37 protein-coding genes, 6 tRNA genes, 1 pseudogene and 1 riboswitch are annotated in these 55,902 nt (G+C 70.2%); of the genes and pseudogenes, 21 read left to right on the forward strand and 23 right to left on the reverse strand.

Annotation, left to right across the window (positions count from 1 at the left end; genetic code table 11):
• Nucleotides 1–112: 112 nt before the first annotated feature.
• Entirely contained in the window at nucleotides 113–367 is a 255-nt protein-coding gene (locus ACFY0U_RS12630) for a DUF3073 domain-containing protein (RefSeq protein WP_388634179.1), read from the reverse strand.
• A 296-nt stretch (nucleotides 368–663) separates the two neighbouring features.
• Nucleotides 664–1,761: a Leu/Phe/Val dehydrogenase gene (locus tag ACFY0U_RS12635; protein WP_388634181.1), complete on the reverse strand. Its 1,098-nt coding sequence runs from the start codon at nucleotides 1,759–1,761 to the stop codon at nucleotides 664–666.
• 222 nt (nucleotides 1,762–1,983) lie between these two features.
• On the opposite strand from ACFY0U_RS12635, the gene ACFY0U_RS12640 reads away from it, so the two are divergent.
• The gene (locus tag ACFY0U_RS12640; protein ID WP_266825136.1) at nucleotides 1,984–2,826 is read left to right on the forward strand and encodes a hypothetical protein; all 843 of its coding nucleotides are present in this window, start codon (nucleotides 1,984–1,986) and stop codon (nucleotides 2,824–2,826) included.
• A gap of 542 nt (nucleotides 2,827–3,368) precedes the next feature.
• A complete protein-coding gene (bldC, locus tag ACFY0U_RS12645; RefSeq protein WP_003949541.1) occupies nucleotides 3,369–3,575 on the forward strand; it encodes a developmental transcriptional regulator BldC in 207 nt (68 codons plus the stop codon).
• Nucleotides 3,576–4,058: 483 nt separating this feature from the next.
• On the opposite strand, the gene ACFY0U_RS12650 is transcribed toward bldC, so the two are convergent.
• From ACFY0U_RS12650 to ACFY0U_RS12690, 9 genes are all read right to left on the reverse strand, one after another.
• A complete protein-coding gene (locus ACFY0U_RS12650) occupies nucleotides 4,059–4,250 on the reverse strand; it encodes a DUF6274 family protein (RefSeq protein WP_388634184.1) in 192 nt (63 codons plus the stop codon).
• A gap of 142 nt (nucleotides 4,251–4,392) precedes the next feature.
• Nucleotides 4,393–4,467: transfer RNA gene (locus tag ACFY0U_RS12655), tRNA-Asp, on the reverse strand.
• A gap of 94 nt (nucleotides 4,468–4,561) precedes the next feature.
• Nucleotides 4,562–8,515 (reverse strand): ATP-dependent RNA helicase HrpA, encoded by a 3,954-nt coding sequence (gene hrpA, locus ACFY0U_RS12660; protein WP_388634186.1) that lies wholly within the window; start codon nucleotides 8,513–8,515, stop codon nucleotides 4,562–4,564.
• Nucleotides 8,516–8,586: 71 nt separating this feature from the next.
• Complete coding sequence (locus ACFY0U_RS12665; RefSeq protein ID WP_388634188.1) at nucleotides 8,587–8,883, reverse strand: hypothetical protein; 297 nt, start codon at nucleotides 8,881–8,883, stop codon at nucleotides 8,587–8,589.
• Between the two features lie 60 nt (nucleotides 8,884–8,943).
• Nucleotides 8,944–9,017: transfer RNA gene (locus ACFY0U_RS12670), tRNA-Phe, on the reverse strand.
• A 22-nt stretch (nucleotides 9,018–9,039) separates the two neighbouring features.
• Nucleotides 9,040–9,114: transfer RNA gene (locus tag ACFY0U_RS12675), tRNA-Asp, on the reverse strand.
• A gap of 38 nt (nucleotides 9,115–9,152) precedes the next feature.
• Nucleotides 9,153–9,225 (reverse strand) — tRNA-Glu (locus tag ACFY0U_RS12680).
• A gap of 79 nt (nucleotides 9,226–9,304) precedes the next feature.
• A complete protein-coding gene (locus tag ACFY0U_RS12685; RefSeq protein ID WP_388634190.1) occupies nucleotides 9,305–10,888 on the reverse strand; it encodes a metallophosphoesterase in 1,584 nt (527 codons plus the stop codon).
• A 73-nt stretch (nucleotides 10,889–10,961) separates the two neighbouring features.
• On the reverse strand, nucleotides 10,962–11,312 hold the full coding sequence (locus tag ACFY0U_RS12690; protein ID WP_046259656.1) for a metallopeptidase family protein: 351 nt from the start codon (nucleotides 11,310–11,312) through the stop codon (nucleotides 10,962–10,964).
• Between the two features lie 127 nt (nucleotides 11,313–11,439).
• Between ACFY0U_RS12690 and ACFY0U_RS12695 the strand changes: the two genes are divergently transcribed.
• The 5 genes from ACFY0U_RS12695 (at nucleotide 11,440) to ACFY0U_RS12715 (ending at nucleotide 17,976) form a co-directional block, all read left to right on the forward strand.
• The gene (locus ACFY0U_RS12695) at nucleotides 11,440–11,958 is read left to right on the forward strand and encodes a hypothetical protein (protein ID WP_388634194.1); all 519 of its coding nucleotides are present in this window, start codon (nucleotides 11,440–11,442) and stop codon (nucleotides 11,956–11,958) included.
• A 281-nt stretch (nucleotides 11,959–12,239) separates the two neighbouring features.
• Nucleotides 12,240–14,387: a DEAD/DEAH box helicase gene (locus ACFY0U_RS12700; RefSeq protein ID WP_388634197.1), complete on the forward strand. Its 2,148-nt coding sequence runs from the start codon at nucleotides 12,240–12,242 to the stop codon at nucleotides 14,385–14,387.
• A 143-nt stretch (nucleotides 14,388–14,530) separates the two neighbouring features.
• Complete coding sequence (locus ACFY0U_RS12705; protein ID WP_388634200.1) at nucleotides 14,531–16,066, forward strand: amino acid permease; 1,536 nt, start codon at nucleotides 14,531–14,533, stop codon at nucleotides 16,064–16,066.
• 109 nt (nucleotides 16,067–16,175) lie between these two features.
• Nucleotides 16,176–16,248, forward strand: a tRNA-Lys gene (locus ACFY0U_RS12710).
• Nucleotides 16,249–16,518: 270 nt separating this feature from the next.
• Nucleotides 16,519–17,976, forward strand: coding sequence for a hypothetical protein (locus ACFY0U_RS12715; RefSeq protein WP_388634202.1), 1,458 nt, complete (start codon nucleotides 16,519–16,521; stop codon nucleotides 17,974–17,976).
• Here the strand turns inward: ACFY0U_RS12715 and ACFY0U_RS12720 are convergent.
• Nucleotides 17,973–18,550: pseudogene (locus ACFY0U_RS12720) on the reverse strand (site-specific integrase); the annotation flags it as partial. The gene ACFY0U_RS12715 and the pseudogene ACFY0U_RS12720 sit on opposite strands and share 4 nt — an antisense overlap.
• A 252-nt stretch (nucleotides 18,551–18,802) precedes the next feature.
• Between ACFY0U_RS12720 and ACFY0U_RS12725 the strand changes: the two are divergent.
• Nucleotides 18,803–21,994, forward strand: coding sequence for a type ISP restriction/modification enzyme (locus ACFY0U_RS12725; protein ID WP_388634203.1), 3,192 nt, complete (start codon nucleotides 18,803–18,805; stop codon nucleotides 21,992–21,994).
• Nucleotides 21,995–22,386: 392 nt separating this feature from the next.
• Here ACFY0U_RS12725 and ACFY0U_RS12730 read toward each other — a convergent pair whose 3' ends face one another.
• The gene (locus ACFY0U_RS12730) at nucleotides 22,387–23,013 is read right to left on the reverse strand and encodes a restriction endonuclease (RefSeq protein WP_388634204.1); all 627 of its coding nucleotides are present in this window, start codon (nucleotides 23,011–23,013) and stop codon (nucleotides 22,387–22,389) included.
• A 215-nt stretch (nucleotides 23,014–23,228) separates the two neighbouring features.
• Here ACFY0U_RS12730 and ACFY0U_RS12735 point away from each other — a divergent pair, with 215 nt between their 5' ends.
• Nucleotides 23,229–24,383 carry a histidine kinase gene (locus tag ACFY0U_RS12735; RefSeq protein ID WP_388634207.1) on the forward strand — a complete coding sequence of 385 codons (1,155 nt, stop codon included), beginning with the start codon at nucleotides 23,229–23,231 and terminating at the stop codon, nucleotides 24,381–24,383.
• The gene (locus ACFY0U_RS12740) at nucleotides 24,371–25,024 is read left to right on the forward strand and encodes a response regulator (RefSeq protein ID WP_388634210.1); all 654 of its coding nucleotides are present in this window, start codon (nucleotides 24,371–24,373) and stop codon (nucleotides 25,022–25,024) included. Before ACFY0U_RS12735 ends, ACFY0U_RS12740 begins: the two co-directional genes overlap by 13 nt.
• Nucleotides 25,025–25,066: 42 nt before the next feature.
• On the opposite strand, the gene ACFY0U_RS12745 is transcribed toward ACFY0U_RS12740, so the two are convergent.
• From ACFY0U_RS12745 to ACFY0U_RS12755, 3 genes are all read right to left on the reverse strand, one after another.
• Entirely contained in the window at nucleotides 25,067–27,268 is a 2,202-nt protein-coding gene (locus tag ACFY0U_RS12745) for an MMPL family transporter (protein ID WP_388634213.1), read from the reverse strand.
• Nucleotides 27,269–27,344: 76 nt separating this feature from the next.
• Entirely contained in the window at nucleotides 27,345–27,986 is a 642-nt protein-coding gene (gene ribA / locus ACFY0U_RS12750) for a GTP cyclohydrolase II (protein ID WP_388634215.1), read from the reverse strand.
• A gap of 107 nt (nucleotides 27,987–28,093) precedes the next feature.
• Entirely contained in the window at nucleotides 28,094–28,606 is a 513-nt protein-coding gene (locus tag ACFY0U_RS12755; protein WP_388634218.1) for a MarR family winged helix-turn-helix transcriptional regulator, read from the reverse strand.
• 68 nt (nucleotides 28,607–28,674) lie between these two features.
• Between ACFY0U_RS12755 and ACFY0U_RS12760 the strand changes: the two genes are divergently transcribed.
• The 6 genes from ACFY0U_RS12760 to ACFY0U_RS12785 all read left to right on the forward strand — a co-directional run bounded on the left by ACFY0U_RS12760 (nucleotide 28,675) and on the right by ACFY0U_RS12785 (nucleotide 35,016).
• Nucleotides 28,675–29,790, forward strand: a complete 1,116-nt coding sequence (locus tag ACFY0U_RS12760) for a dihydrofolate reductase family protein (RefSeq protein ID WP_388634221.1) — start codon at nucleotides 28,675–28,677, stop codon at nucleotides 29,788–29,790.
• Nucleotides 29,791–29,871: 81 nt separating this feature from the next.
• Nucleotides 29,872–31,095: an alginate lyase family protein gene (locus ACFY0U_RS12765; RefSeq protein ID WP_388634224.1), complete on the forward strand. Its 1,224-nt coding sequence runs from the start codon at nucleotides 29,872–29,874 to the stop codon at nucleotides 31,093–31,095.
• Between the two features lie 77 nt (nucleotides 31,096–31,172).
• Nucleotides 31,173–31,246, forward strand: a tRNA-Met gene (locus tag ACFY0U_RS12770).
• Nucleotides 31,247–31,353: 107 nt separating this feature from the next.
• Nucleotides 31,354–32,439 carry a PP2C family protein-serine/threonine phosphatase gene (locus ACFY0U_RS12775; protein WP_388634227.1) on the forward strand — a complete coding sequence of 362 codons (1,086 nt, stop codon included), beginning with the start codon at nucleotides 31,354–31,356 and terminating at the stop codon, nucleotides 32,437–32,439.
• A 243-nt stretch (nucleotides 32,440–32,682) separates the two neighbouring features.
• Nucleotides 32,683–32,840: riboswitch (cyclic di-AMP (ydaO/yuaA leader) on the forward strand.
• Between the two features lie 11 nt (nucleotides 32,841–32,851).
• On the forward strand, nucleotides 32,852–33,901 hold the full coding sequence (locus ACFY0U_RS12780; RefSeq protein ID WP_388634230.1) for a M23 family metallopeptidase: 1,050 nt from the start codon (nucleotides 32,852–32,854) through the stop codon (nucleotides 33,899–33,901).
• 167 nt (nucleotides 33,902–34,068) lie between these two features.
• On the forward strand, nucleotides 34,069–35,016 hold the full coding sequence (locus tag ACFY0U_RS12785; RefSeq protein ID WP_388634233.1) for an aldo/keto reductase: 948 nt from the start codon (nucleotides 34,069–34,071) through the stop codon (nucleotides 35,014–35,016).
• A 158-nt stretch (nucleotides 35,017–35,174) separates the two neighbouring features.
• On the opposite strand, the gene ACFY0U_RS12790 is transcribed toward ACFY0U_RS12785, so the two are convergent.
• From ACFY0U_RS12790 to ACFY0U_RS12805, 4 genes are all read right to left on the reverse strand, one after another.
• Nucleotides 35,175–36,485, reverse strand: coding sequence for a PrsW family intramembrane metalloprotease (locus ACFY0U_RS12790; protein WP_388634236.1), 1,311 nt, complete (start codon nucleotides 36,483–36,485; stop codon nucleotides 35,175–35,177).
• Between the two features lie 112 nt (nucleotides 36,486–36,597).
• Nucleotides 36,598–37,410: a tRNA (guanosine(46)-N7)-methyltransferase TrmB gene (gene trmB, locus ACFY0U_RS12795; RefSeq protein WP_388634239.1), complete on the reverse strand. Its 813-nt coding sequence runs from the start codon at nucleotides 37,408–37,410 to the stop codon at nucleotides 36,598–36,600.
• A 238-nt stretch (nucleotides 37,411–37,648) separates the two neighbouring features.
• Nucleotides 37,649–38,869 carry an L-2-hydroxyglutarate oxidase gene (lhgO, locus tag ACFY0U_RS12800; RefSeq protein WP_388634347.1) on the reverse strand — a complete coding sequence of 407 codons (1,221 nt, stop codon included), beginning with the start codon at nucleotides 38,867–38,869 and terminating at the stop codon, nucleotides 37,649–37,651.
• A 70-nt stretch (nucleotides 38,870–38,939) separates the two neighbouring features.
• The gene (locus ACFY0U_RS12805; RefSeq protein ID WP_388634242.1) at nucleotides 38,940–40,364 is read right to left on the reverse strand and encodes an MFS transporter; all 1,425 of its coding nucleotides are present in this window, start codon (nucleotides 40,362–40,364) and stop codon (nucleotides 38,940–38,942) included.
• 682 nt (nucleotides 40,365–41,046) lie between these two features.
• On the opposite strand from ACFY0U_RS12805, the gene ACFY0U_RS12810 reads away from it, so the two are divergent.
• Both ACFY0U_RS12810 and ACFY0U_RS12815 read left to right on the forward strand, forming a co-directional pair.
• The gene (locus ACFY0U_RS12810) at nucleotides 41,047–43,146 is read left to right on the forward strand and encodes an asparagine synthase-related protein (protein WP_388634245.1); all 2,100 of its coding nucleotides are present in this window, start codon (nucleotides 41,047–41,049) and stop codon (nucleotides 43,144–43,146) included.
• A 459-nt stretch (nucleotides 43,147–43,605) separates the two neighbouring features.
• On the forward strand, nucleotides 43,606–46,941 hold the full coding sequence (locus ACFY0U_RS12815; RefSeq protein ID WP_388634248.1) for an ATP-binding protein: 3,336 nt from the start codon (nucleotides 43,606–43,608) through the stop codon (nucleotides 46,939–46,941).
• Here the strand turns inward: ACFY0U_RS12815 and ACFY0U_RS12820 are convergent.
• Entirely contained in the window at nucleotides 46,928–48,829 is a 1,902-nt protein-coding gene (locus ACFY0U_RS12820) for a sigma-70 family RNA polymerase sigma factor (protein ID WP_388634250.1), read from the reverse strand. The genes ACFY0U_RS12815 and ACFY0U_RS12820 overlap by 14 nt on opposite strands.
• A 280-nt stretch (nucleotides 48,830–49,109) precedes the next feature.
• On the reverse strand, nucleotides 49,110–49,874 hold the full coding sequence (locus ACFY0U_RS12825) for a TetR/AcrR family transcriptional regulator (RefSeq protein WP_388634253.1): 765 nt from the start codon (nucleotides 49,872–49,874) through the stop codon (nucleotides 49,110–49,112).
• A gap of 377 nt (nucleotides 49,875–50,251) precedes the next feature.
• Here ACFY0U_RS12825 and ACFY0U_RS12830 point away from each other — a divergent pair, with 377 nt between their 5' ends.
• Together ACFY0U_RS12830 and ACFY0U_RS12835 are read left to right on the forward strand one after the other, a co-directional pair.
• Complete coding sequence (locus ACFY0U_RS12830; RefSeq protein ID WP_388634350.1) at nucleotides 50,252–51,631, forward strand: NAD(P)/FAD-dependent oxidoreductase; 1,380 nt, start codon at nucleotides 50,252–50,254, stop codon at nucleotides 51,629–51,631.
• A 173-nt stretch (nucleotides 51,632–51,804) separates the two neighbouring features.
• Entirely contained in the window at nucleotides 51,805–53,445 is a 1,641-nt protein-coding gene (locus tag ACFY0U_RS12835; RefSeq protein WP_388634256.1) for a SpoIIE family protein phosphatase, read from the forward strand.
• A gap of 76 nt (nucleotides 53,446–53,521) precedes the next feature.
• Here the strand turns inward: ACFY0U_RS12835 and ACFY0U_RS12840 are convergent, their stop codons facing one another.
• Complete coding sequence (locus tag ACFY0U_RS12840) at nucleotides 53,522–54,778, reverse strand: MDR family MFS transporter (protein ID WP_388634259.1); 1,257 nt, start codon at nucleotides 54,776–54,778, stop codon at nucleotides 53,522–53,524.
• A gap of 153 nt (nucleotides 54,779–54,931) precedes the next feature.
• Between ACFY0U_RS12840 and ACFY0U_RS12845 the strand changes: the two genes are divergently transcribed.
• Nucleotides 54,932–55,489, forward strand: a complete 558-nt coding sequence (locus ACFY0U_RS12845; protein WP_388634262.1) for a MarR family winged helix-turn-helix transcriptional regulator — start codon at nucleotides 54,932–54,934, stop codon at nucleotides 55,487–55,489.
• Nucleotides 55,490–55,902: the final 413 nt, after the last annotated feature.

Genomic DNA, 55,902 nt, shown 5'->3' on the forward strand with positions numbered 1-55,902 from the left:
CCGGTGTGGCGAGGAGCGAAGTCCGGGGCGGAGCCCCGTGGCGGCAGCACAAAACCCGGTCCGGCGCACGAAGCACCGGACCGGGAGAGGCACGGCTAAGCGGCCGCAGGCATCACGCGCCGCGGCGTTGAGACGTGGGACCGGACTCGTCGTCCTCGTCCTCATCGTCGTCGTTATAGAGATCCGCGTACTGGGAGTACGGGTCGTCTTCGTCCTCGTCGTCCTCGAACGGCTCGCCATTCGGCGGCTGGCTCGAAGTCGAAGCGCCCAGCTCATTGGCCAGACGCGACAGGTCAGTCCCGCCGCTGCTGTACTTCAGCTGGCGGGCGACCTTCGTCTGCTTGGCCTTTGCCCGGCCGCGCCCCATGGCTCGACCCCCTCGGATACGGGGCTCGGTGGCCCCAGAGTCTTGACACGCGTTCATGATCTGGAACGGGCTCTCCGCAGAGAGACCGGTCCGTAGGGCTTCCACGGTACCTGAGCCCACGCCCGTACGGTACGTCGCCCGCAGGACGTGCCTGGACCCACAACCCTCAGAGTGCCCTGTCCCTGCTGGTCAACCGCGATTTTAACCACTTCTCGGCGGCCGACCCGCCGACGAACGTGAGAGTTCTCTCTAAGTGCCCGTCGGCGGGTACCGGCCATGGCGGTGCGGACGCCGGATCAGCGCGCCCTGCGGGCCACCGCCGCCTCGTGCATCCGCTGCTCCGCGATCCGGTCGGCCGCGGCGGCCGGCGGGATCCCGTCCGCCTTCGCACGTGCGAATATGGCGAGCGTGGTGTCGTAGATCTTCGCCGCCTTCGCCTTGCACCGCTCGAAGTCGAAGCCGTGCAGCTCGTCGGCGACCTGGATGACCCCGCCGGCGTTCACCACGTAGTCCGGCGCGTAAAGGATCCCGCGGTCGGCGAGGTCCTTCTCCACGCCGGGGTGGGCGAGCTGGTTGTTGGCGGCTCCACAGACGATCTTCGCCGTCAGTGCGGGCACGGTGTCGTCGTTCAAGGCACCGCCGAGCGCGCAGGGGGCGTAGATGTCGAGCCCCTCGGCGCGGATCAGGGTCGCGGTGTCGGCGACGGCCGTCACGCCCGTGGGATGCGCGGCGAGGATCCGCCCCACGGCCTCCTCGCGGACGTCCGTGATGACGACCTCGGCGCCCTCCGCCCGCAGGTGCTCCACGAGGTGGTGGCCGACCTTGCCTACGCCCGCGATGCCGACCTTCCGCCCGGCCAGCGAGGGGCTGCCCCACAGGTGCTGGGCGGAGGCGCGCATGCCCTGGTAGACGCCGAAGGACGTCAGCACGGAGGAGTCGCCGGCGCCGCCGTTCTCGGGGGAGCGCCCGGTCGTCCAGCGGCACTCGCGCGCGACGACGTCCATGTCGGCCACATACGTGCCGACGTCGCAGGCGGTGACGTAGCGCCCGCCGAGCGAGGCCACGAACCGGCCGTAGGCCAGCAGCAGCTCCTCGGTCTTGATCGAGTCCGGGTCGCCGATGATCACGGCTTTGCCACCGCCGTGGTCCAGGCCGGCCATGGCGTTCTTGTACGACATCCCGCGCGCGAGGTTCAGGGCGTCGGCGACGGCCTCCTCCTCGGTCGCGTACGGGTAGAAGCGCGTGCCGCCGAGCGCGGGGCCCAGCGCGGTGGAGTGGATGGCGATGACGGCCTTGAGGCCGCTGGCACGGTCCTGGCAGAGCACGACTTGCTCATGACCGCCCTGGTCCGAGTGGAACAGGGTGTGCAGGACGCCGGCTGATACATCGGTCACTGTGGTGACTCCTGGGTAAAGAGCGGCGGTCGGGACCAGCTCCCGTAAGGGTGGCGGGCGCTGTGAGCATGAGATTAGAGCCTGGGTGCCGCTGCCCACGGCGCCGTGCTCAGGATCACCTACCGGCGGAGTACGCCCGTGCGACGATTTGCATAGATTTCCCGCCTCTTTGTGAGCGGGTTCCGCAGGTTTTCCTGGCAGTGGGCGGGGGAGGGAGCAGGCGTGCCCAAGGTGTCCTCGGTGGTCGTCCCGTACGCGACCTATCTGCGCGTGTACGAGCCGCTGGCCGCCTTCCCGGAGCCGGAACGCGGCCACTGGACGCGCTACGCCCGCCGCCCCGACCGCCCCTCGTACCAGGACGAACTGCGCCGCTCGCTGGCCGACTTGCTGCCCACCCCGCCGATCCCGGTGCCGGTGCACGAGAGCGCCGACGCGTTCGTGCTGGACGTGGACGGGGTGGTCTGCGTCTGTCCCTGGCGGACCCGGCTGCGCGGCTGGCAGGCGCTCCAGGAGCTGCCCGAGGAGCTGCCGAAGCCGGTCCTGGACGCGGTGCTGCCGGAGGTCGTACGGCGTCAGGCGGCCCAGGACTACGAGCGCTGGCTGGTCCGCAACCCCGACGCCCGCCCCTGGATCCGCACCTCGACCTGGCAGGTGCCGCTGCACTGGTTCGTGCTGGTGGCCGACGAGGAGCGGTCCTTCGACAAGGGCTCGGGCGAGATCCCGCCGACGCTGCGCTACCGGACTCCGATGGTGCAGGCCCGGCGGCGGGTGGCGCGGGCCCTGCGGACCCTGAAGGACACCGTCGACGAGGGACCGCTCACCGACGGCCTGGTGGACGTGGGGCGTTGGCTGGAGGAGTTCCACCCGCGCTCGCACGTCGAGCTGGACTACGGCGGTCTGGTGCACACCCTGCCGCCCGGCGAGCTGGAGGACGACCACTCGGCGGCCGACGTGGCCGCGGGCATCGAGGCGTTGCGGCTCGGCGACGGGGCGGCCGCGGGGGAGGCGTACGCGCGGCTCGTGGAGCGGTGGCGGTCGGTGCGGGACCGGCGGTCCGCGAACTAGCTGTTCCGTGAACTGAGTGTGTTCTGGGTCACCTTGGTCACGAACTGGCGTTTGACCTGACGCCCGTTTTGGGGTTTCGTCCTCGGTCAAGGTGTCACCAAGTTTCCCCTGATGCTCCGCCAACAAGGGACGTAGGTCCCGATCCGGGCGTAGGCCTCACTGTGTGTCAAGCGTGACGGACCGCACGTACCCGGCTCTTGCATCTCTTGCCCCTCCTCATGCCAAAATAGGACAAGGGGCCCGGGGGAGGTTCCGCTTTGGGGGGTCTGGTGACTCCTGATCGCTCTGTGACTGATCGTCACAGTGGCGTGACTGTCCGCTATGGCATGGTCCATCGGCCTCTGTCGCCGATGAACACCTGGGGGGCAATTCCATCGGTTTGGCCGACGCGGCTGGACAGATGGTGTAGTTGTAGTGCCGAGGACAAGCCGTTCGTCCTATAACCGACTCGACTCGCGTCCGCCATTTCGGGCAACGCGGGTCAAGGTGCAGAATTTAGAGGAAAGAACCGAGAAGGTTCGGTTCTCCCGAGGAGGCCGCTCATGACCGCTCGCACCCCTGATGCCGAGCCGCTGCTGACCCCGGCTGAGGTCGCCACGATGTTCCGCGTCGACCCGAAGACGGTCACGCGGTGGGCGAAGGCTGGGAAGCTCACGTCCATTCGTACGCTCGGCGGGCACCGCCGCTACCGCGAGGCGGAGGTCCGTGCACTGCTCGCGGGCATCCCGCAGCAGCGCAGCGAGGCCTGAACCAACTGAATAACGGGCAAACCGGCAGGTCCCCCAACGTGCCGCGGCGTCCGTGACCCAAGCTCCAAGCGACGCGGGTACTGCCCCAACAGAACCCACGCCCAAGCTCATCCCAGAACGTCACAGGGTGCGTCGTCGATCGCGCTGGACTCCGCCGAGTCCAGCGCGATCTTTTTTGTGCGCTCCATGTGCGGGATGTGGGCCGGCGCACCGCGCTGTGAGCGGGCCTGTCGGAGTCTGGGGAGGGGTGTCGGATCTCCTGTGGACGGCTGTCGCCGTACCGACTGGTCGGCCCTTGGGGCTGGTGCAATTGCACATATTAAATTGACCAGTTGTAGGCGAGGTGTAAGTACCTCGGTTTCAGAAACTCATGCGGTGACACCCGTCACATGCCAGGGTCCTTGTTGCCCCTGGCGCATGTGCGCTAGAGGAGGCATGCGTTCCACCGTCCCACGTCCGTACGGCCGTTGGGGCCGCCGATGGTCACGCGGGCGAGGGGCTTTCGTCCTCGGTGACCTCTCCGCCGGCCTCGTCGGCCCGCGGGGCGGAGTCCATGGCGAGCCGCAGCAGCTGATGGCAGATCGGGCAGTGCCGCGTCAGATGGCGATAGGAGGAAGCGGCCGACAGATGCGCACGGAGCAACGCCCGCGTCTCGTGCCTGGCCGAAGCCGCCATACGCCACCTCCAGGGGCCACACGGGAACGGGCCCTGGTTTCTGGAGTACCGAGCGAATGTGACGCCGTCAAGACGGCGTAGGCGGCGTGGAACGCAAAAGAGCCCGGATCCGAAGATCCGGGCTCTCTGTACTACTTCACTGCGGTCCTGACGGGATTTGAACCCGCGGCCTCCACCTTGACAGGGTGGCGAGCACTCCAAACTGCTCCACAGGACCAGGTTTCGCGGCGCTTATTGCTGCGTTGCGCTGCGAGAAGGACTGTACAGGAGGGTGAGCCCCCTGCGCGAACTCACCCAGTGTGCGGGGGCGGTTACGGGACGGCCGCGTCGATGGCCTTCACGATCCGCTTGTCGGAGATGGGGTACGCCGTGCCCAGGGCGTGGGCGAAATAGCTGACCCGGAGCTCCTCGATCATCCAGCGGATGTCCAGGACGGAGGAGGGGACCGGGCGGCCCTGAGGCAGTTGCTCCAGGAGCCAGGCGTACTCGTCCTGCATCTCGTGGACCTTCTCCATGCGCGTGGTGTCCCGCTGGACGCTCGTCGGCATCTGCTGGAGACGACGGTCCGCCGCCACCAGGTACCGCATCAGGTCCGGCAGACGGCGCAGCCCCGTCTCCGTCACGAAGCCCGGCTTCACAAGGGCGTCCAGCTGCTTGCGTACGTCCGCGAGGTTCGCGAGGAGCGCGGGGCTCCGTACGGCCTTCAGACGGCGCTCACAGGCCTGCCAGGCGGCAAGGACCTGCTGCACCTGGCCCACCGTACGGACCGTCATGTCGACGATCTCGGCGCGCACCTTGTCGTAGAGCTTCCGGTACGACTCCTCGTCCCACGCCGGCCCCCCGAAGTCGGCGATCAGCCGGTCCGCCGCGGCCATCGCGCAGTCGTCGAAGAGGGCCTGGATCGTGCCGTGCGGGTTGGCCGAGAGCGCGAGCTTCTGCGGGTTCGTCAGCTTCTCGGAGGCGAACTTCGCCGGGTTCACCGGGATGTTGCGCAGGATCAGCCGCCGGGTGCCCTTCCACATGGCCTCCGCCTGCTCCGCCTCGGTGTCGAAGAGGCGGACCGAAACCGTGTCGCCGTCGTCGACCAGCGCCGGGTACGCCTTCACCGGCTGGCCGGCGCGGCGGGTCTCGAAGACGCGGGTGAGGGAGCCGATGGTCCAGTCGGTCAGGCCCTTGCGTTCCAGGGACTCGCCGCCCTGGCGCTCGGCGGTGGCCGCCGCGGCCTGCGAGAGGGCCTGCCGCGCCTTCGGCTTCAGCCGGAGCCTCAGCGCCTCCAGGTCCTTGTCCTCGGCGAGCGTACGGCGCCGCTCGTCGACGATCCGGAAGGTGATGCGGAGGTGCTCCGGGACCTTCGACCAGTCGAAGTCCTCGGCCTCGAAAGGCACCCCGACCATCCGCTTCAGCTCACGGGCCATGGTGATGGTCAGCGGCTCCTGCAGGGGGACCGCCGTGGCCAGGAACCGCTGCGCGAAGTTCGGCGCCGGCACGTAGTTCCGCCGGATCGGCTTCGGGAGGGAACGGATCAGCTCCGTCACCACTTCCTCCCGCAGCCCCGGGATCTGCCAGTCGAAGCCCTCGTCCGTGACCTGGTTCAGCACCTGGAGCGGGATGTGGACCGTCACCCCGTCCGCGTCCGCACCCGGCTCGAACTGGTACGTCACCCGGAACTTCAGCTGCCCCTGCCGCCACGAGTCCGGATAGTCGGCCTTGGTGACCGCCTCGGCCGACTCCCGGATGAGCATCTCCCGCTCGAAGTCCAGGAAGTCCGGCTGCTCCTGCCGCTTCCGCTTCCACCAGGAGTCGAAGTGGGCGCCGGACACGACGTGTTCGGGCACCCGCTGCTCGTAGAAGTCGAAGAGCGTGTCGTCGTCGACCACGATGTCCCGGCGCCGCGCCCGGTGCTCCAACTCCTCGACCTCGCTGAGGAGTTTGCGGTTGTCGGCGTAGAACTTGTGATGGGTACGCCAGTCGCCCTCGACGAGCGCGTTGCGAATGAAAAGCTCGCGGGAGATCTCCGGGTCGATCCGGCCGTAGTTCACCTTCCGCTGGGCGACGATCGGCACGCCGTACAGCGTGACCTTCTCGTACGCCATCACGGCCGCCTGGTCCTTCTCCCAGTGCGGTTCGGAGTACGTCCGCTTGAGCAGATGTTCCGCGAGCGGCTCGACCCACTCCGGCTCGATCTTGGCGTTGACGCGGGCCCAGAGGCGTGAGGTCTCCACCAGCTCCGCCGACATGACGAAACGCGGCTGCTTCTTGAAGAGTGCCGAGCCCGGGAAGATCGCGAACTTGGCGTTGCGGGCGCCCAGGTACTCGTTCTTGTTGCCGTCCTTCACGTCCTTCATGCCGACGTGCGAGAGCAGCCCGGCGAGCAGGGAGACGTGGACGCTCTGGTCGGCCGCGTCCTCTTCGTTCAGATGGATGCCCATCTGCTTGGCGACCGTGCGCAGCTGGGTGTAGATGTCCTGCCACTCACGGATGCGCAGGAAGTTCAGGTACTCCTGCTTGCACATGCGCCGGAAGGAGCTCGAACCCCGCTCCTTCTGCTGCTCGCGGACGTACCGCCACAGGTTGAGATAGGCGAGGAAGTCGCTGGTCTCGTCCTTGAAGCGGGCGTGCTGCTGGTCGGCCTGGGTCTGCTTGTCGGCGGGGCGTTCGCGCGGGTCCTGGATGGAGAGCGCGGCGGCTATGACCATGACCTCGCGGACACAGCCGTTCTTGTCGGCCTCCAGGACCATCCGGGCCAGGCGCGGGTCGACGGGCAGCTGGGCGAGCTTGCGGCCGGTCTCGGTGAGCCGCTTGCGCGGGTCCTTCTGTGCCGGGTCGAGGGCGTTGAGCTCCTGGAGCAGCTGCACGCCGTCGCGGATGTTGCGGTGGTCCGGCGGGTCGATGAAGGGGAACTTCTCGATGTCGCCGAGGCCGGCCGCGGTCATCTGGAGGATGACGGAGGCCAGGTTCGTACGGAGGATCTCCGCGTCCGTGAACTCGGGGCGGGCCTCGAAGTCCTCCTCGGTGTACAGCCGGATGCAGATGCCGTCGGAGGTACGACCGCAGCGGCCCTTGCGCTGATTCGCGCTGGCCTGCGAGATCGCCTCGATGGGGAGCCGCTGGACCTTGGTGCGGTGGCTGTAGCGGCTGATGCGGGCGAAGCCGGGGTCGATGACGTACTTGATGCCCGGGACGGTCAGCGAGGTCTCGGCGACGTTGGTAGCCAGAACGATCCTGCGCCCGGTGTGCTGCTGGAACACGCGGTGCTGCTCGGCGTGCGAGAGCCGGGCGTAGAGCGGGAGGACCTCGGTGAACCGGTAGTTCTTCTTGTTGAGCGCGTCGGCGGTGTCCCGGATCTCCCGCTCGCCGGAGAGGAAGACCAGGATGTCTCCCTTGCCCTCGCCCTGGAGCTCCTCCACGGCATCGCAGATCGCGGTGATCTGGTCGCGGTCGGAGTCGTCGGAGTCCTCTTCGAGCAGGGGCCGGTAGCGGACCTCCACGGGATAGGTCCGGCCGCTGACCTCGACGATCGGGGCGTCCCCGAAGTGCCGGGAGAACCGCTCGGGATCGATGGTCGCCGAGGTGATGACGACCTTCAGGTCCGGCCGCTTCGGCAGCAGCTGGGCGAGGTAGCCCAGCAGGAAGTCGATGTTGAGGGACCGCTCGTGGGCCTCGTCGATGATGATCGTGTCGTAGGCGCGCAGCTCGCGGTCGGTCTGGATCTCGGCGAGCAGGATGCCGTCCGTCATCAGCTTGATGAAGGTGCCGTCCTGGTTCACCTGGTCGGTGAAGCGGACCTTCCAGCCGACGGCCTCGCCGAGCGGTGTGTCCAGCTCCTCGGCGACCCGCTCGGCCACCGTACGGGCGGCGATACGACGGGGCTGGGTGTGCCCGATCATGCCGCGGACGCCCCGGCCCAGCTCCAGACAGATCTTCGGGATCTGGGTGGTCTTGCCGGAGCCGGTCTCACCGGCGACGATCACGACCTGGTGATCACGGATGGCGTCCGCGATCTCGGCCTTCTTCTGGCTGACGGGCAGCTGCTCGGGGTAGCTGACGGCGGGCACCCGGCCGCGCCGCGTGGCCATCCGTTCCTCGGCCCTGGCGACCTCGCCCTCGATCTCGGCGAGCACGGCGGCCCGTGCCTCGGGCTTACGGATCTTGCGCGCGCCTTCGAGCCTGCGCCCGAGTCGCTGCGCGTCGCGCAGGGAGAGCTCGGTCAGGCGAGGGGCGATTGTGCCGAGGGCCGGGGCACCGGGGGCGGGATGCGTAGACATACGCGATCCAGGATCTCATCCCCGGGAAATTCGTGGCGAACGGTTTTGTCCCGGGCCGTGGCGTGGCCGGGCTACGAGATCCGCTGGGCCGGGGGCGAGGCCTGCTTCTGGGTCAGTTCGCGCCCGCGGGCCTCGCTCAGGGCGATGGACTTGGCGGTGTTGGAGACGGCCTTGATGCCCAGGTAGGCGGTGGTCATGCTGCTGACCGCGGTGAAGGCGGCGGTGAGGACACCGACGATCACCGCCTTGTCGCCGTCGAGCCGCCAGACCCCGACGACCGCGACGGTGACGATCGCCAGATTGCTGAGCACCACCGCGAACAGGCCGTATCGGGCCCGGGCCAGCTCCAGACCGTCTTCGTGACTCATCGTTCCCCCTGTGCCCCTGTGTACAACAAAGCCCCGATCCGAAGATCGGGGCTTTTGCTGTGGCTGGGGCCGGGGTCGAACCGGCGACCTACCGCTTTTCAGGCGGTCGCTCGTACCAACTGAGCTACCCAGCCGAGAGATTCCGAGGAATCTCAGCGGTCCTGACGGGATTTGAACCCGCGGCCTCCACCTTGACAGGGTGGCGAGCACTCCAAACTGCTCCACAGGACCAGGCTTTGTGTGCGAACAGTGTCGCACACGGTGTTGCGTGCCCCCAACGGGATTCGAACCCGTGCTACCGCCTTGAAAGGGCGGCGTCCTAGGCCGCTAGACGATGAGGGCTATCGGCCCGCCTTGCGCTTCGCAGCGCGTCGGGGACGTGAGAAGCATATGGGATGCCGGGAGGTATCGCCAAAACGGTTTAAGGAGCGCTCTCGGACGGGGTGGGAGACGGCGTCGGGGTGGGGCTGGGAGTGGGAGTCGCGCCCGGCAGGTTCTCCTCCGGCAGGTGGCGGCTGACCTCGGCCGTCGTCAGACCGAGCCCGCCGAGTTTGATCTCGTCCCAGGCCTGGAGGCGCCGGGAGTCGCGGTCGAAGTAGAGGATCGAGGCCTCGATCGGGTCCGGGTACTTCCCCTCCACCGCACGCAGCCCGCTGCCGCCGGTGGAGCCCTCGATCCGCAGCCGGGTGCCGAGCTTCATGACCTCCATCTCCTGGTGGTGGAGGTGACCGGAGAGCACCATCGGCACCGATCCGTCGACCTCCCGGGCGGCCGACGGCTCGTGCACCATGGCGACGTCGACCGGCTTCCCGGCGGTCGTCCAGTCGCGCAGGGCGGCGGCGAGACGGCTGCCCGCGGCCTCCTGGGACTCGTCGGCGCCGGGTTTCTCGCTGCGGTCGGGGGTGAACTGGGGGTCGCCGAGACCGGCGAACCGCAGCCCGGCGACGGTCTCGGCCCGCCCGTCGTCGAGGACGTGCACGTTCTTCAGGCCCTCCATGTAGCGCTGGGTGACGCGCGAGTCGTGATTGCCGCGCACCCACACATACGGCGCTCCCAGGTCCTCGATCGGATCGAGGAAGCCGTTCTCGGCGGCCGTGCCGTGGTCCATGGTGTCGCCGGTGTCGACGATGACGTTGACCTGGTACTGCTCCACCAGCGAGGTGATGATCTTCCAGCTCGCCGGGTTCAGATGGATGTCCGAGACGTGCAGGACGCGGATGGTCGTCGGATCGGGCTGGAAGGCCGGAAGGGTGGAGGTGACGTCGTACAGCTTCGTCACATTGGTGACGAGTCGGGCCAACTCCCGCTGGTAGACGTCGAATTCGGTGACGATGCTGCGCGCGTTGCCGACCAGGGACGGGGCCGAGGAGAGCAGGCCGGAGAACTTCGGCTCCAGGACGGAGTCGGGGTTCCAGGTGGCGTACGCCGACCCGCCGGACGCGGCGAGCAGGCCGAGGGCGAGGCCGCCGGCGGCGAGGGCGCGGCGGGGGCGGCGGTAGACGGCGAGACCGAGGGCGGTGGCGCCCACGACGACGGCGACGCAGGACCGTACGGCCAGGTCGAGGGTGCCGTGCTCGACGTCCTGGGCGACCTCCTCCTGGAGCCCGGAGAGGCGTTCGGGGTGGTCGACCAGGGCCTGGGAGCGGACCGGGTCGAGCTGGTCGACGTTGACGTCCAGGCGGACGGGGGCGTGGTGGCTGTCCAGCTGGAGGGCGCCCAGCGGGGAGACGTTGATCTTCGTGCCGCCGGTGAAGGACGGGCGCAGGGTCATCGTCGTGTTCATGGGGCCGACGGGGGTGCGGACATTGCCGACGATCAGCAGGCCCAGCCAGGCCCCGAGCAGCACGACGGCCACCAGCCCGAGGGCCCGGCCCCATGGGTGCGGCTGGTGGACGAGCTCCAGCGTCGGCAGGGGGCGGCGGGTGCGGTAGTGGCGGGCGAGGGTGCGTGGTGAGCGGCGTAGGCGGACCAGGACGTTCAGGACTGCGGCGGGGACGCGGGCCATTGGTCCCGTATGCCCAAGTGCGGGGGTTGGTATGCGGTTCCGTTGCGGAGGGCGGCGGGCCGGGTGCCCCCGGTCAGCCCCAGCCCAGTTCGTGGAGGCGCTCGTCGTCGATGCCGAAGTGGTGGGCGATCTCGTGGATCACGGTCACGGCGACCTCGTGCACCACGTCGTCCTCGGTCTCGCAGAAGCGCAGGGTCGGGCCCATGTAGATCGAGATGCGGTCGGGCAGCACCCCGGCGTACCACTCGCCGCGGTCGGTGAGCGGGGTGCCCTCGTAGAGGCCCAGCAGTTCGGGGTCGTCGGCGGGAGGTTCGTCCTCGACGAACACGGCGACGTTGTCCATGACCCGGGTCAGCTCGGGCGGGATCTGGTCCAGGGCCTGGCTCACGAGTTCTTCGAAGGCTTCGCGCGTCATCTCCAGCACAGGGACATTGTCGGGGACGGGGGGCCCGGAGCGGAGGCGGGTGCGGGTGGGTCTCGCGCGTGTCCTCTTGTGGGCGGCGGGAGTTGAACGGGTTGACTCTTTCGACCGCCCTCGGAGGTGGCTGCCCGTGCGCCCCTTGTACGTACCTGTCCGTCTGGCCGCCACGGTGATGGCGGTCGCCGCTGCCGCCGGCTGTATGAGTGTGGGCGACGACGACGGCGGCAAGAGCGCCAAGCCGTCGCACTCCGCCGGGCAGCGGGGCGGGGAGGCGCCGGACGGCGGCTCGGCGGTGTCGGGCGGGGGCGATGGGTACGGGGTCGCCGGGGCCGACGGCAAGCACGGGAAGAAGAAGGGCAAGGGGAAGGCGGGGGAGTCGGCGTCGCCCTCCGCCTCGGAGTCGGCCGGGGAGAGCGCGTCGCCCTCGGCGGACGTCAAGCCCGGCAAGACGGATAAGCCCCAACCGACCCCGACCAAGCCCCCGCCCACCCCGACGAAACCCCCCGAGCCGACCCCGACCCCCACCCCCACCCCGGACCCCCCCTCCCCGACCCCCACGGCCGCCGAGCCTTCCTCGTCCGCCCACCCGGGCACCGAGCCCCAACTGACCCAACGCGAACCGGCACCCGCGGCGGGGACGCCGGCGTAGGGGGGGCAGGGCGGGCAGCCCGGTTGTGGGGTTGCTCACTGGGCCGGCCCGGGGTCTGGCGGGGTGTGTGACGTACGTCAATGGGACCGGGTTTGCCTTCGGGGGTGGTGGGTGCGTATGGTGGTAGATCGTTTGATCCCATTTGCCCGGCGCCAACGCAGAGCGCGCCGTGTGGCGCGTTCTCTCCCTTGCCGTGGCTGACCGCATAGAGGCGGTCGTATTGCGAAATCACGGAGTTGACGGGCGCGTGCCGACGAGACTCCGGAAGGTTTCGCATACGCATGTCCATTTCCAGTTCTGATCACGCCGTCATGCCCGAGAACGGCGAGAACGAGATCGTGGAGGAGACCCCCGAGGTCACCTTCGCCACGCTCGGTCTCCCCGAGGGCGTCGTGCGCAAGCTCGCGCAGAACGGCGTGACCACCCCCTTCCCGATCCAGGCCGCGACCATCCCGGACGCCCTGGCCGGCAAGGACATCCTCGGCCGTGGCCGCACCGGCTCCGGCAAGACCCTCTCCTTCGGTCTGCCGACCCTGGCCCGACTGGCCGGCGGCCGCACCGAGAAGCACAAGCCCCGCGCGGTCATCCTCACCCCGACCCGTGAGCTCGCCATGCAGGTGGCGGACGCCCTCCAGCCCTACGGCGACGTCCTCGGCCTGAAGATGAAGGTCGTCTGCGGCGGTACGTCCATGGGCAACCAGATCTACGCCCTGGAGCGCGGCGTCGACGTCCTCGTCGCCACCCCGGGCCGGCTGCGCGACATCATCAACCGCGGCGCCTGCTCCCTGGAGCACGTCGAGGTCGCCGTCCTCGACGAGGCCGACCAGATGTCCGACCTGGGCTTCCTGCCCGAGGTCACCGAGCTGCTCGACCAGGTCCCGGCGGGCGGCCAGCGGATGCTGTTCTCCGCCACGATGGAGAACGAGATCTCCACGCTGGTCAAGCGCTACCTGAGCGACCCGGTCACGCACGAGGTCGACAGCGCCCAGGGCAACGTCACCACGATGTCGCACCACATCCTCATCGTGAAGCCCAAGGACAAGGCGCCGGTCACCGCGGCCATCGCCTCCCGCAAGGGCCGCACGATCATCTTCGTCCGCACCCAGCTGGGCGCCGACCGTATCGCCGAGCAGCTCGTCGAGGCCGGTGTGAAGGCCGACGCGCTGCACGGCGGCATGACGCAGGGTGCCCGTACCCGCGTCCTGGCCGACTTCAAGGACGGCTACGTCAACGCGCTGGTCGCCACCGACGTCGCCGCCCGCGGTATCCACGTCGACGGCATCGACCTGGTCCTCAACGTGGACCCGGCCGGTGACCACAAGGACTACCTGCACCGCGCCGGCCGTACGGCCCGCGCCGGCCGCACCGGCACCGTCGTGTCGCTGTCCCTGCCGCACCAGCGCCGCCAGATCTTCCGCCTCATGGAGGACGCGGGCGTCGACGCCGGGCGTCACATCATCCAGGGCGGCGCCGCCTTCGACCCCGAGGTCGCCGAGATCACCGGCGCCCGGTCGATGACCGAGGTCCAGGCCGAGTCCGCGGGCAACGCCGCGCAGCAGGCCGAGCGCGAGGTCGCCTCCCTCACCAAGCAGCTGGAGCGGGCGCAGCGTCGCGCGACCGAGCTGCGCGAGGAGTCCGACCGTCTCGTCGCCCGGGCCGCCCGTGAGCGTGGCGAGGACCCGGAGGCCGCGGTGGCCGAGGCGCAGGCCGCGGTGGCCGCGGAGGCCGTCGAGGTCTCCGTGCCCGAGCAGCCGGTGGCACAGGACGTCGACCGGGCCGAGGCCCCGTCGACGTACGAGCGCCGTGAGCGTCGGGACAACGACCGTGGCGACCGTGGTGGCTTCCGCCGTGACGACCGTCGGGACGACCGTGGTGGCCGTTCCTTCGAGCGTCGTGACGACCGTGGTGGCCGTGGGTTCGAGCGTCGTGACAACGACCGTCCGGGCTTCCGCCGTGACGACCGCCGCGATGACCGTGGTGGCCGTTCCTTCGAGCGTCGTGACGAGCGCGGTGGGTTCAACCGTGACCGTGGCGAGCGTGGTGGCTTCGAGCGTCGTGACAACGACCGTGGTGGCTTCCGGCGTGACGACCGTCGGGACGACCGTGGTGGCCGTTCCTTCGAGCGTCGTGACGACCGCGGTGGCCGTGGGTTCGAGCGTCGTGACAACGACCGCCCGGGCTTCCGCCGCGACGACCGTCCCTCCGACCGCCCGGCCGGCCGTTCCTTCGAGCGTCGCGACGAGCGCGGTGGACACCGTGGCAGCGACCGTCCCTTCAACCGCGACCGCCGCGACGACCGCCCGGGCTTCCGCGCCGGCGGCCACGAGCGTCCGTCCGGCCGTCGTGACGACCACCGCGGCACCGGCACCGGCTCCGGCTCCTCCTTCGGCCGCCGCGACGACAAGCCGCGCTGGAAGCGCAACGGCTGACGGTAAATAAGCAGGCCGAGCGCCGTGGTCCCCGCTCCGGGGACCACGGCGCTCTGTCGTTGGGGGGAGCCCTTCTCGTGAGCGGCACTTTCTAGCCAAGTTGTGACGTGTGTCACGCCCCCGGCAGGGGAATTGCTGGGGGCATGACAGGTGACGACATAAAGAGTGGGCTGTCGGACGAAGAACGGCTTGCCCAGCTCGGCTACACGCAGGTTCTGGCCCGCCGCATGTCGGCGTTCTCCAACTACGCGGTCTCCTTCACGATCATCTCGGTGCTGTCGGGATGTCTGACGCTGTACCTGTTCGGGATGAACACCGGCGGCCCCTCGGTGATGATCTGGGGCTGGGTCGCGGTCGGTCTGATGACGCTGTTCGTCGGGTTGTCGATGGCCGAGATCTGTTCGGCGTACCCGACGTCGGCAGGCCTGTACTTCTGGGCGCACCAGCTCGCCCCCAGCCGGACCGCGGCCGCCTGGGCGTGGTTCACGGGCTGGTTCAACGTGCTCGGCCAGGTCGCGGTGACCGCCGGCATCGACTTCGGCGCCGCGTCCTTCCTCGGCGCGTACCTGAACCTCCAGTTCGACTTCGAGGTGACACCGGGCCGGACGATCCTGCTGTTCGCGGGCATCCTCGTGCTGCACGGTCTGCTGAACACCTTCGGGGTGCGGATTGTCGCGATCCTCAACAGCGTCAGCGTGTGGTGGCACGTGGTGGGCGTGGCGGTGATCGTCGGCGCGCTGACCTTCGTACCGGACAAGCACCAGTCCGCGTCCTTCGTGTTCACGGAGTTCGTCAACAACACGGGCTGGGGCAGCGGGGTCTACGTCGTCGCGCTGGGTCTGCTGATGGCCCAGTACACCTTCACCGGCTACGACGCCTCCGCCCATATGACCGAGGAGACCCACGACGCGTCGACGGCCGGCCCGAAGGGGATCGTGCAGTCGATCTGGACGTCGTGGATCGCCGGCTTCGTGCTGCTGCTCGGCTTCACCTTCGCCATCCAGTCCTACGACGGGGCGCTGAACTCCTCGACGGGCGCGCCCCCGGCCCAGATCCTCCTGGACGCGCTCGGCGCGACCGCCGGCAAGCTGCTGCTGCTCGTCGTGATCGGGGCGCAGCTGTTCTGCGGGATGGCCTCGGTGACGGCCAACAGCCGCATGATCTACGCCTTCTCGCGGGACGGCGCGCTGCCGTTCTCGCACATCTGGCACACGGTCAGCCCGCGCACCCGGACACCGGTCGCGGCGGTGTGGCTGGCGGCGACGGGGGCGCTGGTCCTGGGGCTGCCGTACCTGATCAACTACACGGCCTACGCGGCGGTGACGTCGGTGGCGGTGATCGGGCTGTACATCGCCTACGTCATCCCGACGCTGCTGCGACTGCGCAAGGGCGAGGCCTTCGAGCGCGGGCCGTGGCATCTGGGCCGTTGGTCCCGGGTGATCGGTGTGGTGTCGGTGGTGTGGGTCGGCGTGATCACGGTCCTCTTCATGCTGCCGCAGGTCTCCCCGGTCACCTGGGAGACCTTCAACTACGCGCCGATCGCCGTCCTCGCGGTCCTGGGCTTCGCGGCGGCCTGGTGGCTGGCCTCGGCCCGGCACTGGTTCCTCAACCCCGACCACGAGCGGACACGGGCCCGTGAGGCGGCGCGCAAGGGGGCGCCTGAACCGGTCGATCCGTGATCTTTGGGTCGACTTCCGCTCACCCCGTCCCCTCCGGCGCGGCCGTGTCACCGATACCCGATCGGAGACTCGGCCGCGTCCGGCTATGCTCGGGGAGGCAACATCGCCTGGGCCCTTAGCTCAATTGGCAGAGCAGTGGACTTTTAATCCATTGGTTGTGGGTTCGAGTCCCACAGGGCCTACGGGTTGTAGGTGGGGGATATGCCCTCTGACCTGCTACGCAGCGTCCGGGTCGGCTTCGGCTGGCTCGGGCGCTGAGTCGTTTTCGGGGCTGTGCGTGAGCGATGCGTGAGCGGATGTTCGAGGGTGCAAGCCGAGGAACATCGCTGCGACAGTTGATGGGCGATCTGCTCGGCGTGACGACACGCCGATGACCACCCGCTTCGGCGAGGCTCACTGGATCTACGGTATGAGCGCGAGCCGCGCACAGCGGTGGCGGCAAGGGGGCGGTCATGGACGCATCTGAGGACACACTCGTCGTGCTGACGGCATTGCCCTTGGAGCGTAGGGCAGTACGTCGCCTGTTGGAGGGGCTTGAGAGAGTCGACCAAGCGGGAACGGTGTTCGAGCGAGGCCGGCTCCCTGGTACGTCCTGGACGGTCTATCTGGCCGCCACCGGACCGGGGAACGACTCCGCGGCGGTGATCACCGAGCGGGCCATCAATTTTGTACGTCCGCAGGCCGTCTTCTTTGTCGGTATCGCAGGGTCGCTCAAGCTCGATGTCTCCCCAGGCGACGTGGTCGTGGCTTCTGAGGTGTACGCGTACCACGGGGGTAAGGAGAGCACGGGAGGCTTCAAGGGACGTCCCCGCAGCTGGGAAACCACCCATCACCTTCAGCAGGTGGCCATGCACGTCGATAGCGTGGATGACTGGCGGGGGCGACTGCGGGAAATGGAACGAGACGCGACCCAGGTGCATTTCAAGCCCATCGCGGCTGGCGACCTGGTGCTGGACGCTCCGGCAGGGTCGCCGTCCCGAGTCCTCTTGGACCAGAACTTCAACGACGCCGTGGCTGTGGAGATGGAAGGCGCAGGTTTCGCCAATGCCGCTACCAAGGCGGGGGTTCCCTTCCTTTTGGTTCGTGGGATCAGTGACATGGCGAACGGAACCAAGCAGAGCACCGACGGTGCCGGCATGCAGGAAGCCGGAGCACAGCACGCGGCTCTCTTCCTGGCGGAAGTGATCGCTCAGTTCAAACCCGCCAATGCGGACTTGCGCCCGAAATCGGCTGCTTCCGAAGAGCCCGCGGACGAGCTGATCTGGCAACCTCTCGATCAGCCCGCCAGCGTGGCTTGGTACAGGGACATCGTGCCGTCGAGTGCCTACACCAGCGGTCCCTCCTTGCTGGAGGTCCACTTGGCGCCCGTTTTGATGACGAGCAAGGTTACTGCGACCCGTATGCGGGAGTTGGCCGATGAGTTGGTGAGCCTCGGCCGCGCCGCCGGGTTTTTCTCGAACACCGAGCACGTTGAGGCGCACGACAGTGCCGAGATGACGATGGCATCTGTGGTGGATCGCCACGGGCGATCAGCTGGGCTGGCGATCACTCGGTCCGGCCAGCGGAGTGCTTGGGAGGCCCTGCCGCAGCCGGGAATCGCCTCCGTGCTCGACGAGGAGCACACTCAGGAGCGAATCACCGCTCTGCTGTCGCTACTGGAGGCTGTCGAGGTACCGACGGCTTCCGCCTTTGCGCCGGCGGTCGGCATCGAGAAACCGATGATGGTGATGATTGGGCGACTCAGCACGGTCGATCCCAATCGAGCCACGCTCTCACACAGGGGCAACAATCCGGTGAGGACCGATCCGGATGAAGCGGTCGCCGCCGCGATGCTCGTCGGCCGCACCAGCGAGCTTGCCCAGGAGCTGACCGTTCGCTTGATCCTCGCCTTCCGTGGGTCCAGCCACTAGGTTGCTCGCGGTTTAGCAGCCCTCAGCGCGGCGGCCCGAGGGACCAGAGCCGCGGCCTTCTCGGCAATCTCACGGTCCAGCTCCGGGAGCAGGCTCGTGTATGTGTCCGAGGGCAGCGTGATGGTGGAGTGCCGCTGAGTCTCCTTTGCCGCGTGGATGTCGCCGCCGCCTCCGTGCGTGAGAGTTGCGGGGACATGGCGTAGGTCCCGCAGGATGATGGGCGGCAGGTCGGTGGTGGCGAGGCCGCGGCGGAAGGTCTCGGAGACCGCCTCCGGTGAAACCAGGAGCAGTCCTCCTTGGTGAACACCTTGCCGGTGCTCTGCCAGACAGTGCCCCACTTGGCGCGTTCCTTCTCCTGGTGGGCCTTGTGGTCGCGCAGGCTGGCGATGGTCAGGCTGTCGAGCGCGATCGTGTTCGCGCTGCCGTCCGTCTTCGGTTCGGACTCGTAGGTGTCCCAGTCGTCCACCACGGTCTCGTTGGCTGGAGTGATGAGGCCGGCGGCGAGGTCGATTTCGTACCAGTCCTGGGTGCTTCTGTGCGCCCCTGCATGCACCCTCCATGCGCCCCGCGCTCCCCTTCTACGGTCATGGAACTGCGAGGGCCGGAAAAGTCCGGCCCCGACGGGGAGCACGGTGCGGCAGGTGACCGCACTGACTTGACGTCGGCCGGTTCTGCCCGCCTTGGGAATGGGGGCGGTATGGGGTCCCGTCGCAGGGTCGATGACAGCTTCGAGCAGGCAGTGCAGGCCGCCGTGTCGACGTTTGGGGCGGAAGTCACGCCAAAGCTGAGAGGCAGTGGGTGGCAGGAAGACCAGCTCCGGGGACCGATGGAGAACATGATCCGGTCCATATGCCGTGGCCTGGGTCTGGAAGTCACTCTCATTGGCGAAGTCCCACTTGTCGACATGGGAGCCCGCCCGGACTATGCCGTTGAGGTCGGAGGCGCCCTCGTCGGTTACATCGAGCTCAAGAAGCCGGGCACCCAGGCCGACCCGTCCGTCTACACAGGCCGCAATGCCGAACAGTGGGCAAAACTCCGGCTGCTCAACAACGTTCTGCTCTGTGACGGGAACGAATTCTCCGTCCACCAAGAGGGCCAACGGGTTGGTGAAGTGGCCCACATGAAGGGCTCGGTTCTCACCTCTGGATCCCGGCTTACCCCGGCCGACGGGACACTCGCGCGGGTGCTACGCGGGTTCCTGACCTGGGAGCCGCAGACACCTCGCACCACGAGTCAGCTCATCCGAGCAGTCGCCGGACTCTGCCAACTTCTGTCGGAAGAGGTCGGAGAAGCGATCGCGCAGGAGAAGAGCCGTCGACGTCCACCGGCATTCACGACACTCGCCAAGGACTGGCGACACCTGCTGTTTCCGGAAGCAACCGACGCCCAGTTCGTCGAGCAATACGGTCAGGCAGTGGTGTTCGCACTGCTGCTCGCCAGGGTTGAGGAGATCAATTTCGAAGGCGAGACTGTGCATGAGATCGCCACGAAGCTCGGCAAGAAGCACTCGTTGATGGGACAGGCCCTGGATGTCTTGGCGGGCGACTCCGTTGCTGGCCTGTCCACCACGCTGAACACATTGCTTCGTGTCATCGGCGCGGTCAGGTGGGACGTGCTGGACGATGGCACCGGGGACGCCTACTTCCTGCTGTACGAACACTTTCTCCAGATCTACGACCCGGACCTGCGGATACGCACAGGCTCGTACTACACGCCGCGCGGCGTCGTCTCGGCCATGGCGCGGCTCGTCGAGGACGTCCTGAAACGGGAGGGTTTCCGTATCCCATCCGGCTTCGCTTCTCCCGATGTGGTCCTTGTCGACCCAGCCATGGGCACCGGCACCTTCCTCCTGTCGGCGCTGGAGCTGGCTGCCGAGACCATCGCCGAGGCAGAGGGCCCAGGCGCGGTGGGCCCACGTTTGCGAGAGATGGTGGGGCGTCGGCTGGTCGGTTTCGAGATGCAGGTCGGTCCGTTCGCTGTCGCGGAACTACGCATGCACGCCTTGCTCAAGCAGTACGGGTCCGCGGCCCCCGCCCAGGGACTCAGGCTGTTGGTGGCTGATGCCCTGGACAGCCCGACAGCCGAGTTCAACTGGATCCCCCACACCTACCGGGCGCTCGCGGAATCCCGCCGCCAGGCCAACCAGGTCAAGCGGGACGAGCGTGTCATGGTCGTCATGGGCAACCCGCCTCACGACGCCGTGAAACGGGGCGCTGGCAAGTGGGTGGAACGAGGGGAGCCTGAGGCGGACATCCCGGCCCCGCTGGAGGTCTTTCGGCAACCTGGCAACGGTAGGTACGAGTCGAAGATCGCCAACCTCTACGTCTACTTCTGGCGCTGGGCCACCTGGAAGGTCTTCGACGCACACGACGACGTGCCATTCGGTGTGGTCGCGCTGATCACGCCGAAGGCATGGCTCAAGGGGCGGGCGTTCGCCGGCATGCGGCGCTATCTACGCGAAACCGCTGACGAAGGCTGGATCGTCGACCTGTCCCCGGAGGGCCACCGCGCGGATGTCGCGACCCGGCTCTTCCCCGAGGTCGCCCAGGAGTTGTGCATCGCGATCTTTGTGCGATGGCGGGACAGCCCCAGGCCACGGACAGACCGGCAGACTGCAAAGGTAAGACACCTCAAGGTCGGCGGGCGTCGCGACGAGAAGATCGAAGGCCTGACGACGCTCAGGCTCGACGACCCCGAATGGCGTGAGTGCGCCACGGGCGAGACGGATGCCTTCCTGCCACCGGGCAGCGACCTGTGGGAGTCCTGCCCGCACCTGAGAGATCTGATGCCGTGGTCATCGCGTGGCGTCACGCCTGGGCGCATGTGGGTCTACGCACCGGACGAGGAGACACTTCATAAACGGTGGCACCGCCTACTCGCCGCGGATACCGAGAGACGAGCCGAGATGCTCGGACGCTCTGGTGAGCGAACGCCTGCAGACAATGTCCCGCCCCTTCCAGGAGTTGAGTCTCACGGGCGGATACCGCTCGCCGCCGAGCACAGGACAAACCCTCAAACGGTGCGCATTGGGTTTCGCTCGTTCGATCGGCAATACGTGTTGCCGGACAGCCGGTTGATGGAGCGAGGCAGAGCTGACCTTTGGCGAGTCCGCAGCGAACGACAGATCTACACCGTTGAGCAGAACGCCCACCCCGTGGTCAACGGTCCGGCGCTGGTCTTCAGCGCTCTCATTCCCGACATGCACTACTTCAACAACCGCAGTGGTTGCGCCCGTCCCCTCTACCGCAACGCCGCCGGCACGTTGCCCAACGTCATGCCCGGTCTGCTCCCCTTGCTCTCGGGGCGGCTCGGCATACCCGTCGTCGCTGAAGACCTACTGGCCTACATCGCCGCGATCGCGTCCCACCCGGAGTACACAGCTCGATTCCAAGAGGACCTCGAAGTCCCCGGCGCGCGGATACCCTTCACTGCTGACCTTTGCTTATGGGAGCAGGCGGTTGCCATCGGTCAGCGAGTTCTGTGGCTACACACCTACGGCGAGCGGTACGCCGACGAGACAGCCGGGAGGCCGTACGGCAGGGTGCTGCTACCCCGCGACCGACCTCGATGCGTCGCGGAGATCCCGGATGATGCGGAAGCCATGCCGGAGAAGCTGGCGTACGACCCGGTGACACAGGATCTGTGGATCGGCAGTGGACGGATCAGCCCGGTGCCTCACGCGGTTCGGGACTACGAAGTGTCCGGGATGAATGTTCTCGACAAGTGGTTCGGCTATCGACGGAGGAACCCCGTCGGCAAGCGACGCCTCGAACTGGACCACGAGGTAGCTCCGCGCTGGCTTCCCTCATGGACAACGGAACTGCTGGAGTTGCTGAATGTCCTCGGCCTGCTCGTGCGCGAGGAGCCAGCACAGGCCAGCCTTTTCAATGAGGTGTGCGTGGGCCCACTGATCACGGTGACGGACCTGACCACAGTGGGGATCCTTCCTGTTCCCGCAGAGGCAACCAAGGCGCTGAAGGCGACATCGGACGCAGGCGACGCACTGTTCGACCTGTAAGCGACGGAGCGGCCGGCCGCAGAACTACGTGCGACTGGTCCAAGTCGTTGCGAACCTGCGACTCGGCTAGACCTGATCGGGTACGAGTTCGCTCCCACCCCGGAGCGTGCTGGGACTGCAACCGCCAGAAACAGTAGCGCCGCACCTACGTCGCTGCTGAACGTGCTGCTCAGCCGACCTCTTTTGCGTGAGCGATGCGTGAGCGGACAGGTTGGCACGGGCCGACACCTGACAGACTGGCGATCATCGGATGAGTCTTGACCAGGTCGTTCCGGACACTGAAGAACCGCCCGGAACCCTGTGGGTTCGAGTCCCACAGGGCCTACGCACTGGACCCCCGCGTCAGACCGTTCTGAGGTGGGGGTTTCGGCGTTCCCGGAGGCTTTCGGGTGCTACGGCCCCCACGGCGGCGGGCCGGTGCGGGTGGCCCAGGCGGCGAGGGCGGGCTCGTCGAAGAGGCGGATGCCGGTGCCGGACGCGTACTGGGCCGCGGGCTTGGTGAACACGGACGTGGTGACGACGGCGGCGACCTGGGCGCCGTGGACGCTGTAGCAAGTGCCGCCGAACCGATGGAGGTCCGGGCTGCCCACCTTGGTGGTCGGGCCGTAGCGCTTGCACTGGATGACGACGCGCCGCCCGTCGGGGGCGTCGGCGACGACGTCGGCGCCCAGATCGCCGGCGCCCCCCACCACCCGGACCCCGAGGCAGCCGTCGCGCTCGCACAGGAACGCGACGGCGTGCTCGAACTCCCTTGGACCCATGGCGTGGTAGCGCGCCACCTCCGTGGACCGCAGGGTGCGCACGCGATGGCGCTCCGCGGCCTGCCTGGCCCGGCGCTTGCCGAGTGCGAGGCCGCCGCCCGCGAGGAGCAGGAGGATGAAGACGGCGCCCGCGCCGTTTCCGTCGGCCCAGGCGAGGAGTGCCGCAGGGAGCAGGACGAGGGCGGCGGCCGCGTAGAGGCAGCCGGCGGCTCCGATCGGTTCGGACGGTCGGACGAGGTCGCGTGTGGGCGCGCGCATGGATCCCCCCAAGGTGTGCCAGGTGGAGAGATCTACCACCGGGACGCGGCAGGGGTGGCCCTTATGTCGGGGAACAGCCCTTTCCGGTGTCTACTCGCGCCCGGGGCGTGCGCCTCCCCGCCGTCCCGCCGCCCCGGGAGGGTGGAGCAGGCTGCACCCGAGCAGTGGAGCCTGCTCCACCGTCTCCCGGCACCCTGGTCATCTAGCCTGCCCCCATGTGGAAGACCGTGCGGCGGGCCGCGAGGGCCACCGGCCACCTCCTGCTGGCCGCCGCGATGGCGTTCGGTGTGTGGATCTTCGTCACCGTGCTGCTGATCACCGCCATCGGCACGCTCGTGGTGGTCGGCGCCTGGCTGCTGCCCGAGACGGTGCTGCTCATACGGCGGATCGCCGGGGCCAAGCGGCAGCTGACGGCCTCGTGGACGGGCGTGCGGATCCCCGAGGCGTACCAGCCGCTGACCGGGACGGTCCGGGAGCGGATCCGTACCGCCCTCAAGGACCCCGGCACGCTGACCGACTTCCGCTGGATGGTGGCGTACTACCTCTACGGCGCCCTGCTCTTCGTCGCGCTGCCGCTGTGGCCCCTCGGGCTCGTCGTCGACGGCGTGTGGGCGGGGCTGTTGCGCCGGGAGCCGGTCGTGCTGCCCCTCATCGTGAAGGTCGCGGACCTGGAGGCCGACTGGTCGACCGCGCTGCTCAAGCCGTCCCCGAAGGCGCGGTTGACCCGCCGGGTCGAGGAGCTGGCCGCCACCCGTGCCGACGCCATCGCCGCGCACGGCGCCGAACTGCGCCGTATCGAAAGGGACTTGCACGACGGCGCCCAGGCGAACCTGGTCGCGCTGTCCATGCGTATCGGGCTCGCCAAGCGGGCCTACGACCGTGACCCGGACACCGCCCGCAAGCTGCTGGACGAGGCCCAGGACCAGGCCGAGCAGGCGCTGACGGAGCTGCGGAACGTCGTGCGCGGCATCCACCCGCCGATCCTGACCGACCGGGGGCTCGTGGGCGCCGTGCGGGCGCTGGCCGCCAGCAGCGGGCTCCAGGTCGCCATCGACGACGGCGGGATGGAGAAGAGCGTCCGGGCGCCCGCCGCCGTCGAGGCCGCCGCCTACTTCGTGGTCGCCGAATCCCTCACCAACGCCGCCAAATACAGTGGTTCGCCCCGGGCCGACGTCAGGCTCGCGCGCACCAAGCGCGGGCTGCGGGTGCGGGTCAGCGATGTGGAGGGCCGGGGCGGGGCCGACGAGAGCGCGGGTTCCGGACTGCTCGGCATGCGGCGCAGGGTCGCCGCGCTCGACGGGACCGTGGACGTGTCGAGCCCCGTCGGGGGGCCGACCGTGATCGAAGTGGAGCTGCCGTGCGTGTGGTGATCGCCGAGGACAACGCCCTGCTGCGGGAGGGCCTCGTCCTGTTGCTGACCTCGGCCGGGCACGAGGTGGTGGCCGTCGCCGGCACCGGCCCCGAGGTCATGCCCGCCCTCCTGGAGCACCGACCGGACATCGCCGTCCTCGACGTACGGATGCCGCCCGGTTTCCGCGACGAGGGGCTGCGGGCCGCGCTGGAGGCCCGCAAGGAGATCCCCGGGCTGCCGGTGCTGGTGCTCTCGCAGTACGTCGAGGAGTCCTACGCCGCCGAGCTCCTGGGCGGCGGTACGAGCGGGATCGGCTATCTGCTCAAGGACCGGGTGGGCCGGGTCGACGAGTTCCTCGACGCCCTGGAACGGGTCGCGGGCGGCGGTACGGCGCTGGACCCCGAGGTCGTCACCGAGCTGCTGACCCGCCGTAAGAACACCCCGCTGGACTCCCTCACGCCCCGCGAGCGCGAGACCCTCAAGCTCATGGCGGAGGGCCACGACAACGCGACCATCGCCAGGACCCTGGTCGTCACCGAACGTGCCGTCCACAAGCACATCGGCAACGTCTTCCTGAAGCTGGGCCTCCCGCCGAGCGACAGCGGCCACCGCCGGGTGCTGGCCGTGCTGGCGTATCTGGCGCACACCCCCCAGGCATGAATGCCGGGCCCTTCCGACGGGAAGGGCCCGGCATCGCCGTACTCAGCTCACCGGTTCCGGAACACGGTCGGCCACCGCCCGCTTCCGGTTCAGCTTCTCGCCCTCCACGTCGATGTCCGGGAGCATGAGGTCCAGCCAGCGCGGCAGGGACCAGGCCCTGTGGCCCAGCAGGGCGAGGATCGCCGGGACGATCGCCATGCGGACCACGAAGGCGTCGAAGAGGACCGCGATCGCGAGCCCGAAGCCGATCATCTTGATCATGGACTCGCCGGCCCCGATGAACCCGGAGAAGACGGCGATCATGATGAGCGCGGCGGCCACCACGACCCGGGCGCTGTGCCGGAATCCGGAGACGATCGCCTGCTTGGGGGCGTCGCCGTGGACGTACGCCTCGCGCATCCGGGAGACGAGGAAGACCTCGTAGTCCATCGCAAGGCCGAAGACGATGCCCACCAGGAAGATCGGCATCATGCTCATGATCGGGCCGGTGGACTCCACGCCCAGCAGTTCCGCGCCGTGGCCCTGCTGGAAGACCGCGACGACCGCGCCGAGGGCGGCGAGCACCGAGAGCAGGAAGCCGAAGGCGGCCTTGAGCGGGACGAGCAGGGAGCGGAAGACCAGCAGGAGCAGCACGATCGCGAGGCCGACCACGACCGCCAGATACGGCAGCAGGGACGCCTGGACCTTCTCGGCGATGTCGATGTTCAGCGCGGTCCGACCGGTCACCTCGTAGCTGACGCCCGACGTCGACTCGATGCCCGAGCGCTCGCCGCGGATCGTCTTGACGAGGTCCTGCGTCTTCGCGTCGGTCGGGGCGGTGGACGGGGTCGCGGAGAAGACCGCGGTGTCGCCGGCCTGGTTGAACCGGGCGGGGGAGACGGAGACGACTCCGTCGGTGGCGGCTATCTCCTTCGAGACGGTGGCCACGGCCGCCTTCGGGTCGGCGGCGCCCCGCGCGTCCACCGCGATCGACAGCGGGCCGTTGAAGCCGGGTCCGAAGCCCTCGGCCAGGGCGTCGTAGGCCCGGCGCTCGGTGGTGGAGGTGGCCTTCGCCTCGTCGCCCGGCATGCCCAGCTGGAGGTCCAGGACGGGGGTGGCCATGGCGCCCAGGCCGACCACGCCGAGGAGGAGGACGGGCAGGGGGTGGCGTACGACGAGCTTCGCCCAGCGGGAGCCGCCGTTCTCCGTCCTCAGCTGCTTGCGGCGGTGGCGCGGGGAGTCGCGGCGGGCGCCGCGCGAGAGCACGGCGTTCGGCCAGAAGCCCAGTAGCGCCGGGACCAGCGTCAGACAGATCAGCACGCCGACGAGGACCGCACCGGCCGCGGCCAGCCCCATCTTGGTGAGCATCGGGATGCCGACGACCCAGAGGCCGGCGAGCGCGATGACGACGGTGAGCCCCGCGAACACCACCGCGGAACCGGCCGTACCGGCGGCGAGTCCGGCCGCCTCCCTCGGCTCGCGGCCCTTGGCGCGCTCCTCGCGGTAGCGGGAGACGACGAACAGGGCGTAGTCGATGCCGCAGGCCAGGCCCAGCATGGTGGCGAGCGTGCCGGTGTTCGCGGACAGGCCCAAGGTCTCGGACAGGGCCAGGATGCCGGTCATGCTGATGCCGACGCCGATGACCGCGGTCAGCAGCGGGAGCCCGGCGGCGGCCAGCGAGCCGAAGGTGATGAGCAGGACCACGGCCGCGATCGCGATGCCGATCACCTCGGCCGCGCCGCCCGCCGAGGGCTTGGTGGCCAGGGCGTCACCGCCGACCTCGACGGTCAGCCCGGCGTCCCGGGCCTGGTCGATGGCGGATTCGAGGTGGCTCTTGGAGGCGTCGGTGAGGTCGTCGGCGGTGGCGCTGAAGGAGACCGTCGCGTACGCCGTCGTACCGTCCTCGCTGACGGCCTTGGCCTGGAACGGGTCGACGGCGGAGGCGACCTGGGAGCCGTCGGCGGAGGAGTGGACGAGTCTCTCGACGGCCGCCTTGTTGCCGGCGGCGGTGACCTTCTCACCGCTCGGCGCGATGAACACGATCCGGGCGCTCGCCCCGTCGGCCGCGGCCCCCGGGAAACGCTCCTCCATCAGGTCGAACGCCTTCTGGGACTCGATGCCGGGCATCGTGAAGCCCTCGTCGGCGGGGGTGGGCGCCTTGGAGGCGGCGAAGCCCGCGGCGCCCAGCACCGCCACCCACAACAGGACGACGAACCACCGGAAACGGAAGGACGCGCGGCCCAGGTGAAAAAGGAGAGTAGCCATGCGGAAGACGATTCCGTCGGCCGCTCCCCGTCACGAGGGAGCACTCACCCGGACCGTGGTGGAGCGGGCTACACCCTCAGCCGGCGCTGAGCTCCGTCAACTCGCCCAGCGGCAGCGTGTGCTGGGTCTGGAGGACCTTCGCCCGCAGGTAGCGGACGTTGTGCGCGGTGGTGAAGACACCGGTCGGCACCCGGTCGTGGACGTCGATGCCGAGCTCGCGCAACTGGCCCGCCTTGTCGGGGTTGTTGGACAGGAGGTCCAGCGACTCGATCCCCAGGGCCTTCAGCATCTGCGCGGCCGCCGTGTAGTCGCGGTCGTCCTCGGGCAGGCCCAGCGCGGTGTTGGCGGCGTAGGTGTCCAGGCCCTGGTCCTGGAGGGCGTACGCGTCGAGCTTGTTGTAGAGGCCGATGCCGCGGCCCTCCTGGCGCAGGTACAGCAGGACGCCGCCGCGCTCGGCTATCCGCTCGACCGCCTCGCGCAGCTGCGGGCCGCAGTCGCAGCGGGCCGAGCCGAAGACGTCACCGGTGAGGCACTCGGAGTGCAGCCGGACCAGCGGGACGGTGCCGGGGGCCGGGTCGCCGAGGACGACCGCCACGTGCTCCTGGCCGTCGACCAGCCCGTGGAAGGTGACCAGCTCGGAGTCGACGCGGTAGCCGTCCCCGAAGCGGAGCGGCACGCGGACACGGGAGCGCTGGGTTGCGGCGGGGATGTCGGTCATGCGGGTACTCCGGTCCTCAGGCATATCTGCTTCAGATTTGAAGCAGGTCTACGAGGGGAGACCCTACCTCATGCTTTAAATTTGAAGCAACGGGTTTGTGAGGTGCCTCATGAGGACCCGGAGCACGGCGACGACGAGCGCCGACGCCACGGCACCTCGTCACCGGTGTCCTCCTGGAGCCCGTCCGCGATCGCCCGGGAGATCTCCTCCAGCTGCTCCACCTGCTCCGCGGTGAGCCGGTCGAAGACGGCGGCACGGACCGTCTCGACATGCCCCGGCGCCGCCCGCTCCACCTCCGCCATGCCCTCGTCGGTCAGCACCGCGATGCTCCCGCGCTTGTCCCAGCGGCAGCTCTCCCGCCGCACCAGCCCGTCCTTCTCCAGCCGGGTCACGGCATACGTCAGCCGCGGCCGCGTGATCTTCAGCCCCTCGGCGAGCTCCGTCATCCGCAGCCGCCGTTCCGGTGTCTCGGAGAGGTTGGCCAGGATGGAGTAGTAGAGGTGCGGCATGCCGGCGTCCTGCTGGAGCTGCCGGTCGATCGCGTCCTCCAGAAGGTGCGACGCGGCGATGTACGCGCGCCAGGCGCGTTGCTCCTTGGGCGTGAGCCAGCGAGTCGTCATACCGCCAGTGTAGGTTTGTTTCAAACTTGAACCAAGATGTGCACGTCACAGTGAGAGGGACCGCACCCATGCCACACCCGTACGTCCTCCTCTCCGCGGCCGTCTCCCTCGACGGCTACCTCGACGACACCGGTCCCGACCGCCTCCTCCTCTCCAGCCCCGCCGACTTCGACCGCGTCGACGAGGTCCGCGCCTCGGTCGACGCGATCCTCGTCGGCGCCGGCACGATCCGCGCCGACAACCCGCGCCTGCTGGTCAACTCCCCCGAGCGGCGCGCGGCCCGCGTGGCGGCGGGCAAGCCGGAGTACCCCCTCAAGGTCACGGTCAGCGGCTCGGGCGACCTGGACCCCGACGCGAAGTTCTGGCACACGGGCGGCGACAAGGTCGTCTATACGACGGACAAGGGCGCGGAGCGGGCCCGTGCCGCGGGTCTGGCCGCCGACGTGGTCTCCCTGGGCGCCGGCCTGGACTGGCCCGGCCTCCTGGAGGACCTGTCGGCCCGGGGCGTATCGCGCCTCATGGTCGAGGGCGGCGGCAAGATCCACACCCAGCTCCTCCAGCAGGGCCTGGCCGACGAGCTCCAGCTGGTCCTGGCCCCCCTCTTCGTCGGCGACCCGGCCGCCCCCCGCCTCTTCGGCCCCGGCGCCTACCAGGGCGGACGCCTGCGCCTGGTCGAGTCCCGGCAGATCGAGGACGTCGTCCTCATGCGCTACGAGCCCACCGCACCCGGCGTCCCCGCCGCCGACCGCCACTGGCTCCGCCTCGCCTGCGAACTGGCCGCGCTGTGCCCGCCCTCGGAGACCGCCTTCAGCGTGGGCGCGGTCGTGGTCGCCGCCGACGGCACGGAACTCGCGCGCGGGCACTCCAGGGAGGGCGACGACCCCGTCGTCCACGCGGAGGAGGCGGCGCTCGCGAAGACCGACGCGACGGATCCCCGTCTCGCCTCGGCGACGGTGTACTCCAGCCTGGAACCGTGCGCCCGCCGAGCCTCCCGCCCGGCCCCCTGCGCCCGTCTGATCCTGGACGCCGGGGTGCGACGGGTGGTGACGGCCTGGCGGGAACCGGACACGTTCGTGACCTCCGCCGACGGGAACGGGCTGCTGGCGGGCGAGGGTGTCGAGGTCGTCGTACTGGCGGAGTTCGAGGAGCGGGCGAAGGCGCCGAACCTCCATCTGCCGGGGTGAGCGTCACCCCGGCCACCGGGTGACCGACCGATCAGCCCAACATTTCCTGCGCGCCGCTCCCCGGAGGGTGACGCTGCCACCATGAGGTCAGCCCGATTCCGTGCCGCCGTCGCGCTTCTGCTCGCCCCCCTGCTCGCCACCGCCTGTGCGACCACCGACGCCGGTACCCGCACCATGGCCCGTGCGCTGCCCCCCGACGCGGCGTTCACGCACCCCGGTGTGCTGGTGAGCGACGCTCAGCTGGACGCCGTACGGAAGAAGATCACCGCGGGGAAGCAGCCGTGGCTGAAGGCGTACCTCGACATGAGGGACAGCAAGTACGGGGCGTACAAGTACCGGGCCGAGCCGTACGCGAGCGTGGACTGTCCCGGCGGGGACCAGGCCGACCGGCCCGCGCACGGGTGTGTCCAGGAGCGCGAGGACGCGATCGCCGCGTACACGCAGGCGCTCCTCTTCCGTGTCACGGGCAAGCAGCAGCATGCCGTCAAGGCGCGGGAGATCATGGACGCCTGGTCGGCGAAGCTGCGCGAGCACACCGAGGAGGACGCCGGGCTCCAGACCGGGTGGGCCGGGGCGACCTGGGCGCGGGCCGCGGAGATCGTGCGGCACAGTGCGGGCGCGGGGTGGCCGAAGGAGCGGGTCGCACGGTTCGAGACCATGCTGCGGACCGCGTATCTGCCGACCGTCACCCGCAAGGTCCCCGGCTACAACGGCAACTGGGACCTCGTCATGACCGACGCGGCCATCGGCATCGCCGTCTTCCTCGACGACCACAAGGCCTTCGACCACGCGCTGCGGCGCTTCCGGGAGCGCGTCCCCGCCTACTTCTACCTGGAGAAGGACGGACAGGTGCCGCTCACCCCGGCCGGGTCCGGCCTGAACACGCCGACGAAACTGACGACGTACTGGTTCGGGCAGAAGACGTACAAGGACGGCGTCTCCCAGGAGACCTGCCGCAACTTCAAGCACGTCGGCTACTCCATCGCCGCCACCGCCCACATCGCCGAGACCGCCTGGCACCAGGGCGTCGACCTGTACGGCGAGGTCGAGGACCGGCTGAAGGCGGCACTGGCCCTCCACGCCCGGTACCAGTCCGGCGAACCCGCGCCCGTGTGGCTGTGCGGCGGGAAGGTGGTCCGCACCATGGGCCCGGACCTGGAGGTCGCCCTCAACCACCTGGAGGGCCGGCTCGACGTCTCCGTCCCGGCCGCCCACAAGCTCGCCGAGGAGACCCGGCCCGCCGGTACCGACAACCTGTTCGTCTCGTGGGAGACCCTGACTCACGCGGGCAACCCTGGCAGCTGAGAAAAACGCAGGTCAGAGGTGCCGCGCATAACTGTGGTGCTGAGCGTCCCGCGGATGACGTATGCTGGTTTCACCGACGCGGGGTGGAGCAGCTCGGTAGCTCGCTGGGCTCATAACCCAGAGGTCGCAGGTTCAAATCCTGTCCCCGCTACTCACGGCTCAGGGCCGGAGTCCAGTCACTGGACTCCGGCCCTGAGTGTTTCCCCCGGTCGGGCCACACCGCTCGCCCCCCGCTCCCGGTCCGGGAAACCTGGGGATGTGGATCAGCGGGCGGTGGTGGGACGGCGTGTCTCCGCCCTCTTGTGGTCACTGCCCGCCCTGCTGACCGTCGGTGGCGTCCTCTACGACGTCCTGACCCCCCGGGACTTCACCGCGATCCCCTTCTTCACCGCCGCCCCCCTGGTCGCCGCGCCCCTCTATCCGCTGCTCGGCACCGTCGTCACCGGGGCGGTGGCCCTGGCCGCCGCCTACGCCGTCCATGTGCGGTTCGGCTTCCGCATGGACGCGGACACCCTCACCGAGGTCCTCACTGTCGCCACCGTCGCGGTGCTGGCCGCCGTCCTCAACCGTGTGGTGCGCCGCGGCGACCAGCGGCTCGCCTCCCAGCGCCAGATCGCCGAGGCCGTCCAGCGGGCGGTGCTGCCCGAGCCCGAGGGCCGGATCGGCGGGTTCGACATCGCGGTGCGGTACGAGGCGGCACAGCAGGACGCCTTCATCGGCGGGGACCTGTACGCGGTGCAGGACAGCCCGCACGGGGTGCGGCTGGTGGTGGGGGACGTGCGCGGGAAGGGCATGGGGGCGGTGGCAGCGGTCGCCGTCCTCATCGGGGCGTTCCGGGAGGCCGCCGAGCAGGAGCCGACGCTGGATGCGGTCGCGCGGCGGCTGGAGCGGGCGCTGGCGCGCGAGGGCACGCGGCGCGGGGGACTCGACGTCATCGAGGGGTTCACCACCGCCGTACTCGCCGAACTGCCGCACGGCGACGGGGTCGTACGGATCCTCAACCGCGGCCATCCGCCGCCGTTGCTGCTGTGCTCCGACGGCACCGTGCGGGCGCTGCCCGCCACCGAGCCCGCGTTGCCGCTGGGCATGGGCGAGCTGGGGAGCTGGCCCGACCGTACGGAGGAGGCGGTCTTCCCGGGCGGGGCCACGCTGTTGCTGTACACCGACGGGCTGTCCGAGGCGCGGGACCGGCACGGGGAGTTCTACGATCCGGCGGCGCGGCTCGCGGGACGCGCCTTCCGTTTCCCCGGGGCGCTGCTGTCCGCGCTCGCCGCGGAGGTGCGCCGGCACACCGGGGGCGGCATGACGGACGACATGGCGCTGCTCGCCGTACGACGGCCGTGACCGCAGGGGGCAATATCACGTGGGGTGATCGGTTGAGCGCCCTCCGCATAACAACTGACATACAGTCAATACCTGTGAGTTTACTGAAGCGAGGTCAACTCGCCCGTTTTTCACCGCTCATGGACCCGTACGTCCAGCGGAAAAAGCTTAATGATCAAGCGGAACAGCTTGGAATCCACGGTCCGGGTCTATTAACGTTCGATAACGCAGCGCGGTCGTCCCAGCCGTCACAAGAGGCGGCTCCGTGCTCACGCGCTTAATCCCGCAAGGGAGCCGGGGAACCACCACCCTGGGGTGAATCGCGCGCATGCCGCCGTGGACTCACGGTCGGTATACGCGCGTAGGAGACCTTCCTGCTCCGAACCCGTCAGCTAACCCGGTAGGCGAGAAGGAAGGAAAGGAGCACGCCCACGTGGCGTCAAACCGGCCTGCCCCCGAGGCCCCGTACGTGCCGAGCCAGCGCAGCACCACCGAAGTCTTCGGCTACGGCAGCTACCACCACGACGAGGGCCCGCGCGAGGAGTGGAACCCCACCGAGGAGTCCATCCGACCGGCGCGCGGCAAGCACCGGGTCGCCAAGCAGCGCAGCGGGGGATTCGCCCGTAGCTCCACCGTCCTGGGCGTCGGTGTCATAGCCGCCGTCGGCGGGGCCGGCATGGCCAGCGCCAACACCGGCAAGCCGCCGGTCTCCATCTCGATGCCCGACCTCCCGTTCGTGTCGGACACGGACGAGGCGCCGCAGGGCTCGGCGACCGCGCTCAGCGACCTCGCCGCGGCCCCCACGGCCGGCGCTACGACCACCATGGACACGATCCAGGCCACCACCTCCGACGCCGGCGAGACGCTGCGCAACCGGATCATGGCGCAGGCCGAGAGCCAGCAGACGCAGGTCGACAACAAGGCGCAGCTGGCCACCCAGACCGCCCTCGCCGACGAGGCCGCGAAGGCCGAGGCCGCCGCGCTGAAGAAGGCCGCGGACGACGCCGCCGAGGCGAAGAAGAAGGCGGAGGCGGAGGCCGAGGAGGCCGCCGAGGCCAAGCGGCTGGCCGAGTTGGCGAAGCAGTTCACGCTGCCGACCTCCTCGTACACGATCACCTCGACCTTCATGCAGGCCGGCTCCCTGTGGTCCTCCGGCTACCACACGGGTCTCGACTTCGCCGCTCCCACGGGCACGCTCATCAAGGCGGTCCACAGCGGCACCATCACGCAGGCCGGCTGGGACGGTTCGTACGGCTACAAGACCGTCCTCACCCTCGACGACGGCACGGAGGTGTGGTTCGCCCACCAGTCGTCGATCAGCGTCAGCGTGGGCCAGAAGGTCAACACCGGTGATGTGATCGGGCGCGTGGGCGCGACCGGCAATGTCACGGGGGCGCATCTGCACCTCGAGGTCCACCCGGGTGGCGCGTCCACCGGGATCGACCCGATGGCGTGGCTGCGGAGCAAGGGCCTCAACCCCTGAGGTCTCGCGGAACTTCCTGATCCACCGGCGGCCCTGACGCACACCCCCCGACGTCAGGGCCGCCGGTTTTTGCGTCCCCTTGTTTCGGAACTCTTGCCTCCGCTTGTTTACGGGAACTTTGCGGCCGATCCGGAAGAGCGGTCTCCGCACCGGCGTTGACCTTGTACATGACTTCTCTTCGCAAGCTGGGCACGTCCGACCTCGAGGTCTTCCCGCTCTCCCTCGGCGGCAACGTCTTCGGCTGGACCGCCGACGAGACGCAGTCCTTCGCCGTGCTCGACGCCTACACGGCCGCGGGCGGCAACTTCCTCGACACGGCGGACTCGTACTCCGCCTGGGTCGACGGCAACGTCGGCGGCGAGTCCGAGACCATCATCGGCAAGTGGGTCAAGGCGCGCGGCAACCGTGACGACGTCGTGATCGCCACGAAGGTCAGCCAGCATCCCGACTTCCCGGGTCTGACGGCCTCGAACATCAAGGCGGCGGCGGACGCCTCCCTGCGCCGCCTCGGCACCGACCACATCGACCTCTACTACACCCACTTCGACAAGGTGGAGGTGCCGGTCGAGGAGATCATCGGCGCGCTCGACGAGCTGGTGAAGGCGGGCAAGGTGCGGCACATCGCCGCGTCCAACATCTCCGCCGAGCGCCTGGAGGCGTCCCTCGCGTTCTCCGAGCGCGAGGGACTGGCCCGGTACGTGGCGCTCCAGCCGCACTACAACCTGGTCTCGCGCGAGACGTACGAGGGTGAGTTGCAGGACCTGGCCGAGCGGGCCGGACTGGCCGCCGTCCCGTACTTCGCGCTGGCGTCCGGCTTCCTCACCGGCAAGTACCGCGACGGGGAGGTGGTGGAGGGTGCCCGCGCCGCCGCCGGCGCCGGCAAGCACCTGGAGACGGAACGCGGCCGCAAGGTCCTCGCCGCCCTCGACGACATCGCCGAGGCCCACCGGGTGCCGGTGGCGACGGTGGCCCTGGCCTGGCTGGCGGCCCAGCCGACGGTGACGGCGCCCATCGCGTCCGCCCGGACGGTGGAGCAGCTGCCCGCGCTGGTGAGGGTGGCGGAGGTGCGGCTGACGGAGGACGAGGTGGCACGGCTGACGGAGGCGTCGGCCTGAGGCTGGTTGCTGGGGCTGGGCCTGGGCCTGGGGCTGGGGCTGGGGCGAGGAGAGGCTGACTGGCAGATCCGTCGCCCGTCCGGAGCTCGCGACCTGCGGTTCTACGGTCCGGAGGTGGGACGGATCTGCCTATTGCCCACTCCCGAAGCCGCCGCGGACTACGACCGGTACGGGTTGTAGGCGGGGTACGGGGTTGCCGGGTAACCGTGCAGGGGCCAGTGCGAGGGCGGGATCATGACCGGGACCGGGGGTGCCGTCATACGGGCCGCGTGGTCCAGGGCGGGGCGGGCCACCTCGCGCCGTACCCACAGCTCGTGCAGCAGTTCCCGCTCCCGTACGACGAAGTCGGCGCCGGCCCGGCCGCGGCGCCCCCGGTGCCGTAGGAACGCCAGGGACGTCGCGTAGGCCTCGTACTGCGCGACCGCCCGCGCCGCCGACTTGCCGGCGTGGGCGCGGGCGTACTGGCGGGCGATCCGGCGGGCCCGCATCGAGCCGAGGGCGAAGGGCTCGGCGGGGGTGAGCCAGCCGGCGACGGCGTAGGCGGGCAGTTCCTCGCGCACGGTCCTCAGCTCGCGCTGCCGGGTCCAGATGACCAGCCAGGTCAGCAGGCCGAACGCGGGGACCATGAAGGCGGCGTACACGGCGAAGAAGCCGTACTCGCCGAAGGTCGAGGAGCCGTTCCAGATGGCGTGCATGCCCATCGCGAGCAGCAGGCCGGACAGGGGCAGGAGCACCCGCCGTACGTGGTGGCGGTCCGCCGACAGCGCCGCGATGCCGAAGCCGATGCCGGTGAGGACCGTGAACAGCGGATGCGCGAACGGCGACATGATGACGCGCACGAAGAACGTCGCGGCGGTCACCGACGCGATGCCGCTGTCGCCGGTGAGCTGGTCGGTGCCGAAGGCGGTGCCGAGGTAGAGGATGTTCTCGGTGAAGGCGAAGCCGGTGGCGGTGACGCCGGCTATCACCACGCCGTCGACGATCCCGGTGAAGTCCCGTCTGCGGAAGAGGAAGACGAGCAGGACGGCCGCGGCCTTGGCGGTCTCCTCGACGACGGGCGCTATGACGGTCGCGCCGAGGGTGTCGGCACTGGACGGATCCGCGGTCGCCGTCGCTATCCACCGGGTCGCGAAGCTGTTGGCGACGATCGCTATCAGCGCCGCCGCGCAGGCCCCCCAGGAGAACGCGAACAGCAGATTGCGCCAGGGGCCCGGCTCGACCCGGTCGAGCCAGCGGAAGGCGGCTATCAGCAGCGGCACGGGCAGGATCGCGAGCCCGAGCCCGACCAGGAACCCCTCGGTGCCGGTCTGTTCACGCACCAGGGCGAGGATGACGAGCCCGGAGAGCGCCAGCAGGGTGATCAGCGCGCCGTAGCGGACCCACTTGCGCTGCCACCAGTGCGCGTGCCGCAGCGCACCGCTGCCGGGGGGACCGGTGGGGTGCGTCGGGTACGGGGGAAAGGTGGCCACGGCATTGACCCTAACGAGTCAGGGGCGCTGCCCGCAGGCGGGCGAGGTGGTCTCGGGCGCCGGTGGGGGGTTGGTCGTCGTGCGGTTGTCGCTATTGCCCTTACTGCTGTCCTTACCGCTGTACGCGGCGGAACAACAGGTCGTTCACGACATGTCCCTTGTCCAGTCCCTGGCCCTCGAAACGGGTCAGCGGCCGGTAGTCCGGACGCGGCGCAAAACCGCCGTCGGCCTGTGTGTTCTCGAAGTCCGGGTGTGCCGTGAGCACCTCGAGCATCTGTTCGGCGTACGGCTCCCAGTCGGTGGCACAGTGCACAACGGCCCCCGGCTTCAGCCGGGTCGCGGCGAGGCTGAGGAACTCCGGCTGGATCAGCCGCCGCTTGTGGTGCCGCTTCTTGGGCCAGGGGTCGGGGAAGTAGACGCGCAGCCCGTCCAGCGAGTCCGGGGCCAGCATCTCGCGCAGCAGGATGATGGCGTCGCCGTTGCCGACGCGGACGTTGGAGAGCCCGCTCTGGTCGGCGAGGTTGAGCAGGTTGCCCTGACCGGGGGTGTGCACGTCGACGGCGAGGATGTTGGTGCCGGGGTCGGAATCCGCCATCTGCACGGTGGCCTCACCCATCCCGAACCCGATCTCGAGCACGACCGGGTTGTCGTTCCCGAACAGCTCGGTCAGGTCGAGGACCCGCTGCCCGTCGATGTCCAGCCCCCACTTGGGCCACAGTCGCTGCAACGCGTCCGCCTGCCCCGCCGTCACCCGACTCCGCCGCGGCTGGAAACTCCGGATCCGCCGCTCGAAATGCGACCCGGCCGGATCGGCCCTGGGCCCATCGGGAAAACGAGGCTCCCCCTTGGCCCGGGTATGCCGAACAGGCACACCTGGGGTGTGGGCGGGCTGGGACGCGTCGGGGGCGTTGAAGGAGTCAGACACAGTGAGGTCGATTTTACGGGGCAATCTCAGCCCGTCCGGCGTTCGAGGACGAGGGCAGCCATCCCGATGCCCCTGTCTTTCAGCCCGTCCGGCGTTCGAGGACGAGGCCCTTAGGGGCCGATGGGGGTCTGGGGGCGGAGCCCCCAGGTACCGGGGTCGAAGGGGCGGCGCCCCTGGAGGATGGGACGGGTAGGGGCGGCGGGGGCGAAAACCCCTGGAACGCGACCACCACGCACCGTCACACGCCCCCCAGCGCGGCCAACGCCCTCCTCGCCACCTCCCGCCCGATCGGCAGCGAGGCCGTCGCCGCCGGAGACGGCGCGTTCAGCACATGCACCGTCCGCGCCCCCTCCTTGATCAGAAAGTCGTCGACCAGCGTCCCGTCCCGCAACACCGCCTGCGCCCGCACCCCCGCCGCCGCCGGCACCAGATCCCCGTCCTCGACCGCCGGCAACAACCTGCGCACCGCCTCCGCGAACGCCCGCCTCGACACCGACCGCCGCAGCTCACCCGCCCCGTACCGCCAGTGCCGCCGCGCTATCCGCCACGACCCCGGCCAGGCCAGCGTCGCCCCCAGCTCCCGAGGCCGCACGACCCCCCACCCGTACCCCTCCCGGGCCAGCGCCGGCACCGCGTTGGGCCCGATGTGGACGCCCCCGTCGATCCCGCGCGTGAGATGCACCCCGAGGAACGGGAACGCCGGATCGGGCACCGGATACACCAGCCCCTTCACCAGCTCGGGCCGCGCCAGCGTGAAGTACTCACCGCGGAACGGCACGATCCGCATCCCCGGCTCGTCCCCGGTCAGCCGCGCCACCTCGTCACAGTGCAGCCCGGCGCAGTTCACCAGCACCCGCGCCCGCACGACGTCCCCGCCGGCCGTCCGCACCGCCACCCCGAGCTCCGGCCGCCGGTCGACGCGGACGACCCGCGCGCCGTACCGGATCTGCGCCCCCGAGGCTTCCGCCAGCTGCCGGGCGACCCCCACGAAGTCGCAGATCCCGGTCGTCCCGACATGTATGGCCGCGAGCCCCCGTACCTCCGGCTCGTACTCCATGATCTGCGCGGGGCCCAGCTCCCGCACCGGAATCCCGTTCTCCCGCCCCCGCTGCACCAGGGCGTGCAGACGGGGCAGCTCCGCCTGCTCGGTCGCGACGATCAGCTTGCCGGTGACGGCGTGCGCGATTCCGTACTCCGCGCAGAACTTCACCATCTCGGCCGCGCCCTCGACGGCGTACCGCGCCTTCAGCGACCCCGGCCGGTAGTAGATCCCGCTGTGGATGACCCCGCTGTTCCGCCCGGTCTGATGCCGGGCAGGACCGTGCTCCTTCTCCAGCACGGTCACGCGCGTCCCCGGCGCGGCCCGAGTGATCGCATACGCGGTCGACAACCCGACGATCCCGCCCCCGATGACGAGCACGTCACAGTCGTAAGCGATCTCCGCCCGCACCTGCACCACCTCCCGCTTTAGATAGTGCACTGCGCCACTGACAGTGCCTTCAAACGCGGGGATGCGCAGGGATCCACTCCTAGGCCGGAGCCATCAGCAGGGGCCGTGCGCGCTCCCGCAGCTCCACCACGCGCGGCTCGTCGCCGTACGGCTCCAGCCGATGGAGAAGATCCTTGACGTACTCGGTGGTACGAGCCGACGAGATGCGCCCCGCGACCTCCACCGCCCGCACACCCTGCTCGCACGCCGCGTCGAGATTGCCCGACTCCAGCTCCGCGACCGCCGAGACGACCAGCCGCAGCCCGTGCGAGCGGACGAACTCCTCCGTCGGCTTCGACAGGGCCTGCTCGGTGAACCGCCGCACCTGACGGGGAGCCTTCAGATCGCGGTAGCACTCCGCGGCGTCCGCGGCGAACCGGTCGTAGGAGTAGAAGCCGAGCCACGACGGATCCTGGTCCCCCTCCCGGGACCGCTCCAGCCACCCCTCCGCCGCCTTCAGCGCCGCCCCCGCGGCCGGCGCGTCACCCGCACGCGCGTGTGCGCGTGCCTCGACGAGCCGGAAGAAGCTCATGGTGCGGGCGGTCGCCAGACCCCGGTTCCGCTCCAGCGCGGCCTGCGCGAGGTCCACGCCCTCGTCGCCGAACCCGCGGTAGGTCGCCTGCAAGGACATCGACGCCAGCACATACCCGCCGAGGGGAACGTCGGCGGCCGCGCGGGCCAGGCGCAACGCCTGGATGTAGTACCTCTGCGCGGCCTCCTGCTGACCGGTGTCGAAGGCCATCCAGCCCGCGAGCCGGGTCAGTTCGGCGGAGGCGCCGAACAACGCCCGGCCCACCTCGTCGGAGTACGAGCCGAGCAGCAGCGGTGCCGCCTCCACCCTTAAGCACTCCGGCACCATGGACGAACGCCAGTCGCCGCCTCCGTACTTGGAGTCCCAGCGCCTGGCGTCCTCGGCGGCCTCCCGCAGCTTCTGCACATCGCTGTGGCCGACTTTGAGCGGTGCGCCGGACCCCTCCGCGGAGTTCGCCTCGCGCGCGACCGAACTGTCGGCCGGGGTTATCAGCCACCGTGAGGCGGGCGTTGCGTACGCGCTTACTGCGAACGATCCGGCCAGCGACTGCCAGATGCCACCGGCGCCCGAACGGCGGCCGGCGAGGTCGAGCCGGTACAGCTCCGTCGCCGAGCGGACGGCCTGTCCGACGTCCCTGGGGAAGGCGAGGCCCACTTCGGGTGCGGGATCCGCGTCCGCCAGACCGATCTCGTGGAGCGGTACCGGGCGGCCGAGCTTCTGGCCGATCGCGGCCGCGATGAGGTGCGGCGCGGCGCCCTGCGGCACCATGCCTTTCGACACCCAGCGCGCCACCGACGTCTTGTCGTAGCGAAGAGTCAACCCGCGTTGAGCGCCAAGATCGTTGACGCGACGCGCGAGTCCTGCGTTGCTGATTCCCGCGAGGGCGAGAACGGCGCCGAGTTTTTCGTTCGGCCCGCGTTGCTCCCTGGACATGCGCCACCCCTCGACACAGACGGCTGCCGCGCTGGCATAACCACGCGGCATTCGTAAACCCAGCGTAGTTCGCCGCATCCCAAGCGTTAAGGGGCATTGTTCCGGATGGCGGGATTGTGGTCCGTACGCACGTACGGCCCCCTACGCACCGTTGCGTCGTGCCCCCGCTGTGTGGCCGTGCGCCCGTGCGTGCGCTCTTCTCCGGCCATCGGGGGAACGGTTCCATGGATCGTGCGTGGGTCGGCCCGCTGTACTGGATCCAGTGGGCTGGGGGATTCCGCCACCTCCATCCCCGCGGGTGGCGGAACGGTCCGGGGGGCGAACTCCGTTCCCCGGACTGCGCGTTGCCGATGCGGTGCGCAGAGCCTGTACGGAGCGTGCGCGAGCCTGTCCCCGCTCCGCCAAGTTGGCCGAAAACCGACCCCGCATCTCCAGGGCAATTACCGCTCCTACCATGGAAATTGACGGCGCGAAGGGCGTCTTGGGGGAGCGTATCGGGGGCGCATTCGCGCCGTAGACACCTTGCCCTGTACGGGCGTTCGCCTCTTCACGGGTATGTGTACGGGGGCGCATTCAACGGAGCTCAAGCGGCTCCACCGCCTCTCCGGTGCGCCTCCTTCATGGCAGCATGGGGAACCGGTTCGTACGGTGCACTGGTTGTCCACAGTCTGTGGAGGCGTCGATGCGGTGGTTGGTGGGGTGGAGCAGCACCGCAGCGGGAGCAGCCGTGATCGGCTCGGCGGGGGCGACCGGAAGCGACGGCGAGACCGTGCATCCGGTGGGTTCCCAATTGCTGTGGGGCGACCCTGATCCGCTGTGGGCGGTCGGCGACTGGCGCCCCGACGAGGTGCGGGTCATCAAGGCCGACGCGCAGAATCGAATCGCCGTGCTCGGCACCTGCGGGGCGACGGACGAACAACTGCGGGTCGGACTCTTCGCCGCGCGCGGAGGCGCCCTTCGGCATCTGACGGCCTGGCCCGGCAGTTACACGGCCGTCGTCCAGGTGGGCCGCCGGATCACCGTCTGCGGCGATCTCGCGGGCGCCCGGCCGGTGTTCTACACCCCCTGGGCCGGCGGCACCGCCTATGCGACGGCGGCCCTTCCGCTGGCCGACCTCATCGAGGCCAACCTCGACTTCGGACATCTGGCGGCCCTTCTCGCGGCCCCCGACGTCCCGGCCGCGCTGCACGACTCCACCCCGTACGACGGCGTACGGCGCATCCCGCCGGGGCATGCGCTGATCCTGCGCACCGGCGCACGGGAGATCGCCGGCTACGAGCAGGTCGCCTCCCTCGCGGTGGCGGCGCCCTCGGCCGACCCGGACAGCGCGGTGGACGCGGTACGGGACGCGCTGGTGGAGGCGGTACGCGCGCGTCTGTCGGCGCCCCGGCATGTCCCCGGCGCCGACATAGACCCGGGGCCGGTCCCGGGGATGGGACCCGCCGAACGTCGAGCCGCGCGCGGTATGCCGGTTCCCGGAATCGGGGCGGACCTGTCGGGCGGGCCGGCGTCCGGAACGCTGGCGCTGCTGGCGGCGGGGCTGCCCGGGATGCCGGGGACGGTGCTGGGGCACGGCACGGGTGCGGGCGAGCGACTGCTGGCGGTCACCTTCAACGACCTGGCGGTGCGCGGCCGGGAGGCCGAGGTGGAGCGGGCGGGCTCGCTGGCGGCCAACCCGCGGCTGCACCACGTGGTGGTGGCCGGCGGCGAGGAGACACTGCCGTACGCCGACCTGGACGGCCCGCTGACGGACGAGCCGGGCCCGTCCCTGGTGACGGCGGCCCGCCACCGCGCGCGCCTGGCGTCGGGCAGCGCGGACCACTTCACGGGGTACGGCGCCCGTCAGGTGTTGGACGCACACCCGGCGCGTCTGGCGGATCTGTTGATGGACCGCAAGCGACGCCATCTGGTCCGCCCGGTGGCGGCTCTGGCGAAGGCGGACGGTTCGGTGATGGTCCCCGCGCGCGTGTACGGAGCGGCGAGGCGGCTGGCTCGCACCCCCTACCGCACCGGCTTGGAAGTCCTCGCCGACCGGCTGATGGACCGCCGCTTCGACGAACCGGGGGGTGCCGTGGGCGCGTCCCTGGCCGCCCTCGCCTGGGCCAGACCGGGCCCCGCGGCGCGCTGGCTGACGGGGGAGGCGCTGGCTGAAGTATCGGTTCGCCTGCAAGGTGCGACGAGCCGCTCGGGAGTCGGCCCCGGCCAACGCCCCGGCGACTACCGCGCGCGTGCGGCGCTGGCGAGGACCGCCGCGGATGTACGCATCCTGGAGCAGGCCGCCGAGATCCGCTTCCAGCGTCTGCACGCCCCGTTCCTCGACAACCAGGTCGTCCGGGCCTGCCGTACCCTCCCGGAGGCGCTGCGCGTCCAACCGGGCGCGCGGGCCGCGATCCTGCGCACGGTCCTCCAGGGCGCGGGCATCACCGACCTCCCGCCCGGCTGGGGCGCCCCGTCCCACGCCTCGGCGGCGGTGGCGGCCCGCACGGGCCTCAGGGTGGCCGCGGACTCGCTGATGTCCCTGTTCGGAACCCCGCTACTGGCCGAGGCGGGCCTCGTGGAGGCCAGGGTCGTCCGCAAGGCCCTCCGCGCGGCAGCCGAGGGCGAACCCCTCCCGCTGGACGGCCTGGCAGACCTGGTCTCCCTGGAACTCTGGCTCCGCCGCCTCCTCTCCCGCCGCGGAACCTGCTGGACCGGAACCCCGGCACGCGCACGTGCGGTACCCGCGGGGATCACACCGCAGAGGGGGGCCCTGGGAGCGGGAGCGACGGCACGGAGGGCATAGCCAGCCCCCAGCCGCACGACACCACTCCGGCATCCGGGAACGAGGGGCCGCGCCCACCTACACGCCGGGGCCGCCACCTCTCGAAGCCGGTCCGTGCCTCGGCCTTTCACCCGGTCCGGCATCCGAGGCCAGGACACACCGCCCTTAACCCCCACCCACCCGCCGGTGGCGCCACTGTCTCGGCGCCGGCTCAGACTTCCAGGCCCCGCTGGTGCCTGGGGCCGGGGCTGATGCCGCCCGACCCCCACCCGCCCGCTGGGTGCTTCGCCTCCCGACGCCGGTCCCGCATCTTTCAGCCCGTCCGGCGTTTGAGGACGAGGCCCGTTCAGGGCCGACAGCGGGGGTCCGGGGGCGCAGCCCCCGGGGATGGGACGGGTAGGGGCGGCGGGGGCGAAGAACAACCCGACGCGCACCCCCGCCACCCCGCACCCCCACAGCCACCCCGGCGACAATGACCCGGTGCGGTACAGAATCCTGGGCGTCACCCAGGCCGAGGACGACCACGGCACCGTCGTACGCCTCGGCGGCCCCCGCCTACGCGCCCTGCTCACCGCCCTCGCCCTCCGCCCAGGAACCGTCACCGCCCCCGACACCCTGATCGCCGACATCTGGCCCGAGACCCCACCCAAGGACGCCCCCGCCGCCCTCCAGGCCCTCGTCGGCCGCCTCCGCCGCACCCTCGGCAAGGACACGATCACCTCCGCCCCCGGCGGCTACCGCCTCACCGCGACCCACGACGACGTAGACCTCTTCGTCTTCGAACGCCTCACCCGCCAGGGCACCGCGGCCCTCCACCGCAACGACCCCCGAGCCGCCGCCCGCGCCCTGGACGAGGCCCTCACCCTCTGGCGCGGCCCCGCCCTCGCCGACCTCCCCGACCGCAACCCCGCGACCCGCCCCGAGACCCTGCGCCTGGAAGCGCTCCGCGCCCGAGCCGACGCGGCCCTGCGCCTGGGCCGAGCCCAGGACGCCGTACCGGAACTGACGGAACTGACCACCGCGCACCCGTACGACGAGCCGCTGCACGCCCTCCTCATCCGCGCCCTGCGCGACACCGGCCGCAACGCCGACGCACTCGCCGCGTACGAGTCCGCCCGCCGCACCCTGTCCGAGGGCCTCGGCACCGACCCGGGCCCGGAACTCCGCTCCCTGCACGCCGAACTGCTCACACCGGCACCCGTACGACCCCCCGCGCCGACCCACCTGGCTCCCGTGAACCCCCACCCCCCGACACCCCCCACCCGCCCCGGCAACCTCCGTCCGCGCCTTACCTCTTTCGTGGGCCGGGAACCCGAGCTCGACGCCATCCGTTCCGAATTGCACAGGGCCCGCCTCGTCACCCTCACCGGACCGGGCGGCTCGGGAAAGACCCGTCTCGCCGAGGAAGCCGCCACCGGGCGACCCGAGGCGTGGCTCGTCGAGCTGGCGCCGCTCGACCGGCCGGAGGCGGTGCCAGGGGCGGTGGTCAGCGCACTCGGTCTGCGCGAGACCAAGCTGATCACCACCGAGCTGACGGACCGCCAGGACGACCCGCTCGCCCTGCTCGTCGAGTACTGCGCCCCGCGCAGCCAACTCCTGATCCTTGACAACTGCGAACATGTCATCGAAGCGGCGGCCCACCTCGCCGAGACCCTGCTGACCCGCTGCCCCGGGCTCACGATCCTCGCCACCAGCCGTGAACCCCTGGGCGTCCCCGGCGAGTCCGTGCGCCCGGTCGAGCCCCTCCTCCCCGACCAGGCCCACCGCCTCTTCACCGACCGCGCGACTGCGGTCCGCCCCGACGCGGACGCCGTCCTGAGCGACACCGAGGCCGTCACCGAGATCTGCCGCCGCCTCGACGGACTGCCGCTCGCCATCGAGCTCGCGGCGGCGAGGCTACGGCTGCTCACGCCCCGCCAGATCGCCGACCGCCTCGACGACCGCTTCCGCCTCCTCACCTCCGGAAGCCGCACGGTCCTGCCCCGCCAGCAGACCCTGCGCGCGGTCGTCGACTGGTCCTGGGACCTGCTCGACGAGCGGGAGCGCACGGTGCTTCGCGAGGCGTCCGTGTTCGCGGGCGGCTGGGACCTCGCCGCCGCGGAGGCCGTGTGCACCGGCCCCGCCGCCGAGCTGATCGGGGCGCTCGTCGACAAGTCCCTGGTCGTCGCCGCCCCGTGCGAGCGGTCCGGCGGCGACACCATGCGCTACCGCATGCTGGAGACGATCCACGAGTACGCGGTCGAACGCGCCGCGGAGACCCCCCACGCCCACGCCGACGCCCTGCGCAGGCACCGCGCATGGGTGCGCGCCCTCGTCGCGCGGGCCGAGCCCGAGCTGCGTTCCGCCCGCCAGCTCCCGTGGATCTCCCGTCTGGAGACGGAGCTGGACAACATCCGCGCGGCCCTCCACCGCGCGGTCGAGGCCGGCGACGAGGCGGAGGCCGGTGCCCTGACCGTCGCGATGACCTGGTTCTGGTGGCTGCGGAACTACCGCAGGGAGGGCGCGGACTGGACCGGCCAGGTGCTGCGGCTGGGGGCGGCCCTCGACGCGGCCGGGGGCACGCTCCCGGAGGAGCGGGACGCGGTGTGCTCCCTGATGACGTCCCTGGACCCCGTCGACACCTATCTCGCCGACCCGGACGGCGAGACGGACCACCCGCTGCACCCCCTGCGGATGGACCTCAGGATGCTGCATCTCTTCCTCATGGCCGAGGTCGATCCGCCCCTGGACGGACTGGACGAGCGGATGCACGCGTACGTGGCACGCGTCCGCGACCACTTCGGAAGCGGCGGCCCCCAGGCGGCCCGTCTCCCCGGCCTCGCCTGGCCGGTGACGGTCTTCCTCCACCCCGTCCCCAGAGAGGACGCCCGGCCCGTCCTGGACCGGGCGGTCGCCAACTGCCGTGCCCACGGCGGCGACTGGGAGACCGGCGTCGTCCTGATGTTCCGCGCGCACATGGTCGTCGACTCCCCGGGCGGCATGCCCGGCATCGACGGCGACCTGGCGGAGCTGCGGGTGCTGAGCCGACGCGTCGGCGACCGCTGGCTGCGGGCCCAGGTGTGCAGCGCCGCGGGCGAGGCGGCCATGGCCCGCGGCCGCTTCGACGAGGCCAAGGGGGAGTACGAGGAGGCCCTGCGGCTCGCCAACGAGGTGGGGGCCCACACCGAGAAGCCGTTCCTCCTCGCCCGGCTCGCCGAGATCGCGTACCGCGCGGGCGACCGTACGACGGCACTGGCCACCCTGGACGAGGCGAGCGCCACCGCCGAGCGGTACGCCGTGGCGGACTCCCGGGCGTTCGTGCTGCTCCAGCGGGCCCTGATGGCGCTGGACGAGAAGGACATCGACCGCGCCCGCGACCTGTACGAGGAGGCGCATGACGCCATCGGACAGGCGACGCCGCCGCCGCAGTTCAGGGTGATGCTGCTGTCGGTCGACGCCATGGTGTCGGCGGCCGTGTCCGGTCCGGCGACCGCTCTGCCCAAGCTGGCCGAAGCGCTCCGGACGGCCATCGAGACGCGCTGCTCCGACGCGATGAAGGCGGCGCTCGCCGACGGCACGGCGGACCTGATGTCCCGCCTCGGCGACCATCCGCGCGCCGCCCGCCTGCTGGCCGCGGCCACCCGCTGGCGCGACGGCCATCCGCGCCCCATGCCGGAGGGAGTGGACGCCGAACGGGCCGAGGGCGAGGCCCGCGCGGCCCTCGGCGAGGAGCGCTACACGGCGGAGTGCGCCAAGGGCTCGGCCCTCACCCCGGACGACGTCCTCGGCGAACTCGACGAGGCCCTGCGCGCCCTCCCCACCACTACGAGCACCTGAACCTCGACTCCGCCCAGTCCGCGAGCGCCAGGTCGTCGAAGGAGCTGTGCGGCTCCACCACCAGCCGTACGGTCTCGCGCCCGGCGAGGTTCACATGGACCGGCACGGCCGCGTCCCCGCCCTCGACCAGCCCGGACTTCCACAGCTGGGCACCGTCCGCGTAGACGGAGAAGTAGACCTTGCCGAGCCCCAGCGCCATGTCGTCCACGCCGACCATCGCGTCGTAGGAGCTGCACTCGCGGTTGAGGTCGATGGTGACGGAGGACCGGCCGTGCACGGTGACGCCGTGCTCGTACCGCGTGCCGCCGACCGAGACGCCGTACCGCTGCCACACCCAGCTGCTCTCGGCGATGCGCATCTCGGGCACGGTGCCGTCGCCGTTGACGTCGTACGCCAGCTCGCTCCACTGGTAGACGGCCGGCGCTGGCGGGGGAGGCGGGGTCGGTGTGGGAGTGGGCGTGGGGGTCGGCTTCGGCTTCGGCGCCGGGGTGGGCGTCGGGGTCGGGGTGGGGGTCGGGCTGGGCTTGGGGGTCGGTGTGGGGGTGGGCGTCGGCGTCGGGTCGGGCGCGATGACCGCCGGCACAGGCGCGGGCTCCTTCTTCGGCGGCTTGGGGGTGTTCTCGGCGGGCTTGACCACTGGCGTGGTCGCGGGGGGCTGGGCCGCGGGCTTGTCGTCGGCCGGCTTGTCGTTGCCGGACAGGGCGAGCGCCACCGCGACACCCGCCGCGACGAGCGCACCGGCCGCGATACCGACCTTCACCGGCAGGCCCACGCCCTCCGAGGCCGCCGCACCGCCCCCCGCGGCCGCACCGCCCGACGAGCCTCCGCTCGCCGCCGCCACACCCGCGACACCCGCCGCTCCCGCTCCCGTGCCACCGGCGATGAGCGCGGCGACCTTGGCGTACCCGGCGGCACCGAACCAGCCGATGACCGCGACCGGCACGACGGCGGGGATGCTGCTGGCGACCTCGGCGATCTGGCTGGCCGCCAGGCGGCACTTGGCGCACTCCTCCAGGTGCTTGCGCAACCCGCGCTCGGCACGGGTGCGCAGCCGGCCGCGGGCGTAGGTGCCGAGCTGGTCGGCGTAGCGGGCGCACTCCTCGTCGTCGGCGAGGGCGGCGCTGACGTGGGCCTGGAGATAGGCCTGCTTGAGGCCCTCACGGGCGCGGCTGGCGAGCACGCGCGTGCCGTTGGCGTCGAGCCCGAAGAGCGTGGCCACATCGCTCGGCGACTCGTCCTCGACCTCGGTGTGCCACAGCACGGCCTGCCAGCGCTCGGGCAGTGACCGGAAGGCCTGCATGGCCATGGACTGCTCGGCCTCGTGCATGGCGCGCACATCGGCGCCCAGGTCCAAAGTGTCGTCGTCGGAGACCTCGGTCACGCGCGCGGACTGCGCGGCGAACACCGCGAAGTCATCGACCAGTTGCTCCCGTTTGGCTGACTTCGTCCAGTTCGCGGCGACGCGTCGCACCGACGTCAGGAGATACGCGCGTACGGCGTACTCGGGGCCGGAGCCGCCGCGCACCGCCTGGAGCATGCGGGCGAAGACCTCGGCGGTGAGGTCGTCCGCGGTGTGGGCGTCGCGACAGCAGGTGCGGGCGTAGCGGCGGACCGCGTCCGCATGGCGCCGGTACAGCTCCTCGTAGGCGGTGTCGTCGCCCGAGCGCATCCGGCCGATCAGATCGGCGTCACCGGGCGGCAGCTCGATCGGCGGCAGCACGCTGTCCTCGCGGCGGTCGCGCTGGGTCGGGACGCTGCCCTCCATCGGGTCACCGCCGACCGGCGGGCGGCCCGCCCGGCCCCCCTGGCTCGGCACCTGGGGCGACGCCAGGCCGCCGGCCTCCCCGTCACCCTCGCCCTGTGACTCGTCCCGCCCGTCAACGCCCATCGCGGAAAGCCCCCGCCGCCTGCCCACCAGTCACGAACACCGGGTCAGCGTGCCATATTGGCTTTTGGTCAGGACCCGCCAGTGCGGGGCTACCACTCGTCCGTGGGGATCTGCCGCACCGCAGTACTAGCCGTCACCCATCCGGGGAATGCTCAACTGACGTGTCCTGAGCAGGAGTTGGGGACATGCCGGGAAAGCCGGGCATGCGGACGAGGCGCGGGCGGCTCAGCACCCACACCCCGTCGTCACCTGATCGAGGCACCGCGTCAAGCGGCCTTTACTACGGCCGCGACCGCAGACCCTCCAGCAGGATGTCCAGCAGCCGCGCCGAGGCCGCCGCCTGCTGCGCCGCGTCCGGCAGCGAGGGCGCCGCCGTCGCGATCACCAGCAGCACGTCCGACACCGACACATCGGCCCGCAGCTCACCCGCCGTGCGCGCCCGCTCCACGAGCTGGCCCACCACGTCGAGCAGAGCCGCCGCCCCGGAGTCGTCGTCCCCGGCCGCGTTGCCCGAGTCCTCCGACACCAACCGCAACTCACCCGAGCCCGGCTGCGTCCGCTGCTGCGGCACCCGGGCCTCGTCGTACCCGGCACCGTCGTCGTGCTCGTCGGCCACTCCGACCCGCAGCACCTGCGGCGGCAGCAGCCGCCCGGCACCCGAGGCCACCGACGTCCGCAGGAAGCGCGACAGCGCCGACCACGGCTCGTCCTCCTGACCGAGCGCCGTACGCGCCTGGTCGGTCAGCCGGGAGGTCTCCTCCTCGGCTATCCGGCGCACCAGGACGTCCTTGCTCGGGAAGCGCCGGTACACCGTGCCGACACCGACCCGCGCGCGCCGCGCCACGTCCTCCATCGGCGCGCCGTACCCCAGCTCGCCGAAGACCTCTCGCGCCGCACGCAGCACGTGCTCCAGATTGCGCTGTGCGTCCACGCGCAGCGGCGTCGAACGCGAACCGTCGCGCCCGTTCCCCACCGCCGCGCTCATCGCTCCGCCACCGGTTCCGATGGCAGACGCGGAAGACCAATGAGAGTCCTGAACATGCATAAGCGATCCCCCGGTAATGACGTCTCCCCCCGGAGACTCTCCCCGCCACTGAAAGCCGGGGCGCTATGGGGAACAAACCGCTGCACGGACCGCCCGTCGCGGATCCGATGAGTGCATCCCCCTACACCCCGTCGACACACGAACATAGTTGAGAGGGGGTCAATTCAGAAGGGGCAGGTTCCGCACGGAGCGCCCCCCGATCGGAGTACGGGTCGTATACGTCCCGATTGCACCCCCGCAAGACCCCCGGCGCACACCCGCTGACCTGCGAACCTTCCCCGTACGCCGTCGATTCGGCCAACCCCGCCCGCGCAAAACGCGCGGTCACACAAATTGCCGGGGCTGTGGACAAACTCAAGCGCCGGGTGCGTCATGGGGTGGTGAAGGAACGCGCGCGCATTCTCGTTGTCGGTGGCGGCTACGTCGGGATGTACACCGCCCTGCGTCTTCAGCGGAAGCTGAAAGCGGAACTGAGGCGCGGCGACGTCGAGATCACGGTCGTCACCCCCGACCCGTACATGACCTATCAGCCGTTCCTCCCCGAAGCGGCCGCCGGCTCCATCTCCCCCCGTCACGTGGTCGTCCCCCTGCGCCGCGTCCTGGACCAGTGCCACGTCGTCATCGGCGAGGCCACCGCCATCGACCACGCCAAACGCACCGCGACCGTGACCACCCTCGCCACCGAGGAAGAGGGAACGGGCGCCCGGCAACTGACGTACGACGAACTCGTCCTCGCCCCCGGCTCGATCTCCCGCACCCTGCCCGTCCCCGGCCTCGCCGACCACGCCATCGGCTTCAAGACCGTCGAGGAGGCCATCGGCCTGCGCAACCACGTCATCGAACAGATGGACATCGCCTCCTCCACCCGCGACCCCGCGATCCGCGACGCGGCCCTCACCTTCGTCTTCGTCGGCGGCGGCTACGCGGGCGTGGAGGCCCTCGGCGAGCTGGAGGACATGGCCCGCTACACCGCGCGGTACTACCACAACATCCAGCCCGAGGACATGAAGTGGATCCTCGTGGAGGCCTCCGACCGCATCCTCCCCGAGGTCGGCGAGGAGATGGGCCGCTACACCGTCACCCAGCTGCGCCGCCGCAACATCGACGTACGCCTCGACACCCGCCTCGAATCCTGCGCCGACCGCGTGGCCGTCCTCAGCGACGGCGCCCGCTTCCCGACCCGTACGGTCGTATGGACCGCCGGCGTCAAACCCCACCCGGTCCTCGCCGCCAGCGACCTCCCGCTCACGGACCGAGGTCGGCTGAAATGCACCCCCCAGCTCACCGTCGAGGGCGCCACGCACGCGTGGGCGGCCGGAGACGCCGCCGCCGTCCCCGACGTGACCGCAGAGGAACCCGGCAGGGAAACGGCCCCCAACGCCCAGCACGCGGTACGCCAGGCCAAGGTCCTCGGCGACAACATCGCGCACGCGCTACGCGGCGAGGAACTAGAGACGTACTCCCACAAGTACGTCGGCTCGGTGGCCTCCCTCGGCCTCCACAAAGGTGTCGCACACGTCTACGGACGCAAGCTGAAGGGCTACCCTGCCTGGTTCATGCACCGCGTCTACCACCTCAGCAGGGTGCCCACCTTCAACCGCAAGGCCCGCGTCCTGGCCGAATGGACACTGTCCGGGCTCTTCAAAAGGGAGATCGTCTCGCTGGGTTCCCTCGAACATCCCCGAGCGGAGTTCGAACTCGCGGCCGGTGGAAAGCCTCCTCAGGACCCCACGAACGACCCGAAGGGGTCGTCCTGACCGGACCCAGGAACTCCACCGGCACGGTAGGCGTCTGACGGATGTCGACCCGGTCGGCCACACTGCCACACTGATCCCCGACCCAGGACGGGTGGACGCCCGCTCTCCGCACCCACGAGGACCCCAGGCCGGGTCCGGAGCCGGCCGAAGACGACGACACGAGGCAAGGATTCGTGAACTTCACGCGCTGGAGCGCCCGGCTCCCCGGAACACAGCGCCGCGCCGCAGCGCGGACCGACCACCCGGTCACCCCCGACCGACTCGGGGAGGGCGCCGTACCCGCTGCCCGCGCCGAACAACTCACCGACGAAGCACCGCCCGTGCCCGCCGTCGACGAACTCCCCGTGCGCGAGGTACTCGACCGCGTCCCGGCCCTCGTCGCCCTCGTCCACGGCACCGACCACCGCCTCGCCTACGTCAACGACGCCTATGTGACGGCCTTCGGCCCACGAGACCCCGGCGCCCCCGCCCGCGAAGCCCTCCCGGAACTCGACGAGATCGGTCTCCTCCCCCTCCTCGACCAGGTCCTGCGCAGCGGCAAGCCCCGCACGGTCAAGTCCCGCAAGGCACCCGACGGCCGCTCCTACACCTTCACCTGCACCCCGGTGACGGAGGGCGACACCGGCGGCGTCCTGGTCTTCGCGACGGACGTCACCGACCACGCCGAAGCCGCGGAACGCCTCAGAGCCAGCGAACGCCGCCAGCGCGAGACGGCCGTCACCCTCCAGCGCTCCCTGCTCCCCCAGGTCCTGGAGGAACCCGACGACCTCCGCATCGCCGCCACCTACCAGCCCGGCGGCACCGAGGCCGCGGTCGGCGGCGACTGGTACGACGTCATCACCCTCGGCGGCGGCCGCACCGCCCTCGTCATCGGCGACGTCATGGGCCGAGGAGTCCGCGCGGCAGCGGTCATGGGCCAATTGCGTACGGCGGTCAGGGCGTACGCCCGCCTCGACCTCCCCCCGCACGAGATCCTCCAACTCCTGGACGGCCTCGCCACGGAGATCGACGCCAACCAGATCGCCACGTGCGTGTACGCCATCCACGACCCCAACGAGGGCCGACTTGTGTACGCCAGCGCCGGCCACCTCCCGATCCTCGTCCGCGACGAGAGCGGAACCGTTCTGAGAGCCGACGAACCCACCGGCCCGCCTCTGGGCACCGGCGGCTGGATGCATGCGTCGGGTTCGATTCCCCTGGGACCCGGCTCCACGGCGGTGCTCTACACGGACGGTCTGGTCGAACGCCGTGACGAGGACCTGGACGAGGGCATCGCGTCCTTGGAACGCGCGCTGTCCGGCGCGACCGGCACGCCTCAGGTCGTCTGCGACCGCCTCGTCCGCTCGGCCGGCGTCACCGCCGACCACGACGACGACGTGGCCGTCCTGGTCCTCCAGCACCCCGCCCGCACCGGCCCCGACAGCGACCTCTTCCGCAACGCCGCGCTGGAACTCCTGGGCGGCATCGAGGCGGCTCCACGCGCCCGTGCGTTCGCCTCCGGCGTGCTGACGAGCTGGCGGTTCCCCGCGGAGCTGCATGACCTGGGGGTGCTGGCGGCGAGTGAGCTGGTCGCGAACTCGTTGCAGCACGGGACGCCCCCCATGCGGTTGCGGCTTCGCCGTACGGACCGACGGTTGATCATCGAGGTGACCGACGGGGACGATCACTTGCCGCGGCGCCGGAGGGCGGAGCCGGGGGACGAGTCAGGTCGGGGCATTGCCATCGTGGCGACCATTGCGTCGAACTGGGGGTCTCGACGGACACCGGGGGGCGGGAAGGCCGTCTGGTGCGAGTTCGTGTTGCCTAAGGGGTAGGGGCGCGGGTCGCTTGGCGGCTGCGGGTGCGTGGCGGCTGGTCGCGCAGTTCCCCGCGCCCCTGAGGTGGGGACAGTTAAGCGGCGATTGGCTCTTGCCGCGTGCCGCCCTTGGCGACCACACGGCTCCTTGTCCGCCACGGGTGGTCCTGTACGGCGGTGAGCTGCCGTCCGAGCCTCAGGGCCAGGAACGTGATGCCCACCGAGAACAGCAGGAACGTCACGATGTACGGGGCGTGCAGTGAGGCGCCCATCGGGCCGCCGATCGCCGGGCCCACGGCCAGGGCGAGCTGCTTCACCAGGGCGAAGGCCGAGTTGTACTGGCCGGCCATCCCGCTCGGGGCGAGATCGGCGACCAGCGGTGCGACGGTCGGGGACAGCATCGCCTCGCCCAGACCGAAGAGGGCGTACGTCGAGATGAACGCGGCCGTGGCCATGGCCTGGCTGGTGTGCCCGAGGCCGGCGTAACCGGCGGTGATCCACGCGACGGCCCAGATGATGCCGACCGCGGCGATCACCCGGGAGCGCCGACGCCGCTCGACGAACTTCAGTACGGCGAACTGCGCGATGACGATCATCGCGGTGTTGGCGGCCAGCGCCGACCCCAGCGCGGAGGTGGAGATCCCGGCGGCCTCGACGCCGTACGCGGCCAGACCCGACTCGAACTGGCCGTAGCAGGCGAAGAACAGCACGAAGCCCAGGACGCACAGCTGCACCATGGCCCGGTTCCCCAGGAGCTGCTTCCAGCTGCCCTTCGCCGAACCGGCCGGCGCGTCCTCGATCCGCGGCGAATGCGGCATCCGTACGGTCACCATCACCACGGCCAGCAGCAGGAACATCGCCGCCTCGATCGCGAAGAGGAGGGTGAAGGAGGAGACCTTCGTCGTGTCGACGAGGTGACCGCCGATGAGACCGCCGACGCCCAGCCCGAGGTTCTGCAAGAAGAACTGCATGGCGAAGGCGCGAGAACGGGTTTCGGACGTGGAGCAGTCCACGATCATCGTCGCGAGCGCCGGCTGCATCACGGCCTGCCCGGCACCGAGCGCGGCCGCCGACAGCAGAACGGTGGTCGCATTGCTCGCGAGCCCCAGGCTCAGGGCACCGATCGCGGCGGTGACCAGGGCGGCGAGCAACACCGGAAGCGGGCCCCGCCGCACGATCGCCCGGCCGGCGAACGGCAGCACGATCAGCGCGGCCACGGCGAAGACGGCGAGGACGAGCCCCGCCGTCATGGCTCCCAGTCCCCGCACCTGCGCCACATAGACGTACAGATAGGGGACGGTGAAGCCGAGCCCGAACGCGCTGAGTGCGTTGCCCACGTGAATCCGGCGCATCGCTGCGCCCATCGCCCTGGTCACGTTCACCTCTCTCAGGTAGTTGGAGTCCCTCAGTACTTAGAACCGAAGACTTCAAAGCTAAAGTTCGAAGCTAAACAGTACACCTAGAAGAACTTCAACGCCAAGCAGCCCCATGCGATACTTCGGCCCATGGGTGACACCCCCGGCATCGGCATCGGCAGTGAGCCGACCCTCGAAGAGCAGATCGCCGCCTACCAGCGCGAGTTCCGGGACCTCGACCCCCAGGTCGAGCAGATCGTCTCGGCGCTGTCCCGGCTGAACCGCCGTATGAACGTCGCCTACGGCCGTCAGACCGCCGCCCTCGGCATCAGCAACGCGGAGTGGGAGGTCCTCAAGGCCCTCGTCCTCTCCGGCGCCCCCTACCAAATGGGGCCCAGCGACCTCGCCAAGGGCCTCGGCCTGACGCCGGCCGCGATGACCCACCGGATCGACCGCATGGTCGCGGAGGGTCTGGTCACCAGGGAGCGGGACGAGTCCAACCGTGTCCGCGTGATCGTGGAGCTGACGGACGAGGGTCGCGAGAAGTGGCTGGAGGCCATGCGGCTGGCCACGGTCTTCGAGGAAGACCTCCTCCAGGACCTCTCCCCGGAGGAGCGGACCAGCCTCGGCGATGTCCTCACCCGTCTGCTGCGCCGGGTGGAGCACGCCCAGCCGGACGCCGGTGGCCGACTCAGTGACCTGGACTGATGTGTCACCCGAAAAGATCTTGACAGGCTTGGTTGACAGCGCCCTGTGTGGTCCGTAGAGTTCTTCGGGTTGCCGCAGAGCCGTAACGGTTCTTCGACAGCACCTCCCGCCGCATCAGCGGCACACAAACCATCAGCATGATCTCCCAACGGGATCAAATTCGGCGTGCCCGAATTCAATTCGATTTGGGTACGGCAGCTCGATTAGGAACTGCCGAGAGGATCCGCTAAGGTTTGAGACGTCGGAACGGCCCAACAGCCGGGAAGGCAAGCCCCTCTGACTGGGAGTCAGGCCCGAAAGGATCTGATAGAGTCGGAACCGCCGGAAAGGGAAACGCGAAAGCGGGAACCTGGAAAGCACCGAGGAAATCGGAACCGGAAACGGTCTGATAGAGTCGGAAACGCAAGACCGAA

Origin of the sequence: Streptomyces sp. NPDC001536 (genome assembly GCF_042894505.1) — a bacterium.
GTDB lineage: Bacteria > Actinomycetota > Actinomycetes > Streptomycetales > Streptomycetaceae > Streptomyces.

Excerpts from the sequence above, each read along its gene's own strand:
- bldC (WP_003949541.1), top strand. The coding sequence starts at position 3,369 with ATGACCGCTCGCACCCCTGATGCCGAGCCGCTGCTGACCCCGGCTGAG.
- ACFY0U_RS12705 (WP_388634200.1), top strand. The coding sequence starts at position 14,531 with ATGACAGGTGACGACATAAAGAGTGGGCTGTCGGACGAAGAACGGCTT.
- ACFY0U_RS12765 (WP_388634224.1), top strand. The coding sequence starts at position 29,872 with ATGAGGTCAGCCCGATTCCGTGCCGCCGTCGCGCTTCTGCTCGCCCCC.
- ACFY0U_RS12840 (WP_388634259.1), bottom strand. The coding sequence starts at position 54,778 with ATGCGCCGGATTCACGTGGGCAACGCACTCAGCGCGTTCGGGCTCGGC.
- ACFY0U_RS12760 (WP_388634221.1), top strand. The coding sequence starts at position 28,675 with ATGCCACACCCGTACGTCCTCCTCTCCGCGGCCGTCTCCCTCGACGGC.
- hrpA (WP_388634186.1), bottom strand. The coding sequence starts at position 8,515 with ATGTCTACGCATCCCGCCCCCGGTGCCCCGGCCCTCGGCACAATCGCC.
- ACFY0U_RS12845 (WP_388634262.1), top strand. The coding sequence starts at position 54,932 with ATGGGTGACACCCCCGGCATCGGCATCGGCAGTGAGCCGACCCTCGAA.
- ACFY0U_RS12735 (WP_388634207.1), top strand. The coding sequence starts at position 23,229 with ATGTGGAAGACCGTGCGGCGGGCCGCGAGGGCCACCGGCCACCTCCTG.
- ACFY0U_RS12700 (WP_388634197.1), top strand. The coding sequence starts at position 12,240 with ATGTCCATTTCCAGTTCTGATCACGCCGTCATGCCCGAGAACGGCGAG.
- ACFY0U_RS12725 (WP_388634203.1), top strand. The coding sequence starts at position 18,803 with ATGGAGAACATGATCCGGTCCATATGCCGTGGCCTGGGTCTGGAAGTC.
- ACFY0U_RS12805 (WP_388634242.1), bottom strand. The coding sequence starts at position 40,364 with ATGTCCAGGGAGCAACGCGGGCCGAACGAAAAACTCGGCGCCGTTCTC.
- ACFY0U_RS12685 (WP_388634190.1), bottom strand. The coding sequence starts at position 10,888 with ATGGCCCGCGTCCCCGCCGCAGTCCTGAACGTCCTGGTCCGCCTACGC.
- ACFY0U_RS12825 (WP_388634253.1), bottom strand. The coding sequence starts at position 49,874 with ATGCATGTTCAGGACTCTCATTGGTCTTCCGCGTCTGCCATCGGAACC.
- ACFY0U_RS12715 (WP_388634202.1), top strand. The coding sequence starts at position 16,519 with ATGGACGCATCTGAGGACACACTCGTCGTGCTGACGGCATTGCCCTTG.
- ACFY0U_RS12755 (WP_388634218.1), bottom strand. The coding sequence starts at position 28,606 with ATGACGACTCGCTGGCTCACGCCCAAGGAGCAACGCGCCTGGCGCGCG.
- ACFY0U_RS12745 (WP_388634213.1), bottom strand. The coding sequence starts at position 27,268 with ATGGCTACTCTCCTTTTTCACCTGGGCCGCGCGTCCTTCCGTTTCCGG.
- ACFY0U_RS12785 (WP_388634233.1), top strand. The coding sequence starts at position 34,069 with ATGACTTCTCTTCGCAAGCTGGGCACGTCCGACCTCGAGGTCTTCCCG.
- ACFY0U_RS12810 (WP_388634245.1), top strand. The coding sequence starts at position 41,047 with ATGCGGTGGTTGGTGGGGTGGAGCAGCACCGCAGCGGGAGCAGCCGTG.
- ACFY0U_RS12630 (WP_388634179.1), bottom strand. The coding sequence starts at position 367 with ATGGGGCGCGGCCGGGCAAAGGCCAAGCAGACGAAGGTCGCCCGCCAG.
- ACFY0U_RS12665 (WP_388634188.1), bottom strand. The coding sequence starts at position 8,883 with ATGAGTCACGAAGACGGTCTGGAGCTGGCCCGGGCCCGATACGGCCTG.
- ACFY0U_RS12820 (WP_388634250.1), bottom strand. The coding sequence starts at position 48,829 with ATGGGCGTTGACGGGCGGGACGAGTCACAGGGCGAGGGTGACGGGGAG.
- ACFY0U_RS12650 (WP_388634184.1), bottom strand. The coding sequence starts at position 4,250 with ATGGCGGCTTCGGCCAGGCACGAGACGCGGGCGTTGCTCCGTGCGCAT.
- ACFY0U_RS12730 (WP_388634204.1), bottom strand. The coding sequence starts at position 23,013 with ATGCGCGCGCCCACACGCGACCTCGTCCGACCGTCCGAACCGATCGGA.
- ribA (WP_388634215.1), bottom strand. The coding sequence starts at position 27,986 with ATGACCGACATCCCCGCCGCAACCCAGCGCTCCCGTGTCCGCGTGCCG.